General features: G+C 63.9%; 46 protein-coding genes and 1 pseudogene (2 of these 47 only partly in view). 25 read left to right on the top strand and 22 right to left on the bottom strand.

Annotated elements, in window-relative coordinates:
• Window positions 1-572: the 5' portion of a cytochrome P450 gene (locus tag GV819_RS21845; protein ID WP_161758126.1), read on the bottom strand. The gene continues 571 nt to the left of window position 1, outside the view; the window shows 572 of its 1143 coding nt (coding positions 1-572); it begins with the start codon at window positions 570-572; its stop codon lies beyond the left edge, outside the window.
• A gap of 81 nt (window positions 573-653) precedes the next feature.
• On the opposite strand from GV819_RS21845, the gene GV819_RS21850 reads away from it, so the two are divergent.
• On the top strand, window positions 654-1409 hold the full coding sequence (locus GV819_RS21850; RefSeq protein WP_161758127.1) for an ArsR/SmtB family transcription factor: 756 nt from the start codon (window positions 654-656) through the stop codon (window positions 1407-1409).
• Between the two features lie 73 nt (window positions 1410-1482).
• Here the strand turns inward: GV819_RS21850 and GV819_RS21855 are convergent, their stop codons facing one another.
• Window positions 1483-5088 (bottom strand): transporter substrate-binding domain-containing protein, encoded by a 3606-nt coding sequence (locus GV819_RS21855; protein WP_161758128.1) that lies wholly within the window; start codon window positions 5086-5088, stop codon window positions 1483-1485.
• Between the two features lie 338 nt (window positions 5089-5426).
• Between GV819_RS21855 and GV819_RS21860 the strand changes: the two genes are divergently transcribed.
• The 5 genes from GV819_RS21860 to GV819_RS21880 all read left to right on the top strand — a co-directional run bounded on the left by GV819_RS21860 (window position 5427) and on the right by GV819_RS21880 (window position 10862).
• Window positions 5427-6620 (top strand): EAL domain-containing response regulator, encoded by a 1194-nt coding sequence (locus GV819_RS21860; RefSeq protein ID WP_161758129.1) that lies wholly within the window; start codon window positions 5427-5429, stop codon window positions 6618-6620.
• 93 nt (window positions 6621-6713) lie between these two features.
• Window positions 6714-7241, top strand: coding sequence for an AAA family ATPase (locus GV819_RS21865; protein WP_161758130.1), 528 nt, complete (start codon window positions 6714-6716; stop codon window positions 7239-7241).
• Between the two features lie 463 nt (window positions 7242-7704).
• On the top strand, window positions 7705-9114 hold the full coding sequence (locus GV819_RS21870; protein WP_161758131.1) for a circularly permuted type 2 ATP-grasp protein: 1410 nt from the start codon (window positions 7705-7707) through the stop codon (window positions 9112-9114).
• A 3-nt stretch (window positions 9115-9117) separates the two neighbouring features.
• Window positions 9118-10068 carry an alpha-E domain-containing protein gene (locus GV819_RS21875; protein WP_161758132.1) on the top strand — a complete coding sequence of 317 codons (951 nt, stop codon included), beginning with the start codon at window positions 9118-9120 and terminating at the stop codon, window positions 10066-10068.
• Window positions 10065-10862, top strand: coding sequence for a transglutaminase family protein (locus tag GV819_RS21880; protein ID WP_161758133.1), 798 nt, complete (start codon window positions 10065-10067; stop codon window positions 10860-10862). Before GV819_RS21875 ends, GV819_RS21880 begins: the two co-directional genes overlap by 4 nt.
• A 97-nt stretch (window positions 10863-10959) precedes the next feature.
• On the opposite strand, the gene GV819_RS21885 is transcribed toward GV819_RS21880, so the two are convergent.
• Window positions 10960-11610, bottom strand: a complete 651-nt coding sequence (locus GV819_RS21885; RefSeq protein ID WP_161758134.1) for a sel1 repeat family protein — start codon at window positions 11608-11610, stop codon at window positions 10960-10962.
• Between the two features lie 169 nt (window positions 11611-11779).
• On the opposite strand from GV819_RS21885, the gene GV819_RS21890 reads away from it, so the two are divergent.
• Genes GV819_RS21890 through GV819_RS21900 form a run of 3 tightly spaced genes read left to right on the top strand, consistent with a single transcriptional unit; the run spans window position 11780 to window position 14589 of the window.
• Window positions 11780-13000 carry a putative DNA modification/repair radical SAM protein gene (locus GV819_RS21890; RefSeq protein WP_161758135.1) on the top strand — a complete coding sequence of 407 codons (1221 nt, stop codon included), beginning with the start codon at window positions 11780-11782 and terminating at the stop codon, window positions 12998-13000.
• Window positions 12997-13890 (top strand): TIGR03915 family putative DNA repair protein, encoded by an 894-nt coding sequence (locus tag GV819_RS21895; protein WP_161758136.1) that lies wholly within the window; start codon window positions 12997-12999, stop codon window positions 13888-13890. The genes GV819_RS21890 and GV819_RS21895 overlap by 4 nt, the downstream gene beginning before the upstream one ends.
• A gap of 12 nt (window positions 13891-13902) precedes the next feature.
• Entirely contained in the window at window positions 13903-14589 is a 687-nt protein-coding gene (locus GV819_RS21900; protein ID WP_161758137.1) for a hypothetical protein, read from the top strand.
• 148 nt (window positions 14590-14737) lie between these two features.
• Here the strand turns inward: GV819_RS21900 and GV819_RS21905 are convergent, their stop codons facing one another.
• From GV819_RS21905 to GV819_RS21925, 5 genes are all read right to left on the bottom strand, one after another.
• A complete protein-coding gene (locus GV819_RS21905) occupies window positions 14738-15757 on the bottom strand; it encodes a branched-chain amino acid aminotransferase (RefSeq protein ID WP_161758138.1) in 1020 nt (339 codons plus the stop codon).
• Window positions 15758-16048: 291 nt separating this feature from the next.
• On the bottom strand, window positions 16049-17440 hold the full coding sequence (gene lpdA / locus GV819_RS21910) for a dihydrolipoyl dehydrogenase (RefSeq protein ID WP_161758139.1): 1392 nt from the start codon (window positions 17438-17440) through the stop codon (window positions 16049-16051).
• 17 nt (window positions 17441-17457) lie between these two features.
• The gene (locus GV819_RS21915; protein WP_161758140.1) at window positions 17458-18765 is read right to left on the bottom strand and encodes a dihydrolipoamide acetyltransferase family protein; all 1308 of its coding nucleotides are present in this window, start codon (window positions 18763-18765) and stop codon (window positions 17458-17460) included.
• Window positions 18766-19824, bottom strand: a complete 1059-nt coding sequence (locus tag GV819_RS21920; protein WP_161758141.1) for an alpha-ketoacid dehydrogenase subunit beta — start codon at window positions 19822-19824, stop codon at window positions 18766-18768.
• 1 nt (window position 19825) lies between these two features.
• Window positions 19826-21061, bottom strand: coding sequence for a 3-methyl-2-oxobutanoate dehydrogenase (2-methylpropanoyl-transferring) subunit alpha (locus tag GV819_RS21925; protein WP_161758142.1), 1236 nt, complete (start codon window positions 21059-21061; stop codon window positions 19826-19828).
• 196 nt (window positions 21062-21257) lie between these two features.
• On the opposite strand from GV819_RS21925, the gene bkdR reads away from it, so the two are divergent.
• On the top strand, window positions 21258-21746 hold the full coding sequence (bkdR, locus tag GV819_RS21930) for a Bkd operon transcriptional regulator BkdR (protein ID WP_161758143.1): 489 nt from the start codon (window positions 21258-21260) through the stop codon (window positions 21744-21746).
• A gap of 3 nt (window positions 21747-21749) precedes the next feature.
• Here bkdR and GV819_RS21935 read toward each other — a convergent pair whose 3' ends face one another.
• Complete coding sequence (locus GV819_RS21935) at window positions 21750-22952, bottom strand: HD-GYP domain-containing protein (RefSeq protein ID WP_161758144.1); 1203 nt, start codon at window positions 22950-22952, stop codon at window positions 21750-21752.
• A gap of 148 nt (window positions 22953-23100) precedes the next feature.
• A complete protein-coding gene (locus GV819_RS21940) occupies window positions 23101-25026 on the bottom strand; it encodes a methyl-accepting chemotaxis protein (RefSeq protein WP_434738439.1) in 1926 nt (641 codons plus the stop codon).
• Here GV819_RS21940 and GV819_RS21945 point away from each other — a divergent pair.
• Window positions 25025-26509, top strand: coding sequence for a DASS family sodium-coupled anion symporter (locus tag GV819_RS21945; RefSeq protein WP_161758146.1), 1485 nt, complete (start codon window positions 25025-25027; stop codon window positions 26507-26509). The two genes, GV819_RS21940 and GV819_RS21945, sit on opposite strands and share 2 nt — an antisense overlap.
• A 42-nt stretch (window positions 26510-26551) precedes the next feature.
• Here the strand turns inward: GV819_RS21945 and dapF are convergent, their stop codons facing one another.
• Window positions 26552-27346 (bottom strand): diaminopimelate epimerase, encoded by a 795-nt coding sequence (dapF, locus tag GV819_RS21950; protein ID WP_161758147.1) that lies wholly within the window; start codon window positions 27344-27346, stop codon window positions 26552-26554.
• A gap of 217 nt (window positions 27347-27563) precedes the next feature.
• Between dapF and GV819_RS21955 the strand changes: the two genes are divergently transcribed.
• Entirely contained in the window at window positions 27564-29225 is a 1662-nt protein-coding gene (locus GV819_RS21955) for an MFS transporter (protein ID WP_161758148.1), read from the top strand.
• Window positions 29222-30346, top strand: coding sequence for an HlyD family secretion protein (locus tag GV819_RS21960; protein WP_161758149.1), 1125 nt, complete (start codon window positions 29222-29224; stop codon window positions 30344-30346). The genes GV819_RS21955 and GV819_RS21960 overlap by 4 nt, the downstream gene beginning before the upstream one ends.
• A gap of 185 nt (window positions 30347-30531) precedes the next feature.
• Here the strand turns inward: GV819_RS21960 and copD are convergent, their stop codons facing one another.
• Genes copD through GV819_RS21975 form a run of 3 tightly spaced genes read right to left on the bottom strand, consistent with a single transcriptional unit; the run spans window position 30532 to window position 32243 of the window.
• On the bottom strand, window positions 30532-31407 hold the full coding sequence (gene copD, locus GV819_RS21965; protein ID WP_161758150.1) for a copper homeostasis membrane protein CopD: 876 nt from the start codon (window positions 31405-31407) through the stop codon (window positions 30532-30534).
• Between the two features lie 3 nt (window positions 31408-31410).
• Complete coding sequence (gene copC, locus GV819_RS21970; protein ID WP_161758151.1) at window positions 31411-31779, bottom strand: copper homeostasis periplasmic binding protein CopC; 369 nt, start codon at window positions 31777-31779, stop codon at window positions 31411-31413.
• A gap of 29 nt (window positions 31780-31808) precedes the next feature.
• Window positions 31809-32243, bottom strand: a complete 435-nt coding sequence (locus GV819_RS21975) for a GNAT family N-acetyltransferase (RefSeq protein WP_161758152.1) — start codon at window positions 32241-32243, stop codon at window positions 31809-31811.
• 263 nt (window positions 32244-32506) lie between these two features.
• On the opposite strand from GV819_RS21975, the gene GV819_RS21980 reads away from it, so the two are divergent.
• Window positions 32507-33127 (top strand): TetR/AcrR family transcriptional regulator, encoded by a 621-nt coding sequence (locus GV819_RS21980; protein ID WP_161758153.1) that lies wholly within the window; start codon window positions 32507-32509, stop codon window positions 33125-33127.
• Between the two features lie 544 nt (window positions 33128-33671).
• On the opposite strand, the gene preA is transcribed toward GV819_RS21980, so the two are convergent.
• The 3 genes from preA to hydA form a co-directional block, all read right to left on the bottom strand.
• Complete coding sequence (gene preA / locus GV819_RS21985; RefSeq protein WP_161758154.1) at window positions 33672-34946, bottom strand: NAD-dependent dihydropyrimidine dehydrogenase subunit PreA; 1275 nt, start codon at window positions 34944-34946, stop codon at window positions 33672-33674.
• Entirely contained in the window at window positions 34947-36314 is a 1368-nt protein-coding gene (locus tag GV819_RS21990) for an NAD(P)-dependent oxidoreductase (protein WP_161758155.1), read from the bottom strand. It abuts the gene before it with no gap.
• Window positions 36315-36503: 189 nt separating this feature from the next.
• A complete protein-coding gene (gene hydA, locus GV819_RS21995) occupies window positions 36504-37943 on the bottom strand; it encodes a dihydropyrimidinase (RefSeq protein WP_161758156.1) in 1440 nt (479 codons plus the stop codon).
• 621 nt (window positions 37944-38564) lie between these two features.
• Here hydA and GV819_RS22000 point away from each other — a divergent pair.
• The 7 genes from GV819_RS22000 (at window position 38565) to msrA (ending at window position 47162) form a co-directional block, all read left to right on the top strand.
• Window positions 38565-40052 carry an NCS1 family nucleobase:cation symporter-1 gene (locus tag GV819_RS22000; protein ID WP_161758157.1) on the top strand — a complete coding sequence of 496 codons (1488 nt, stop codon included), beginning with the start codon at window positions 38565-38567 and terminating at the stop codon, window positions 40050-40052.
• Between the two features lie 322 nt (window positions 40053-40374).
• Window positions 40375-41652, top strand: a complete 1278-nt coding sequence (locus tag GV819_RS22005; RefSeq protein ID WP_161758158.1) for a Zn-dependent hydrolase — start codon at window positions 40375-40377, stop codon at window positions 41650-41652.
• A gap of 162 nt (window positions 41653-41814) precedes the next feature.
• Window positions 41815-42345 (top strand): hypothetical protein, encoded by a 531-nt coding sequence (locus tag GV819_RS22010; protein ID WP_256667562.1) that lies wholly within the window; start codon window positions 41815-41817, stop codon window positions 42343-42345.
• A gap of 109 nt (window positions 42346-42454) precedes the next feature.
• On the top strand, window positions 42455-43423 hold the full coding sequence (locus GV819_RS22015) for an aliphatic sulfonate ABC transporter substrate-binding protein (RefSeq protein ID WP_161758159.1): 969 nt from the start codon (window positions 42455-42457) through the stop codon (window positions 43421-43423).
• A gap of 150 nt (window positions 43424-43573) precedes the next feature.
• A complete protein-coding gene (locus GV819_RS22020; RefSeq protein WP_161758160.1) occupies window positions 43574-45649 on the top strand; it encodes an ATP-binding cassette domain-containing protein in 2076 nt (691 codons plus the stop codon).
• Window positions 45646-46701, top strand: coding sequence for an ABC transporter substrate-binding protein (locus tag GV819_RS22025; RefSeq protein ID WP_161758161.1), 1056 nt, complete (start codon window positions 45646-45648; stop codon window positions 46699-46701). Before GV819_RS22020 ends, GV819_RS22025 begins: the two co-directional genes overlap by 4 nt.
• Window positions 46698-47162 carry a peptide-methionine (S)-S-oxide reductase MsrA gene (msrA, locus tag GV819_RS22030; RefSeq protein ID WP_178124844.1) on the top strand — a complete coding sequence of 155 codons (465 nt, stop codon included), beginning with the start codon at window positions 46698-46700 and terminating at the stop codon, window positions 47160-47162. The genes GV819_RS22025 and msrA overlap by 4 nt, the downstream gene beginning before the upstream one ends.
• 84 nt (window positions 47163-47246) lie before the next feature.
• On the opposite strand, the gene GV819_RS22035 is transcribed toward msrA, so the two are convergent.
• Window positions 47247-47519: a hypothetical protein gene (locus GV819_RS22035; RefSeq protein ID WP_161758162.1), complete on the bottom strand. Its 273-nt coding sequence runs from the start codon at window positions 47517-47519 to the stop codon at window positions 47247-47249.
• A gap of 1373 nt (window positions 47520-48892) precedes the next feature.
• A complete protein-coding gene (locus tag GV819_RS22045; RefSeq protein WP_161758164.1) occupies window positions 48893-49261 on the bottom strand; it encodes a VOC family protein in 369 nt (122 codons plus the stop codon).
• Between the two features lie 328 nt (window positions 49262-49589).
• Between GV819_RS22045 and GV819_RS22050 the strand changes: the two are divergent.
• A pseudogene (locus GV819_RS22050) lies at window positions 49590-49763 on the top strand (transposase); the annotation flags it as partial.
• Here GV819_RS22050 and GV819_RS22055 read toward each other — a convergent pair.
• The 3 genes from GV819_RS22055 to GV819_RS22065 are packed head-to-tail and all read right to left on the bottom strand — an operon-like array spanning window position 49753 to window position 55532.
• Window positions 49753-51171, bottom strand: coding sequence for an efflux transporter outer membrane subunit (locus GV819_RS22055; RefSeq protein ID WP_161758165.1), 1419 nt, complete (start codon window positions 51169-51171; stop codon window positions 49753-49755). The pseudogene GV819_RS22050 and the gene GV819_RS22055 overlap by 11 nt on opposite strands.
• On the bottom strand, window positions 51155-52321 hold the full coding sequence (locus GV819_RS22060) for an efflux RND transporter periplasmic adaptor subunit (protein WP_161758166.1): 1167 nt from the start codon (window positions 52319-52321) through the stop codon (window positions 51155-51157). The genes GV819_RS22055 and GV819_RS22060 overlap by 17 nt, the downstream gene beginning before the upstream one ends.
• A complete protein-coding gene (locus GV819_RS22065) occupies window positions 52311-55532 on the bottom strand; it encodes an efflux RND transporter permease subunit (RefSeq protein ID WP_161758167.1) in 3222 nt (1073 codons plus the stop codon). The genes GV819_RS22060 and GV819_RS22065 overlap by 11 nt, the downstream gene beginning before the upstream one ends.
• 229 nt (window positions 55533-55761) lie before the next feature.
• Here GV819_RS22065 and GV819_RS22070 point away from each other — a divergent pair, with 229 nt between their 5' ends.
• The 3 genes from GV819_RS22070 to GV819_RS22080 all read left to right on the top strand — a co-directional run.
• Window positions 55762-56166 (top strand): hypothetical protein, encoded by a 405-nt coding sequence (locus GV819_RS22070; protein ID WP_161758168.1) that lies wholly within the window; start codon window positions 55762-55764, stop codon window positions 56164-56166.
• 30 nt (window positions 56167-56196) lie between these two features.
• On the top strand, window positions 56197-56607 hold the full coding sequence (locus tag GV819_RS22075) for a hypothetical protein (RefSeq protein ID WP_025128123.1): 411 nt from the start codon (window positions 56197-56199) through the stop codon (window positions 56605-56607).
• Between the two features lie 123 nt (window positions 56608-56730).
• Window positions 56731-57671 carry the 5' portion of a PDDEXK nuclease domain-containing protein gene (locus GV819_RS22080; protein ID WP_161758169.1) on the top strand. Its footprint extends 76 nt past the window's final position, so only the first 941 of its 1017 coding nucleotides appear in the window; it begins with the start codon at window positions 56731-56733; its stop codon lies beyond the right edge, outside the window.

A 57671-nucleotide genomic window follows, 5' to 3' on the forward strand; every position in this document is an offset into this window, starting at 1 on the left:
GCGTCGAGCAGTGCCTGCATCTGCTGGCTGAGGTCGTGGGCCGCCAAATCGGCCGTATGTAAATGGGCTTGATCGCTCAGGGGCGAGAAGCAGGCGACGAACTCGCCGGTCCGCCGGGCCAGGTCCTCTCGTTGCTCGGCAGGCACCCCGAGCAAGGCCGCCACCAGCGCCACCGGCAGGCGCAATTGCCAGCGCTGCAGGTCGGCGGCGTCAACCGGCGCCGTAAGGGCCGGTTGCCACTGGTACAGGTAGGGTTGCAGATCGCAATCGGTCAGGGCTTGCAGGGCTGGCTCCAGGGTGGCCCGTGGGCAGCTGTGGCGCGGGCCGTCGTTCATCCGCAGCAGACGGCCGAACAGCGCACCGGCGGGGCTGCCGGCGATGGCTTTGGGTACTGCTTCATGGGGCGGCCGCACGTGGCAGGCGGGGTGGTTGAGCACTGCGGCCACGGCCGCCGCGCTGCTGGCGACCCACAGCCCAAGCCGGGATTCGTAGGTCAGGCCACCCCGGGCACGCAGGCGGGCGTAGTAGAAGTCGTATGGGTCGAAATGGGTAGCAGCGCTGATCGGGTCCATGATTTATCTCTTTGTTCGGCAGATATCCAGGTTGCTACTATCCTGATCATTTCGAAGGCATGATTCGTCAGGGAGCGAAATATGAATGCAGTGCAAAACGACCTGGGGGTCTCCCAGGTAGCGGCCGCCATCGCCGAGCCGGCGCGTACCCGGATGCTCTGTGCGCTGATGGATGGCCACGCGCGTACCAGCACCGAGCTGGCAGCCATCGCCGAGGTCAGTGCCTCTACCGCCAGTGCCCATCTGGCCAAGCTCAAGGAGGCGGGATTGTTGCGGGTCCAGGTGCAAGGGCGGCACCGTTATTACTGCCTCGGTGATCCGCTGGTGGCCCAGGCACTGGAGGCGTTGATGGTGATCGGCCAGGGCAGTGCCCGCACGTTTGTCCCGCGCACCCCGGATCGCCTGCAATTCGCCCGCACCTGCTACGACCACCTGGCAGGCACCCTGGGGGTGCAGTTGCACGACCGGATGTTCGAGGCCGGCTGGTTGTTGGCGGCCGAGGAGGGTGAGGCCTACCGGGTCAGTGACAGCGGTATCGAGTTCTTCCGTGGTCTGGGTATCGAAGTCGCCGAGCTCAGTGTCTTGCGCCGACGCTTTGCCTGCCCATGCCTGGATTGGAGCATGCGTCGCCCGCACCTGGGAGGCGCCTTGGGGGCGGCGTTGTTGCGCACCCTGCTGGAGCGCAAATGGCTGACCCAGGACCTGGACAGCCGAGCCCTGACCCTGACGGCGACGGGTGGCCGCTATATCAGCAAGCGCTTCGGCATGGCCTTGATCCAGCCGTCCAGGCCGTTGTCGGCTTCGGCCCATCTCGAACTGCAGAGCCTGGGCAACTGAGGCCCAAGGTGACTTGCGGCGCCCGGTCTTCGACCGCTGTGCGGCCGGGCGGGGCACATGCCTGGGCTGTGGCTCAGTCGTCGACGATGGACTCCAGCAAGTCATGGTCGAGCCTGACCATGGCCTGTTCCAGCCGCGTCAGTACCGCCTTGATCCGAGGGGCGTCCGCGCCCTCGCGACAGGCCTTTTCCAGGTAATCGCACTCCTCGATCAGCACCTGGGCCTTGATGATCCGCGCGGCACCGCAAATGCGGTGAGCCAGGTCGGCCACCCCCTGGATGCTGTCACTGGCCAGGTGTTCGCGGATCTGTTTCAGGTCCTGCTGGTTACTCTGATGCAAGCCCTTGAGCACCCGCTGGATGGTCTTGGGGTCGCCGCCGGTAAGATGGTCCAGTTGCTGGATGTCATAGCGCTCGCTGCTGGCCGGGAGCGGTCCCCGTGGCAGGGCAGGCAACTGGCGCAGGCGGCGGTCGAGTTCCTGCAGGGCGATGGGCTTGAAGATGCAGCCATTCATGCCGGCGTCCTGGCAGCGTTGTTCCTCTTCGGGTTGGACATTGGCGGTAAAGCCGAAAATCTGCATCGGGGGGCGTCCCTGGGATTGCTCGGCGGCGCGGATCTGTCGGGTCAGTTCGTAGCCGTTCATCTGTGGCATGTTGCAGTCGGTGATCACTACGTCGAAGGTTTCCCGCTGCCAGACCTTGAGCGCCTCGACACCGTTGCGCGCCTGGCTCATCGAATAGTCGAGGAACCGCAACTGCTCGCAGAGCAGTTGGCGATTGGCCTGGCTGTCGTCCACCACCAGAATGTGCAGGGGCGACCGGGCGTTGACGGGCAGCACGAGCTGCGGTGCGCTTGGCGGGGTCTCCAGTAATGGCGCGAGGCGCCTCAGCTGCAGCTGTACCCGAGCCAGGGTGCCCTGGCCAGGCTCGCTCTTCAGGCTTAGCTGGCCGCCCATCATTTCACACAGGGTGCGACAGATCACCAGCCCCAGGCCGGTGCCCGAGCGCGCGTTCTGATGTTGCCCGGGCACCTGGCTGAAGGGTTGGAACAGGCGTTGCTGGTCGTCGTGCTCGATGCCGATGCCGCTGTCCTTGACGGTCAGCAGCAAGGGCAGAAGCTCTGGGTCGTCATGCTCGGCCAGCACACGGATCTGCACCCCGCCGTGGTCCGTGAACTTGATCGCATTGCTGACCAGGTTCGACAAGATCTGTTTGAAGCGCAGCGGGTCTACCAGCACATCGCCGTTGGCGCTGCTGTCCAGGTCCAGGTCCAGGCGCAGGCCTTTCTGCCGCGCCAGGCCATCGAATACGCGAAACACCGACTCCACCAGGTCCCGCAGGTTGGCGCGCTCGGGGCTCAGGCTCAAGCGCCCGCTCTCGATCCGGGCGATGTCGAGGATGTCCCCGATCAGCTCCAGCAAGCCCAGGGCCGAGCTGTAGGCGACTTCGATCGAGGGCCGGTCGAGCTGGCCCTGGTCGGCGCGCATGAGGGCCAGTTCGAGCATGCCGATCACTGCGCTCATGGGGGTGCGGATTTCATGACTCATGGTGGCCAGGAAGATGGTCTTGGCACGATTGGCCTTGTCGGCATCGTTCTTGGCCTGGGTGACTTCCTCCAGTAGTTGCTGGCGTTCGCTGATGTCCAGCCAACCGCCGATGATGCCGAGGATTTCGCCCTGGACATTTCGATAGGGCAGCATCCAGTGGTAGATCTGCAGGCGCTGGCCGCGGATATGCACTTCGCGGTCGATCAGCAAGGGTTGGCCGCTGGCGAGGATGGCCTGGAAGTCTTCGGCGAACTGCATGGCCTCAGGCACCGCCAGTTGCTCGAAGCGGGTGCCGAGCATGCTTTGGCGATCGATGCCCAGGGTCTTGAGGTAGCTGTCGTTGCAGATCACCAGGCGCCGCTCCAGGTCGCGCACGTAGATCGGGTTCGGTGTGCCGTTGATCAGTGCATCCATGAAGCGCATCTGGTCGTTGAGGGCTTGCTCGGCGCGCTCGCGCTGGCTGACCTGGCGCCGCATGGCATAGCCCCAGGCCAGGGCGATCAGCAGCAACAGCGCCGAGCCGGCGGCGGCCAGGTACAGGGTAGTGCGGTAGTCACGCCAGGAGGGCGGGGCGATCGCCGCCTTGGAGCGCCAGCGGTTGTTGAGCTCGGTGATGGCGTCAGGGGCAATGCTGCGCAGGGATTTGTCGATGATGCTGAACAGCTCCAACTGATCGCGACGGATGCCGAAGGACTCGTTGAGCAGGGGCAGGTTGAGCGCCGAATTGACCTTGAGCTGGTCTTCCTTGATTCGCGGCAGGTTGTAGCTGACGGAGATCTCCGCCTGCACGGCGCCGTCACCCTTGCGCTCGCGCAGCAGGGTCATGGCTTCGAAGTTGGTCTGCACTTCAGCAATCTTGATCTGCGGGTAGCGCTGGCGCAGCAGCGGCAGCAGGGCGTGGCCGCTGCCAATCAGCAGGGTCTTGCCGGCCATGTCCTCCAGGGTTTTCGGCGCTTCGGGTTCGTTGCGAGTGATCAGCATGTATGGCCCCACGAGGTAGGGGCGGGTGAAGTGCAGATAGGCTTCGCGGTCATGATTGCGAGCCAGGTCGGCAACCATTTGCACCCGACCCTCGTGCGCCGCATCGCTGAGGTCCTCGAGGCTGGGCTGGGAGTCGATTTCGAAGGTCAGGCCGGTCTTGGTCTCCAGCATCGCCAGCAGGTCGGCGGTGATCCCCAGGTAATTGCCATCGGTGTCGAAATAGGACAGCGGCGGCAGGTAGCGGTGGATGCCGATGCGCACCACCGGGTTCTTTTCGATCCAGCGTTGCTCATCGGCGCTGAGGTTGGTTTTGTCCAGGCTCAGTAGCAGGCGGTCACCCCAACGATTGCGGATGCTGATGTCCTGTTCTTTATGGATGGCCTGCAAGGCGCTATCGAGCAAGTGTTGCAGTCGTTGATTGTCCGGGTTCACCGCGAAGGTGAACCCCGAGGCACTGGCCAGGCCGCTGTAGATGATCCGCAGATAGTCGCTGTAGTTGCGGGAGATCAGAAACTGCGCCGAGACCGCATCGCTGAGCAGCACATCGGCCTCGCCGAAAGCCACGGCGGCCATCGCTGCATCGGCCGTGGCGAAACTCTCGATCCGTGCCTTGGGGTACATGGCCTGGGCGACCTGGGAGGTGAGGGCATCCTCGGAGATGGCCAGGCTGCGGCCCTCGAGGCCGTTCTTCAACGGCGGCGAATCCCCCAGGCGGGCCACCAGGGTCGGGCGGTTGATGATGTAGCTCTGACTCTGCAGCAGATGATGCTGTTGCGCTTCGCTGGAGGTGACACTGCCCATTAAGTCGATTTCACCCCGGGCCAGGGCGGCGAAGACCTGCTCGCGGGTGTCATAGGCGCGGATGCTGATCTTCACCCCCAGGGAGTCTGCCAGCAGGCCGATGTAGTCGGCGGTGAGGCCTTCGTACTCATTGGCCTCGTTGACCATTTCCAGCGGCGGCAGGTTGTGCTGCGAGGTGCCCAGCACCAGCTCGCGCTTGCTGCGCAGCCATTGCCAGTCGTCGTTGGTCAGCGTCAGTTCATGGTGATGGGGAGATTCATAGTTGAGCAGTTGCAAGGGGGTCGCGGTATCGCCCAAGGCCGGGAGGCATGCCAGCCACATCAATGTGGGCAGCAGGAAAAGACGAGGCATCGGGGCTCCTGATCGAATAACGGCACAAGGATGAATCGAGGGGGCAACAGGGCTGGCCGCATAAGCCGCCGTACAAGGTTGAGCCGCCAATGCTGGAGGTAAATATAGATCAAGGGCGTGGGCAAAAGTGGCTTATTTTTCCGGGCCGCAATGCCTCGGGCAAGCGCCCTGAGGCTGACGGACCGAAGGTCAGGTCGGTGCCTTGACCTGCTTCAGGTTAGCGATACGCTTGTTTTTATCCGCCCCCTCGCAATGGTTGTGCCGATGGCCGCCACTGGCGGCATGGCCACCGCCCATTGGGTGCATATCGGCAGTCGCCGCTCATCCTGGAGCCGCGCTTGAAGACCCTGAAGATACTGGTTCTGGAAGACCATCCGGTGCCGCAGATGCTGGCCCTGGAGCAGTTGCGGCGCCTGGGTGTGGTCGAGCCGCTGGCCGCCTCCGACGGGGTCAGTGCCCTGAGCCTGCTGCGCGAGCACGGTGGCGCGGACATCGTGCTCTGTGACCTGCAGATGCCCGGGATGGACGGCCTGGAGTTCCTGCGCCTGGCCAGTGCCGAGCGGCTGGTGCGGGCGGTGATTCTCTACAGCGTGATCGAGCCCGATCTGCGTCGCGCGGTCCTGCAGATGATCAGCCTGCTGGGGCTGATCGTCCTCGGGGATGTGGGCAAGCCGGCGCAGTTGACGGCCTTGCGCGAGATGCTCGATCGCTACCAGCAGCGCCATCAGCAGGTGCTCCCGGCGGCGCCCCGGCATTTCGCCAGGGCCAGTCGTGAAGAACTGCTGCGCGGCGTCGAGCAGGGTCAGTTCGTGCCTTACTACCAGCCCAAGTTCGACCTGCTGCAGGCCACCTGCAGTGGCGCCGAGGTATTGATGCGCTGGTGCCATCCGGAGCGTGGGGTCCTGGCCCCGGCGGTGTTTCTCGACGAGCTGGACGCAGCGGGCCTGCTGGATCAGGTATTCCTCCAGCAGCTTGAGCAGGGCATGGCCCTGCAACGGCGCTTGCTCGACCTTGGAGAGAAACTGGAGCTGGCCTTCAACCTGTTGCCCCGGCAATTGGCGTGCAGCGACATCGTCGGGCACATCCGCCGGGCCAGCCAACGGCACCAGGTTCCGCCACGGCTGCTGACGTTCGAAATCACCGAGGTCGGCCTGGTACAAGCCCCCGCCATCAGCCTGGAAAACCTGGTGCGCCTGCGCATGATGGATTGCAACCTGGCCATCGACGACTTCGGCGCCGGATATTCCTCCTTGCAACGCCTGTGCGAGTTGCCCTTCAACCAGATCAAGCTCGACGCTCACTTCGTCCGTGAACTGATGCACCAGCCGCGTTGCCGAGCGGTGGTCGGCGCCTCCCTGGCCCTGGCCCGCAACCTGGAAATGTGCCTGGTGGTAGAAGGCGTGGAAACCCAGTCGGAACGCCGCCTGCTGCTGGAAATGGGCTGCGAGCTGGCCCAGGGTTACTGGTACGCCCGCCCGATGCCGGAAGCTGCACTGTTGTCCTGGCCGCGTGCGGCCCCGGCGGCGTCCTAGGCATTGGCACTGCCTGGACAAGGCTGACAAGTGCTGGACGCGGGGCGTGATTGTGTCGAAGCTGGACGCCCATCGACCCAGGCAGGGACTTGCATGCTCATCGTTCTCAGCGGATTGCCAGGCACCGGCAAAACCACCATCGCCCGTACCCTGGTCCCGCACCTGGGGGCTACTTATCTGCGCATCGACAGTATCGAGCAGGGACTGCGCGACGGCGGGTTGGCCGAGGTCGGCAAGGCCGGCTACCAGATTGCCCTGCAATTGGCCGAGGCCAACCTGGCACTGGGCAACCGGGTGCTGGCCGATTGCGTCAATCCCGTGGCCGAAAGCCGTGAGGCCTGGCAGGCCCTGGCGCGCAAGCTGGGGGTGGGGTTGCTGGAGGTCGAGGTGGTCTGTTCCGACCGCGAAGAACATCGGCGCCGGGTCGAGACCCGACAGTTGGATGTACCGGGGCTGCAGGCGCCCAGTTGGCAGTCGGTGCTCGAGCATGACTACCAGCCCTGGGCGCGGCCGCCCTTGCGCCTCGACAGCGCACGCCTGTCACCGCAGCAAGCGACGCAACAGATCCTCGCGCGATTGCCGGCAGAGTCTTTTCGACAGCGCCCTGAACCTGGCGCCTGAACCGCAATGGTGCGCCCCCGGCCAGGGATCGGCCGCCGTCGAGCGAGGCCGAAGGCAACCGGTGATGGGGCGCTGGGTAGAAAACTCCCGATAACGGGGCAAAAAGCCCAAGGGCGTGGTTTTGTGCACCGATTCTGCCCGCACCCGCCGGACGCGCAATGCTCCGGCAGCCTGGATACCCGCTCCAAGCCCGCATCTTTTGTCCTTGTCGTGTCACTTTGCTGAATCAAATTGTCGCTAAACGGTCATTTCTGCCGCGAACTGCTGCGCTGGTGGCGCGTCGTGCATTTGCGGCATAGCGATTGCTATCGCTCTAGCAGGGGGCGGCACGGGCCGTCCCGGCTCACGCGCTCAGGAGGTGCTCAGAGACACCGGGATCGATGATCCCCACCAAGGTTAAAGCCGGGTTCCGTACACACAGGGTTCAAATAAAAAGCCGTTGACCGCACGGCAAGGAGTGGCTATGTCCCGCGCTTGTTTCGATGAAATGTATGCTGCCAGCGGCGCCTGCCGACCTCACTACGAAGCGTTCGCCCGTTGGCTGGCGGACACCCCCCTGGAGCTGCTGGACCAGCGCCGGCGCGAAGCCGACCTGTTGTTCCACCGCGCCGGCATCACCTTCACCCTGTATGGCGACGAGCAGGGCACCGAACGCCTGATTCCCTTCGACATCATTCCCCGCAGTATCAAGGCCAGCGAGTGGCGCACAGTGGAGCGCGGTTGCATCCAGCGGGTGCAGGCGCTGAACCTGTTTCTCGCCGACATCTATCACGACCGGCGAATTCTCAAGGAAGGCATCATCCCCGCCGAGCAGGTGCTGGCCAACGAGGGCTACCAGGTGGCCATGCAGGGCCTGGACTTGCACCGGGGCATTTATGCCCACATCGCCGGGGTCGACCTGGTACGCGATGGCGACGGCCGTTACTACGTGCTCGAAGACAACCTGCGCACCCCCAGCGGCGTCAGCTACATGCTCGAAGACCGCAAGATGATGATGCGCCTGTTTCCCGAGCTGTTTGCCGCCCAGCGGGTGGCGCCCATCGACCATTACCCGAATCTGTTGCTGGACACCCTGAAGAGCTCCAGCCCGCTGGATAACCCGACGGTGGTAGTGCTGACCCCGGGACGTTTCAACAGCGCCTATTTCGAACATGCGTTCCTCGCCCGGGAGATGGGCGTGGAGCTGGTGGAAGGCGCCGACCTGTTCGTCCGTGATGACCGGGTGTTCATGCGCACCACGGCCGGGGCCCAGGCGGTGGACGTGATTTATCGACGCCTGGACGATGCCTTCCTCGATCCGCTGTCGTTCAACCCCGACTCCATGCTTGGCGTACCGGGGCTGATCGCTGCCTACCGCTGCGGCAACGTGGTACTGGCCAATGCGGTGGGCACCGGGGTTGCCGACGACAAGTCGATCTATCCCTATGTGGACGAGATGATCCGCTTCTACCTGAGCGAGGAGCCGATCCTCAATAACGTACCGACCTGGCAGTGTCGCAAGCCTGCCGAACTGTCCCATGTGCTGGCCAACCTGCCGGACCTGGTGGTCAAGGAAACCCAAGGCTCCGGTGGCTACGGCATGCTGGTGGGGCCGGCGGCCACCGCGGCGGAGATCGAGGAGTTCCGCGCCCGCCTCAAGGCCCGCCCCGAGGCCTATATCGCCCAACCGACGCTGTCGCTGTCCACGTGCCCGACCTTTGTCGAAAGCGGCATCGCGCCACGGCATATCGACTTGCGGCCGTTCGTGCTGTCTGGCCGAGAAACCCGCCTGGTGCCCGGCGGTCTGACCCGCGTGGCCCTGCGTGAAGGCTCGCTGGTGGTGAACTCATCCCAGGGCGGCGGCACCAAAGACACCTGGGTAGTGGAGGACTGAACCATGCTCTCAAGAACCGCTGCGGACCTGTACTGGATGTCCCGTTACCTGGAGCGCGCCGAGAACCTGGCGCGCATGCTCGAAGTCAGTTATTCGCTGTCGCTGATGCCCCAGGCCGGGCGCGGTGATGGCCATGCCGAGCTGGCCATGTCGCTGCTGGCGGCCGGTACCCTGGATGACTACAACCAGCGCTACGGTGAACTCAATACCGAGCGCATGCTGCATTTCTTCGCTCTCGACGACACCAACCCGGGGAGCATCTACTGCTGCCTGAGAGCGGCCCGCAGCAACGCCCATGCGGTGCGCGGACGGATCACCGCGGACATGTGGGAGAACATCAACGCCACTTGGCTGGAAATGCGCAACATTGCCAGGAACGGCCTGGGGCGCTATGGCATCAGCCAGTTCTGCGAGTGGGTCAAGGAGCGCTCGCACCTGTTCCGGGGTGCCACCGCTGGCACCATCATGCGCAACGACGCCTATCGCTTCATCCGCCTGGGGACCTTTATCGAGCGTGCTGACAACACCCTGCGCCTGCTGGATGCGCGCTATGAAATGTTCGGCGAGGAGTCCGAGGAAGTCAGCGACGACTCGGCCCGCGGCTACTACCAGTGGAGCGCCTTGCTCCGCGCGTTGTCGTCCTTCGAGGCGTTCAACGAGATCTACCGCAATGCACCGGGGGCCGAGCAGGTTTCCGAGATGCTGCTGTTGCGCGCCGACGTGCCGCGGTCGCTGCACGCCTGTGTCGAGGAACTGGACCAGATCCTCGCCAGCCTGCCGGGGGACAATGGCCGTGCCGCCCAGCGCCTGGCCGCCGAACTGAATGCACGCCTGCGCTACACCGGGATCAACGAGATTCTCGACTCCGGGTTGCACCTGTGGTTGACCGATTGCATTGGCCAGATCCGCCACCTGGGGCAGACCGTGCACGAATCCTATCTGGAGGTGGTATGAAACTGTCCATCCGTCACGACACGACCTATAGCTATGCCGACGAAGTCTGCACCAGCATCCAGTTCCTGCGCCTGACCCCGCAGAACAGCCTGCGTCAGCAGATCCTTGAATGGCACCTGGAGCTGCCGCGCCGAGTGCGTGCGCAGCGCGACCCCTACGGCAACATCCTCCACGTCATGACCCTCGACGAGCCCCACGGCGCCATTGTCCTCACGGCCTTTGGCCAAGTGCAGATCGATACCCGCCGCGAGGTGGAGGGCGATAGCCTGTCGCCACTGCCGTTCCTGCGCTGCAGCCGGCTGAGCCAGGCGGACTCGGCATTGAGCGATTTTGCCCGGCGCCACTGCGGCGAACGCCGAGACCGCGCCGCGTTGATCGACCTGATGCAGGCCCTGGCCGAGCGCATGCCCTACAGCCCAGGCGCCACCGGGGTCGGCAGTACGGCTGCCGAGGCCTTTGCCGGTGGTGCCGGGGTCTGCCAGGACCACACCCATGCCTTCCTGGCTTGCGCGCGCAGCCTGGGAATCCCCGCGCGCTACGTTTCCGGCTACCTGTGTACCGAGGATGAAAGCCACCTGGCCAGCCACGCCTGGGCCGAAGCCTGGCTCGACGATGGCTGGTACAGCTTCGACGTGACCAACCGCCTGGCCCGGCCCGAACGCCATTTGAAACTGGCGGTGGGCCTGGACTACCTGGATGCCTGCCCGGTGCGCGGCATGCGCCGCGGTGGCGGGGCCGAGCAGATGCAGGCGCGGGTGCAAGTGGCGTCGATGGTCCAGGTCCAGCATCAATAAGCGTTGCGCCAGCCGGGCCGAGGTTAGCCCCGGCCCCTGCACTGTTTGCGCTATGGGGCCGGCGTCAGAGTCATAGCGGCCGGTATTTCTTTGCGCCTCAGGACTGGGCGGCCTTGATGGCTGCGCGAATGTCCTCCTGCAACTGCCGGGCACCGCTGCAGGCCGGATCGTCGATGCCAAACTTGCAGGACTTCTCCAGCACCTTCAGGGCCTGCTTGACGTCGGCCTGCACGCCGATCCCGCGACTCAGATGGAAACCGTACATGGTGCAGGCCCAGGGATCGTCGAGGTCGCAGGCCTGAGCGAAGGACTGCACGGCACACTGGCGAGTCGCTTCGCTGTCGGGCTGCGCTTTCAGCAGGCCTGCGGCGTGGTTGGTGCAACCGGACACCAGCCCCAGGCTGCAGGCGCGCTGGTACAGCGGTTCGTAAGTCGCAGCCGGGCCAGCGGCCTGTTGCAGGGTGGTGCCCAACCAGTAGCAGTCGTTGCCGTTTCCGGCTTCGCAGCGGCTCATGCAACTGTCCAGTTGTGCCGCGTTTTGGCAACGGTTGGCCTGGGTGGTCTGGATCTTGGCGCGTTGTGGCATGACGGCAGTCGGGCATTGCTGCGCCTGGGCCTGCCAGGCTTTTTCAGCCTGGACCTTGGCCGCCAGCCTGGCGACCAGGGCCTGGCGATCTTCGCCGGCATTGACCTGGAAGGCTGCGAGCATCAAGGCCAGGACTAGGCATAGACGAGACAGGGAACGCATGGTGATTCCTTTCATGGGGCAGGGCGGTATCGCTGCGGCGCATGGTAAGGGTTTTCCCCGGGGGCCTGTAGCCACCTCGACAGAGTTTTTTGCTGCGCCGCACAAGGATTGCTTGAACCTTGCCAGGCGGACTCTGTACTGTATATAAAAACAGCATCCAGGTGTGATCATGCAACTGATCGACAAGTTGAGCATTCTCGCCGATGCGGCCAAGTACGATGCCTCCTGCGCCAGCAGCGGCGCGCCCAAGCGCAGCTCCGAAGGCAAGAGCGGGCTGGGTTCGAGCAGCGGCATGGGCATCTGCCACAGCTACACCCCGGACGGACGCTGCGTTTCCTTGCTGAAGGTGCTGCTGACCAATTTCTGTCTCTACGACTGCCAGTACTGCGTCAACCGCCGCTCCAGCGATGTGCCCCGGGCGCGCTTCAGCCCCGAGGAAGTGGTGCTGCTCACCCTGGACTTCTATCGACGCAATTGCGTCAGCGGGTTGTTCCTCAGTTCCGGGATCATCCGCTCGGCGGACTACACCATGGAGCAACTGGTGCGGGTTGCGCAGTTGCTGCGCGAGGAGCACGAATTTCGTGGCTACATTCACCTCAAGACCATTCCCGATGCCGACCCGGCGCTGATCGAGCAAGCCGGGCGCTATGCCGACCGCCTCAGCGTCAATGTCGAGCTGCCCACCGACCAGAGCCTCAAGACCCTGGCCCCGGAAAAACAGCTGGGCTCGATCAAGCAGGCCATGCGCACCATCTACACCGGCGAGCAGACGGTGCTCAACGAGCCCCGGGCCCCGCGCTTCGCCCCGGCCGGGCAGAGCACGCAGATGATCGTTGGCGCCGATGACACCGACGACAGCACCATTTTGCACAGCGCCGAGTCCCTGTACGGCAACTTCCGTTTGCGCCGGGTCTATTACTCGGCCTTCAGCCCGATTCCCAACAGCCCGAAAAGCGTGCCCCTGGCCGCGCCACCGCTGATGCGCGAGCACCGCTTGTATCAGGCGGACTTCCTCCTGCGTGGCTACGGTTTCAGCGCCAACGAGCTGTTCAAGGGGCCGGGGCACCTGGCCTTGGACATCGATCCGAAGCTGGCCTGGGCGCTGGAGAATCGCAGCGTCTTCCCCCTCGATTTGAACCGCGCCGAACCGGCGTTGATCTCGCGAATCCCGGGGATCGGCCTGCGCACCACCCAACGCCTGGTGGAGCTGCGCCGCGAGCGGCGGATTCGCTTCGAGGACCTGGCGCGCATGCGTTGCGTGCTAAGCAAGGCCAAGCCGTTCTTCATCACCAGCGACTACCACCCGCAGCAGGCGGAAAGCAGCAGCGCCTTGCTCTACCAGCAACTGCGGGACCGCCCGCAACCCCAGCAGATGGGGTTGTGGGGATGATCAGCCTGGACTGCGACGACCTGTTCGACACCTGGCGCCAGCAGGCACGCTGGCTGCTCAGCCATTCCATCGACCCGAGCCGAGTCAGTTGGTCCGGGGCTCGGGAAAATGACCTGTTTGCCAGCGACGAGGAGTGCCCTGAAGCGTCGGGCCCGTTTCGCGCGCGGATTCCCCCGGCGTTGCTGCAGCTGTTGGAGCGGGCGGGCGCTTATCGCGGGGACCAGCGCTGGAGCCTGCTGTATGAGGTGCTGTGGCGGGTCAGCCACGGCGACCGCACGGCGATGCTCAGCGGTGATCAACTGGGCAGCGAGCTGCAACGGCGGATCAAGCAAGTGGACCGCGAGGCTCATCACCTGCACGCCTTTGTGCGGTTTGTCCGCCTGGCCGAAGGGCGTTCGAGCCTGGCGCAACAGCCGGAGTTCGTCGCCTGGCACGAGCCGGCCCACGACATCCTGGCCAGCGCCAGCCAGCACTTTATCGGGCGCATGGGGCGCCATCGCTGGATGATCGCTACCCCCCGGGACGGGGTGTATTTCGATGGCCGGGAGCTGCTCTATCAACGTCGGTGCCCGCTTGGTTGGCAGCAACTGGCGCAGCCAGCCGAAGACCCCGGCGGCGACTTGTGGCTGGCCTACTACAGCCACATCTTCAACCCGGCGCGGCTCAACCCCAAGGTCATGCAGGGGCACTTGCCGGCCCGCTTCTGGAAGCACCTGCCGGAGGGGCCGCTGATCCCGGCGCTGATCAGCGAAGCGCGCCATGGCAAGCAGCGTGATGGCCAGGCCAGCCCGGTGGCGGCGCGGCCAGGCAAGCGGATTGGTCAGGTACGCAGCGATGGTGCTGGGCAGGCGCCGGGGTCATGCCTGACAATGCGCGGTTTTGAGCAATGAGGCAGATCGCCAATGGATGATGGCAAGGGTATTACCGAGGAGTTCTGGTCGAAGACGGTAACTGACGACGCGAAGATGATGTGGCGAGTGGGCAGCCGTGGGGTGACCTTCCTGATGGCATTGCTGCTGCCCAAAACTGGATTCAACGCCGTGGATATCGGGGTCGGGGTGTTGACCATGTTGATCCCCTTGCTGGTGATCGAAACGCAAAGGGCCTATTCGAAGTTTTCCCCAGGGTTCCTCGCCTGGGTGATTCGCATCAGTGTCTTCGCCAGCGGTGTGGCCATGGCCAGCCTGGGGTTGGTGATCTACTTCGGGATAGTGGTGCCCGTGGTGTCGCTGGTAGGGGTTGTCTTTTTTCAACAGGCGGCCGGTTCAAATGGTCTCGGGCACAGTGTGCTGGAGCCTTTAGGGTATTGGTGGGTGGCGGCGGTCACGACGTTGGTGGTGATGTATTCACTGCTCGAGAACTTTCGCAAGATGAAGGTTCTACAACACACCTATCACTTGCCGCGAGAGCAAATGATGTGGCTCATGCAGGCCCGGCCAATGCGCGCCAGGAATTGGTCAACGTTTGCCGGTTTTGAAGCCTGCGTACTGGTCAGTAGTTTTTGCTACACCTTTCTGGCGTCCCTGGCCGTACTGCTAATGATGGATGGGTCGCGACAGGTACTGACACTATTCGGCATCGGTCTTTGACGACTGAACCCGCCTTCGTCAGGTCAAGGCGGGTCGAGCAGCCGTTGCATGGCTTGCTCGGCAGGAGCAAGTCGACGAAGTAAATTGCCGGCATGAAAAAGCCCGCCCCTGGCAAGCAGGGGCGGGCTGGGTTGCAGCAGGGCGCGAATCAGACCTTGACGATCCAGCCCGCTGGCGCTTCCACGTCGCCGGTCTGCACACCGGTCAGCTCTTTGTAGAGCTTCTGGGTGACAGGGCCGACTTCTTTCTCGCTGTAGAACACGTGCAGCTTGTTCTGGTACTCGATGCCGCCGATCGGCGTGATCACCGCGGCGGTACCGCAGGCACCGGCTTCCTTGAAGTCCGCCAGCTTGTCGATGAACACGTCGCCTTCGATCACTTCCAGGCCCAGGCGGGTCTTGGCCAGTTCGATCAATGACAGGCGGGTGATACCTGGCAGTACCGATGGCGAGTTCGGGGTGACGAACTTGTCATCATGGGTAATACCGAAGAAGTTCGCCGAGCCGACTTCCTCGATCTTGCGGTGGGTCAGCGGGTCGAGGTAGATGCAGTCGGCAAAGTGCGCCTTCTTGGCCTCGGAGCCAGGCATCAGGCTGGCGGCGTAGTTGCCACCGACCTTGGCCGCGCCGGTGCCTTGCGGGGCAGCACGGTCGTAGCTGGAGATCAGGAAGTTGTGCGGGGTCAGGCCGCCCTTGAAGTAGGCGCCGACCGGGATGGCGAAGATCGAGAAGATGAACTCGGGTGCGGTACGCACGCCGATGTTGTCACCCACGCCGATCACGAACGGACGCAGGTACAGCGCGCCGCCGGTGCCGTAAGGCGGGATGAAACGTTCGTTGGCCTTGACCACCTGCTTGCAGGCTTCGATGAACTGTTCGGTGGGCACGTGCGGCATCAGCAGACGCGCGCAGCTGCGTTGCATGCGGGCGGCGTTCTGGTCCGGGCGGAACAGGTTGATCGAGCCGTCCTTGCAGCGGTAGGCCTTGAGGCCTTCGAAACATTGCTGGCCATAGTGCAGGGCAGTGGAGCCCTCGCTGATGTGCAGCACGTTGTCTTCGGTCAGGGTGCCCTTGTCCCACTCGCCGTTACGCCAGTGCGACAGATAGCGCTTGTCTGTCTTGATGTAGTCAAAACCCAGCTTGTCCCAATTGATGCTTTCGTTACCCATGACACCCTCTATCACTTAACAACCGCCGGAACGGCTCAAGGCTTCTGACGTTTTTTTGGATGGGCACAACAATACTGCATTCCGGGGGCGTACCGCATCCCGGACGATGGCAGGGGCGACAAAAAAACTGAACCTGCTCATGAAACGTCCCCCCTATAACAGCCCCCGTATCCCCGTAGGAGCGAGCTTGCTCGCGAAGGCCCCGGCGCGAACGCTTGGCTATCCCCGCCAGCCCTTTCGCGGGCAAGCCACGCTCCTACCTGGGCACAGTCCTGTGTGTCCCTTGGTTGGTTACAGATGCAAGGCGTGGCCCAATGCGCGCAACGCCGCTTCCTGGACCGCTTCGCCCAGGGTCGGATGCGCGTGGATGGTGCCGCCGATGTCTTCCAGCCGCGCACCCATTTCCAGGGATTGGCCGAACGCCGTGGACAACTCGGATACCCCGGCGCCCACTGCCTGCCAGCCGACAATCAGGTGATTGTCACTTCGGGCCACCACCCGCACGAAACCGCTTTTCGATTCCAGGGTCATGGCCCGGCCATTGGCCGCGAACGGGAAGCTGCTGACGATGCAATCCAGGCCAGCGGCGCGGGCCTCGTCCGGGGTCTTGCCCACCACCACCAACTCCGGGTCGGTGAAGCACACTGCCGGGATCGCCGCCGGGTTGAACTCGCGGTGCTTGCCGGCAATCAGTTCGGCGACCATCTCGCCCTGGGCCATGGCCCGGTGCGCGAGCATCGGCTCGCCGCTCAAGTCGCCGATGGCCCAGACGTTGCGCATGCTGGTCTGGCAGCGGTTGTCGATCTTGATTGCTGCGCCGTTCATCTCCAGGTTCAGGCTTTCCAGGTTCCAACCCTGGGTGTTGGGCTTGCGACCCACTGCTACCAGTACCTGATCGGTTTCCAGGTTCAGGGTCTCACCGTTGGGTTCACGTACCTGCAGGCTGCTGGATGTCGCATCGAAGCCCAGCACGCTGTGCTTGAGGTAGAGCTTGATCCCCAACTGCTTCACCGAATCCAGCACCGGCTGGGTCAGTTCGCCATCGTAGGCCGGGAGAATGCGCTCCTGAGCCTCGACCACGCTGACCTCGACCCCCAGCTTGCGGTAGGCGATGCCCAGCTCCAGGCCGATGTAGCCGCCGCCGACCACGGTCAGGCGCTTGGGCAGGGTCTTAGGTGCCAGGGCCTCGGTGGAAGAGATGATCGGCCCGCCGATGGGCAGCATCGGCAGGTTGACGCTTTTCGAACCGGTGGCCAGCAGCAGGTGCTCGCACTGGATGCGGGTCTCGGCGCCTTCGATCTCCACGGTCTTGCCGTCGATCACCTTGGCCCAGCCCTGGATCACCTGGACCTTGTGCTTCTTCAGCAACGCGGCAACCCCGGTGGTCAGGCGGTCGACGATGCCGTCCTTCCATTCCACGCTCTTGCCGATGTTCAGGGTCGGCGCCGCCACTTCGATGCCCAAGGCCGAGCCCTGGCTGTGGTGGCGGGTCTGGTGGAACTGCTCGGCGACATGGATCAGCGCCTTGGACGGGATGCAGCCGATGTTCAGGCAGGTGCCACCCAGGGACTGGCCCTCCACCAGGATGGTCGAGATACCCAGCTGGCCGGCACGAATCGCCGCCACATAACCGCCAGGGCCGCCGCCGATGATCAGCAGTTGGGTAGTAAGAGTCTGTTGCATGCATGCTCCTCTGATCATCAGTCCACAAACAGCGTGGCGGGTTGTTCGAGCAGGCCGCGAATGGCCTGGATGAATTGCGCGGCGTCCATGCCGTCGACCACCCGGTGATCGAAGGAGCTGGAGAGGTTCATCATCTTGCGGATCACGATCTGGCCCTTGATCACCATCGGCCGCTCGACGATGCGGTTGACCCCGACAATCGCCACTTCCGGCAGGTTCAGCACCGGGGTGCTGACGATGCCGCCCAGGGCACCGAGGCTGGTGAGGGTGATGGTCGAACCGGACAGCTCATCGCGAGCGGCCTTGCCGCTGCGGGCGGCCTGGGCCAGGCGCGAGATTTCCTCGGCGTTGCCCCACAGGCTGCGGGCTTCGGCGTGACGTACCACGGGCACCATCAGGCCGATGTCGCTCTGGGTGGCGACCCCGACATGCACCGCGCCGAGGCGGGTGATGACCTGGGCTTCGTCGTCGTAGCGCGCGTTGATCTGCGGGAACTCGCGCAGGGCCACCACCATGGCCCGCACCAGGAACGGCAGCAGGGTCAGCTTGCCGCGGCTGGCGCCGTGTTTTTCATTGAGGTGCACGCGCAGCTCTTCCAGGGCGGTGACGTCCACTTCCTCGACATAGCTGAAGTGCGCGGCACGGTGCTTGGATTCCTGCATGCGCTGGGCGATCTTGCGGCGCATGCCGATCACCTGGATCTGCTCTTCGTCGTGGCGTTCGGCATAACCGGTGCCAGGGGCCGAGTAGCCGTGCAGCGGTTGGCTGTCCTGGGCCAGGTAGGCGTCCAGGTCCTCGTGGAGGATGCGCCCGGCCGGGCCGCTGCCTTGTACCAGGCGCAGTTGGATACCCTGGTCGAGGGCATGCTTGCGCACTGCCGGCGAAGCCAATGGGCGCTCGTCGGCTTCGCGGGCCACCGGTGCCTGCGGGGCAGGGCGGCTGCAGGCGGGTTGGCTGCGCACTGCCGGCTTGGCTTCAGCCTGGGGCGCTGCGGCCACCGCTGCTGGTGCCGGCTTATTAATAGCGGCCTGCTCTTTGTGGCTAGCGGCAGGCGCCTGGGCGGACTCCTTGAAGTTGCCCGCGCCTTCGACTTCGATGCTGATGAGGATGCTGCCCACCGCCATCACTTCACCGGGCTCGCCGCCCAGGGCGATGACCTTGCCGTGCACCGGCGAGGGGATATCGACCATGGCCTTGTCGGTCATGACATCCGCCAGTATCTGGTCTTCCACCACCAGGTCGCCGACTTTCACATGCCACTGCGCCAATTCCACTTCTGCGATGCCTTCGCCGATGTCCGGCATCTTGATAACGTGCGTGCCCATTCAGACCTCCATGACCCGTTGCAGCGCCGCGCCCACTCGGGACGGCCCTGGGAAATATGCCCACTCCTGCGCGTGGGGATACGGCGTATCCCAACCGGTGACGCGCTCGATCGGGGCTTCCAGGTGGTGGAAGCAGTGTTCCTGCACCAGCGACACCAGTTCGGCGCCGAAACCGCAGGTACGGGTGGCTTCGTGCACCACCACGCAACGGCCGGTCTTCTTCACCGACTTGACGATGGTGTCCAGGTCCAGCGGCCACAGGCTGCGCAGGTCGATGACCTCGGCGTCGATGCCGGTTTCCTCGGCCGCCACTTGCGAGACATAGACGGTGGTGCCGTAGGTGAGGATGGTCACATCCTTGCCAGGGCGGGTAATGGCCGCCACGTCCAGCGGCACTTTGTAGTAGCCGTCCGGCACCTGGGCCGACGGGTGTTTCGACCAGGGGGTTACCGGGCGGTCGTGGTGGCCATCGAACGGGCCGTTGTACAGGCGCTTGGGTTCCAGAAAGATCACCGGGTCATCGTTCTCGATGGAGGCGATCAACAGGCCCTTGGCGTCGTAGGGGTTGGAAGGCATCACGGTGCGCAGGCCGCAGACCTGGGTGAACATCGCCTCGATGCTCTGGCTGTGGGTCTGGCCGCCGTAGATGCCGCCGCCGCAAGGCATGCGCAGGGTCATCGGCGCGGTGAACTGGCCGGCGGAGCGATAGCGCAGGCGCGCGGCTTCGGAAATGATCTGGTCCGAGGCCGGGTAGACGTAGTCGGCGAACTGGATTTCCGCCACCGGGCGCAGGCCATAGGCGCCCATGCCGATGGCCGCGCCGACGATGCCGCTTTCCGAGATCGGCGCATCGAACACCCGCGAGGTGCCGTACTTGGCCTGCAGGCCCTCGGTGCAGCGGAACACGCCACCGAAGTAACCGACGTCCTGGCCGAACACCACGACGTTGTCGTCACGCTCAAGCATCACATCCATGGCCGAGCGCAGGGCCTGGATCATGGTCATGGTGGTGGTGGTCATGGCGGTGTCCAACTGGATATTGTTGTTGTGGTCGTTCATCTCAGATCCCCAGTTCCTGGCGTTGGCGTTTCAGGTGCTCGGGCATGTCCTTGTAGACATCCTCGAACATGGTCGCGGCGCTGGGGATCTGGCCGCCGGCGAGGGTGCCGAACTGCTCGGCCTCCTTCTGCGCGGCGATGACCTGGGCTTCAAGCTCGGCACTGACGGCGCTGTGTTCCTCTTCGGACCACTGGCCGATCTTGATCAGGTGCTGCTTGAGGCGGGTGATCGGGTCGCCGAGGGGGAAGTGGCTCCAGTCGTCGGCCGGGCGGTATTTCGACGGGTCGTCGGAGGTGGAGTGCGGGCCGGCGCGGTAGGTGACCCATTCGATCAGGGTCGGGCCGAGGTTGCGCCGGGCGCGTTCGGCGGCCCAGCGCGAGGCGGCGTAGACCGCGATGAAATCGTTGCCGTCGACCCGCAGCGAGGCGATGCCGCAGCCCACGCCGCGTCCGGCGAAGGTGGTGGCTTCACCGCCGGCGATGGCCTGGAAGGTGGAGATCGCCCACTGGTTGTTGACCACGTTGAGGATCACCGGCGCGCGGTACACGTGGGCGAAGGTCAGCGCGGTGTGGAAGTCCGACTCGGCGGTGGCGCCGTCGCCGATCCAGGCCGAGGCGATCTTGGTATCGCCCTTGATCGCCGAGGCCATGCCCCAGCCCACGCCCTGCACGAACTGGGTCGCCAGGTTGCCGGAGATGGTGAAGAACCCGGACTCTTTCACTGAGTACATGATCGGCAACTGGCGTCCCTTGAGCGGATCGCGCTCGTTGGACAGCAGTTGGCAGATCATCTCCACCAGCGGTACGTCGCGGGCCATCAGGATGCTTTGCTGGCGGTAGGTGGGGAAGCACATGTCGTCGATGTTCAAGGCCAGCGCCTGGGCGCTGCCGATGGCTTCCTCGCCGAGGCTCTGCATGTAGAACGACATTTTTTTCTGCCGTTGGGCGACCACCATGCGGTTGTCGAAGATCCGCGTCTTGAGCATGGCGCGCATGCCCTGGCGGAGGATCTCCACGGGCACGTCGCTGGCCCATTCGCCCAGGGCATTGCCCTGATCGTCGAGCACACGGATCAGCCCGCGGGCCAGGTCGGCGGTTTCCGCAGGTTCAATCTCGATAGGGGGTTTGCGAGCCAGGCCGGCGTCGTTCAGACGCAGGTAGGTGAAGTCGGTCTTGCAGCCGGGACGGCCCGAGGGTTCGGGAACGTGCAGGCGTAGCGGTGCATACGCTGTGGTCATGGCTTTCTACGCTCGATCTTGTGGATTTCTTGTAATTGGGCGCGCTAGCTGACAGTCATTTCCTGGGTAAGGAAAATCTTGTCCTACAAACATCATAGGCCGGGTGAAGGAGAATATTTATCTCTGTTTCATTGCGCTGGAGGTCATTTGCAGATAAAAAATCTGCATAAACATAAAAACAAGGTTGTTTTGTCTCATGCGCAAACTGGACCGTACCGACATCGGCATTCTCAACAGTCTTCAGGAGAATGCCCGCATCACCAACGCTGACCTGGCCCGCTCGGTGAACCTTTCACCGACCCCGTGCTTCAACCGGGTCAAGGCCATGGAGGAGCTGGGGCTGATCCGCGAGCAGGTGACCCTGCTGGACCCCGACCTGCTGGGGCTGCACGTCAACGTATTCATTCACGTCAGCCTGGAGAAGCAGGTGGAAGAGGCCTTGCAGCACTTCGAGGAGGCGATTGCCGACCGCCCGGAAGTCATGGAGTGCTACCTGATGGCCGGAGACCCGGACTACCTGATCCGGGTGCTGGTGCCGACTATCCAGGCGCTTGAGCGTTTCATGATGGACTTTCTGACCAAGGTTCCCGGGGTGGCCAATATCCGCTCCAGCTTCGCCCTCAAGCAGGTGCGCTACAAGACCGCGCTGCCGCTGCCGGCCAACGGCCTGACCCTGGGTCTCTGAGGCTCAGGCGGAGAGCCCGTTCCACAGCTGCTCCAGGTTCTTGAAGTCCCAGTCTTCCGGGGCTTCGCGCGCGATGATGCGATCCTGGCCCTGGACCTTGGCCAGATCGATCACGCTCTGCGCCAATGGCAGGTTGGAGCGGGTCGAGAAGAACACCTTGACTCTGGGCGTCAGCAGGGCGCTCGGATGCTGCTCCATCACCACCGCCAGGCGACCGCTTTTCAGGCGCACCAGCGAACCTACCGGGTAGATGCCCACGCTCTTGACGAAGGCCTGGAACACCCGCTGGTCGAAATGGCCTTTCCAGGTGGACATGCGCTGGATCGCCTCGGCCGGGTCCCAGCCACGGTTGTAGGGGCGATTGGAGGTCACTGCGTCATACACGTCACAGACCGCGCCCATTTGTGCAAACAGGCTGATCTGGCTGCCGGCCAGGCGGTGCGGATACCCGGAACCGTCGGCCTTTTCGTGATGGTGCAGGCACACGTCGAGCACCACGGCATCCACATCGCTGCTTTGGCGCAGGATTGCGCCGCCGGCTTCCGGGTGGCGCTTGACCTGCTCGAACTCGCTGTCCGAGAGCTTTTGCGGTTTGTTCAGAATGCTGTCGGGGATGGTCAGCTTGCCCACGTCATGCAGCAGGCCGGCGATGCCCGCCAGGCGAATATAGTCCTCCGACAGCCCCAACTGACGCGCGGTGGCCAGCATCAGTGCACAGACTGCCACTGAATGCATATAGGTGTAGTCGTCGGCGTTCTTCAGTCGCGCCAGGCTGATCAGCGCATTGGGATGACGCAGCACCGACTGGGCGATCTGCACCACCAGTTCTTCGGCTTGTTGCATCTCCAGTGCCTGGCCCATGCGCACTTCCTGGAACATCGCCATCACCGCCTTGCGCGAGTGGGCGCAGAGCTTGAGGGCACGCTGGACTTCCTCATCCATGCTCGCCCGCGGCGTCGGCAACTCCACCGCAGGGGCCGTTGTTGGTGTCGGGGTCGGTGCCGGCGGGCTGGCCTCAGGCAGGTCGCAACCCTTGCTGGAGTCGATCCACAGGCTGCTCAGGTTGGAGCGTTGCAGGCGCTGCAGGTCGTCACGGCTGTCGAGGACAAAACCGGCTTTCCAGAATGAGTGGTCCAGCCAGGAACCACAGAACTGATGGATGTACATGCCCATTTGCAGCTGTTGGATCGAGATCAGTTTCAGCATGACCAGCACTCCCCTAGAGGGCGCTCGGCGATCACCGGCCAGCCGTCCCCTGCATGATCGGGATGATCTGTAGGAGGCGGCTGGCTGGCGAACAGCGTCCAGCACGAGCGTTTTTTCTACCTGGCTTCTCAGCGGGCCTTGGCCCGTCTCACAGGGAGAAGCGTGCCACCAGTTTGTTCAGACTCACCGCCAGGGACGACAGTTCACTGCTGGCGATCGAGGTCTGGCTGGCCGCGGACGAGCTTTGCAGCGACAGGTCGCGGATGCTCATCAGATTCTGGTCCACCGAGCGTGCGACCTGGGCCTGCTCCTCCGAGGCGGTGGCGATCATCAGGTTGCGTTCGTTGATCTCGCTGATGGCCTGGGTGATGTGGCTGATGGCAGCACCGGCCTCGTGGGCGATGGCCAGGGTCTGGCTGGCGTCCTCGCTGCTTTGCTGCATGGACACCATGGCCTTGCTCGAACCGCTCTGGATGCCCTGGATCATCTGCTCGATTTCCTGGGTCGAGAGTTGGGTGCGGTGGGCCAGGGCCCGCACTTCGTCAGCCACCACGGCAAAACCGCGACCCTGTTCACCCGCCCGGGCGGCCTCGATGGCGGCGTTCAGCGCCAGCAGGTTGGTCTGTTCGGCAATCGCCCGGATCACGTCCAGGACCTTGGTGATGTCCTGGGCCTGTTGGGCCAGGCCAGCCATTTCCACCCGGGTGTTCTCCACGGTCCCGGTGAGTTTTTCGATGGAGTGGATGGTCTGTTCGACGCGCTCCTTGCCCAGCCCTGCGGAACGCTCCGAAGCCTGGGTCGACTGCGAGGCGGAGACCGCATTGCGTGCCACTTCCTCGACGGCGGCGGTCATTTCGTTGACTGCCGTGGCGGCCTGGTCGGTCTCCATGCTCTGTTGCTGGATACCGGCGTTGGACTCACGGGTAATGGCGCTCATTTCCTCGGCGGCGGAGGCCAATTGAGTGGAAGAGTCGGCAATGTGGCGGATGGTCGACTTCAAGCTGTCGAGCATCGCCTGGGTGGATTTCTGCAGGTCGGTCAGTTCGTCCTGGCCGTTGACTTCGACCTCGGCACGCAGGTCGCCCTCGGCGATTTTCTGCGTGGTGCTCAGCAGTGATTGCACCGGGCGGATGATGCTGCGGGTGAACAGCACCGCGATGAGCATGGTCAGGATGATCGCCAGGACGATGATCAGCGAGGTCAGGGTCAGGCCGCTGTCGAACTGCTCGCCGGCCTGGGTCGCCGAGTGTGCGGCACCTTTTTCGTTGAGACTGATCAGCGCTTCGATGGCGCTCTGCAACGTGTTGGCCAGGGGCACGGTGACCTGGTTGATGTAGTCACTGCTCTGTTGCGCGGTATTGGTCTTGCTGGCATCGATCACCACGGCCAGCTTGTCCAGGTAGTCCTGGGCGTTACGCTTGACCTGATCGTAGAGGGTTTTTTCCTCGGCACTGGAGACCAGCGGCTCGTAGTCCTTGATCACCTGGGCCAGGGTGGTTTTCAGCGAGCCCAGCTTGTCCAGGGACGCGCCTTTCTGGCTGTCGGTTTCAGTGGCGTAGTGCAGCGCCTCCAGGCGTACACGCAACGCGCTGGATTCGATTTTCGTGGCTTGTCTGACGCTGGGCAGCCAGTTGGACTGAAGGTCCAGTGCCGCGTCGTGAATCTGTCCCATTTTCCACAGTGCCAGTCCCCCCAGACCGATCAACAACATACAGATGGCGCCAAAACTCAGCAGCGCCCTGGAAGTCAGTTTCAAGTTTCTTATCACCATAAAGGCACCTTGCAAGTTGGAGTGATACAACCAATAACAGTTCGACTCCTTGTCTCCTTGGTAGCACTCTGATCTCAAACATGTGAAAAATCTGCATAGATGTAAAAATATATTTCCAATTGTTATTTTTTGTTCAGCCCGGGGACAGCTGGTGGGGAGTACAGGGTCTGGCCAGGGGTATTTCAGGCCTCGCGGGTACAGGAATGAGGGGGGCACACCCCCTTGGACTTGACCCTTATCAAGGCAGTTTTGGCAGTTTTGAGGCATCCTTGACGTCTCCCCAACGAAAAGGAAAAGGCCCATGACAACGCCTGTGACAACGGCGCCCGCGACCAAGGCCGTATTCCCGATTGGATTGCTGATCGGCGTGCTGGCGTTGGTCGGGGTACTGCTTCTGCCTCTGCCCGCCGACCTGCCGGTGGCAGGGCACCGGATGCTGGCGATCCTCGCGTTCGCCGTGGTGGTGTGGATCAGCGAAGCCGTGTCCTATGAGGCCAGCGCGATCATGATCACTGCGCTGATGGCTTTCCTTATCGGCACCGCGCCGACCCTGCAGGACCCGACCCAGATCTACGGCAGTTCGGCGGCCATCAGCATGGCCCTGACCGGCTTCTCCAACTCGGCCCTGGCCCTGGTGACCGGCGCCTTGTTCATCGCCGCGGCGATGACCCACACCGGCCTCGACCGACGCATTGCCCTGGTGACCCTGACCCGGGTCGGTACCAGCACCCGGGGCATCCTGGTCGGGGCCATCGCGGTGACCATCCTCCTCAGCTTGTTGGTGCCCAGCGCTACAGCGCGCAGCGCCTGCGTGGTGCCGATCATGATGGGTGTGATCGCCGCCTTTGGGGTCGACAAACGCTCGAACATCGCCGCCGGGCTGATGATCGTGGTGGCCCAGGGCACCAGCATCTGGAACGTCGGCATCCAGACCGCCGCCGCACAGAACCTGCTGACCGTGGGTTTCATGGACAAGATGCTTGGCCAGCGCGTGGCCTGGCTCGATTGGTTGATCGCCGGGGCGCCCTGGGCGGTGATCATGTCCCTGGTACTGCTGTGGCTGGTGCTCAAACTGCTGCCGCCGGAAACCGACAGCATCCCCGGTGGCAAGGAAGCCGTGGCCCAGTCCCTGGTGGATATCGGGCCCATGACCGGGCCGCAGAAACGCCTGCTGGCGGTTTCGCTGTTGCTGCTGCTGGCCTGGTCCACCGAGGGCAAGCTGCACCCCTTCGACACCACGACCACCACCTACGCCGGCCTGGTGATCCTGTTGTTGCCACGGATCGGCATCATGACCTGGAAGGACGTGCAGGCACGGATTCCCTGGGGCACGGTGATTGTCTTCGGTGTCGGCATCAGCCTGGGCACGGCGCTGCTCAGCACCCAGGCCGGGCAGTGGCTGGGGACTCAGGTGGTGGCCCATACCGGGCTCGACCATCTCGGCCCGCTGGCGGTGTTCGCGATCCTCGGCGCCTTCCTGATCCTGATTCACCTGGGATTTGCCAGCGCCACCGCGCTGACTTCGGCCTTGCTGCCGATCCTGATTGCAGTGCTGCAGACCTTGCCGGGCGAGATCAATCGCTTGGGCATGACCATGCTCCTGGGGTTTGTCGTCAGCTACGGTTTTATCCTGCCGATCAACGCGCCGCAGAACATGGTCTGCCTGGGCACCGAAACCTTCAATGCGCGGCAGTTCGCCAAGGTCGGGTTGCTGGTGACGCTGGTGGGTTACCTGCTGATGCTGGTGTTCGCCATGACCTGGTGGAAGTGGCTGGGCTGGATCTAGGCCGCGTTGCCCGGGCGCCCGGTTTTTGCCGGCGCCACGGTGTCATAGCGAGCCGTGAAACACCCGGGTCACGGTACCGGCCAGGCGCACCTTGCCCTGGCCGTCCCAGCTGACGGTCACCGGGCCACCATCGCATAGCACCTTGACTGGGCTGTCCAGCAAACCACGGCGGATGCCATTGACCGCGGCCCCGCAGGAGCAGGAGCCTGAGCCCAGGGGAATCGCGCCGTTGCGTTCCCAGATCCTCAGGCGAAGGGTCTGGCGGTCGATGATCTGGATGAAATGCACGTTGGTCTTTTGTGGAAACAGCGGGTCGGCCTCGATTAGCGGGCCGATACTGGCGATATCGAGGCGCTCCAGGTGCTCGACGAAAAAGCTGCAATGGGGGTTGCCCATGCTGCATGCCGTCGGCGTTCCCGGCAGTGGCAAGGTCAAAGTGTCCAGGGGCCGGGCCAGGGGAATCGCCTGCCAGGCGAACTGTGGCTCGCCCATTTCCACCGAAATCGACTGATCGTCCAGGCGCTGGCAGCGCTGGATACCGCGCTCGGTCTTCACCTGCAGCGAACGCTCGCCGCTTTCGCCCAGCAGCAGCTCGGCAGCGCCGCGGGTGGCACTGCCGCAGGTGCTCAGGCTGGAACCATCGGCGTTCCAGAAGGTCAGTTGCGCCGCCGTCTCGGGGCAATCGCTGAGCACCACTAGTTGATTGAAACCGATGCCGCGCTGCCGATCGCCCAGGGCCCTGGCACGTTCGCGGGTGATCGGGTAGTCGCGACCACGGGCGTCGATCAGCACGAAATCATCACCATTGGCGTGCATTTTTATAAAGGACAGGGGCATTTGAGTTCCGGATAATGACGGCCAAGGTCGGGTGGCGTTGAGACTCGGCGCCTGCTGAAGGATTTCGGAAAAACAGCGCCGACGCCAGCGTCTTCAAATAAAATTCATCCACGCCGTTGCCGGTTCGCCTGCCTTCGGGGTTTTCCGGCACACTGGCGGACCATGAGAAATATCGCCAATGGCTGCGTTGCAGCCTGGCACTGCACAAGGTCACTGCATGGATCACTACGCCCCGCGCAACTGGCAGCCCCACGAAAAGCCCAGCTTGCCCGGTTCCCCCTCGACACCGCTGCACCCCACCCACAAGCGCCTGGCCTATGCCCTGGTGGGCTTGCTGGTGGCCATCACCGGCGGCCTGGGCAATTCGCTGGTGATCGCCAACCTGCCGTATCTGCAGGGCGCACTGGGCGCCACCACGGCGGAAATGGCCTGGCTGCCGGCGGCCTACGTGATGACCAACGTGTCGATGAACCTGCTGCTGGTGAAGTTTCGCCAGCAGTTCGGCCTGCGGGCCTTCACCGAGGTGTTCCTGGTGCTGTATGCCCTGGTGACCTTCGGCCACCTGTTCGTCAACGACCTGAGTTCGGCGATCGCCGTGCGTGCGGCCCACGGCATGGTCGGTGCCGCCCTGAGTTCCCTGGGCCTGTACTACATGGTCCAGGCCTTCCCGGCGAAGTGGCGACTCAAGGCCCTGGTGCTGGGGTTGGGCACCTCGCAACTGGCCTTGCCCCTGGCGCGGCTGTTTTCCGAGGATCTGCTGCAGATTGCCGAATGGCGCGGCCTGTATCTGTTCGAACTGGGCCTGGCACTGACTTCCCTGGGCTGCGTGTTCATGCTCAAGCTGCCGCCGGGGGATCGCTTTCGCACCTTCGAGAAACTCGACTTCCTGACCTTCGCCTTGCTCGCCAGCGGCGTGGCGCTACTGTGCGCGGTGCTGTCCCTGGGGCGGATCGACTGGTGGCTGGAGGCGCCGTGGATCGGCTATGCCAGCGCTGGCTCGATCGTGCTGATCATGGCGGGGTTGTGCATCGAACATAACCGCAGCAACCCGATGCTGATGACCCGCTGGCTTGGCAGTGGGGCGATGATCCGCCTGGCCCTGGCGGTGATCCTGATCCGCATGGTGTTGTCCGAGCAGTCCACCGGCGCAGTGGGTTTCCTCCAGGCCTTGAACATGAGCAGCGAGCAGATGCGCATGCTCTACGGGGTAATGCTGCTGGGCAGTATCGCCGGGCTGGCCACCAGCGCCCTGACCATCAACCCGGCGCACCTGCTGATGCCGCTGATCATCTCCCTGGCGCTGATGGCGCTGGGTTCGGTGATGGACAGCTTCTCCAGCAACCTCACGCGCCCGGCCAACATGTACCTCAGCCAGTTCCTGCTGGCCTTTGGCGGAACCTTCTTCCTCGGCCCGACCATGGTCCTGGGGACCCGCAACGTGCTGACCAATCCGCGCAACCTGGTGAGCTTCTCGGTGTTGTTCGGCATCTGCCAGAACCTCGGCGGGCTGATCGGCTCGGCGTTGCTCGGGACCTTCCAGATCGTTCGTGAGAAATACCATTCCAGCCATATCGTCGAGCAGCTGACCTTGCTCGATCCCCAGGTGCTGGCCCGGGTGCAGAGTGGCGCAGCGGCTTATGGCAAGATCATCGCCGACCCCGACCTGCGCACCCTGCAAGGCATGCGCAGCCTGGCCACGGCGGCCACCCGCGAGGCTAATGTGCTGGCCTATAACGATGTCTTCATGCTGATTGCGGTGATTGCCGTACTGACCATGGTCTGGATCTTCATTCGCAGCCTGTGGCTGATGAGCACGACCCGCGCGGTCGTGCCTGCGGCCCCGGTTTCCGTTCAACCCAGTGGTGCCCCTTCTTCATGAGCGAATCCATCCATCCCACCACCAATGCCATTGCCGCATCCGCCGAGCCCAATGGACCGCCGACCCTTCCCGGTACCGAACCACGGCCGCTGGTGGTGCGCATCATTTCGTCCCTGGGATTTGCCGCCATCGCCATCGTCGGTGTGCTGATCGTGCTTTACGCCTGGCAGCTGCCGCCGTTTTCCAGCGCCGTGGAAAGCACCGAGAATGCCCTGGTGCGCGGGCAGGTAACCATCATCGGGCCGCAGCTCAGCGGCTATGTGTTCGAGGTTCCGGTGCAGGACTTCCAGCAGGTCAAGGCCGGCGACCTGCTGGTGCGCCTCGACGACCGCATCTACCAGCAGCGCCTGGATCAGTCCCAGGCGCAACTGGCGGTGCAGAAAGCGGCCCTGGCCAATGCCCTGCAACAACGTAATAGCGCCGAGGCCACCATCAAGCTGCGCCAGGCGGCGCTGGCCGACAGCCAGGCCCAGGCGCGCAAGAGCGTGGCGGACCTGCAACGCAACGAAGCGTTGATCGCCGACGGTTCGGTGTCCCGGCGTGAGCTGGACGTGACCCGTGCCGCCAATGCCCAGACCGTGGCGGCAGTGGCCCAGGCCCAGGCACAACTGGAAATCGCCCGGCAGGATCTGCAGACGGTGATCGTCAATCGCGGTTCGCTGGAAGCCGCGGTGAGCAGTGCCGAGGCGGCGGTGGAACTGGCACGGATCGATTTGTCCAACACCCGAGTGCTGGCGCCACGGGATGGGCAACTGGGGCAGATCGGCGTGCGCCTGGGGGCCTACGTCAATTCCGGTGCGCAGTTGATGGCCCTGGTGCCCAACCAGCTGTGGGTGATTGCCAACCTGAAGGAAACCCAGATGGACAATGTGCGTGTGGGGCAGCCGGTGAGCTTTAGCGTGGATGCGCTGAGCCACCGCAAATTCAGCGGCAAGGTGCAACGGATTTCCCCGGCCACCGGTTCCGAATTCGCCTTGTTGCAGGCCGACAACGCCACCGGCAACTTCGTCAAGATTGCCCAGCGCGTGCCGGTGCGGATCAGCGTCGACCCGGATCAACCGGAGCTTGAACGCCTGCGTCCCGGACTGTCGGTGGTGGTCAGCATCGACACCTCCCGCTAACCGACACACCGCCGCTCTGTAGGAGCCGGCTTGCCGGCGAAGGCGGTCTTGCGGGCCTCTTCGCTGGCAAGCCAGCTCCTACGGTAGGCAGGAATATCGCGGGGGATCTGTAGGAGCCGGCTTGCCGGCGAAGGCGATCTTGCGGGCCTCTTCGCTGGCAAGCCAGCTCCTACCGGGGGGATCGTTCAGACCGCTTGCATTGGCGGCAAGGTGCCCAGCAGCGAGACTGCGGCCACTGCGGCCACCCCCAGCAGCCATTCCACCTGCACGCTGTTGCGCAGGCTCGACAGGCGCTGGTCGCAGCCGCGGATTCGCAGGCGGTTGAACAGCGCCAGCCCGAGCATGCCCGCCACCAGCAACACCTTGATTAGCAGGATCAGGGCAAAACCATTGAACAATGGCGTCGGCCACCATTGCCCGGTGAGCGCCCGCACGTTGATCAGGCCGGTTATCAGCAAGCCGGTTACCAGCCCATAACCCACGCCGCTGAAGCGCTTTAACAAGGGCTCGACAGACAGGCCCGCGGGTTGCCGCAACACCAGCAACAACACCAGCAAGCCTCCCAGCCAGATGCCGACACAGCTCAAGTGCACGATCTGGTTGAGGATCAACAACTGCCCCTGCAGGCCATCGAGCATGGCCCCGTGACCCACCGGTGCCAGGGTGGCCAACAGCAGCGCGCCGAGCCCCAGTTGCACCGACAGGCGCCGGCCCAGCGGGGTCAGCAGCAGGCCGAGCAACAGCAGGTTGAGCAGCAGGTGCCAAGTCCAGACCTGGCCGAAAAAGGTCTTGCCCAGCACCAACTGCACGGTCGCCGGGTCCAGCGCCGCCGACCAGGCGCCGGCCATGCTGGCGGTGATCAGCAGCAGCCAGCACAGGCCGCTGCCCAGGCCAACCAGCGCCAGCCAGCGGCTGAGTCGCTCCAGTCGGTGCTCAACGGCTTGATGCGTGCCGGGCTGCGGATCGAGCCCCAGCAACAGCGGGCGAAACACCCAGGCACCAACCAGGGTCAAGATCACCGCGAAGTGCACGAAGCGGCACAGCACCAGCCATGACGCCATGGGTTACTGGCTCACCTTGAAGCTGTAGCTGCCTTCGCTCTTGTGGGTATCCACCGACACGGCGTGCCATTGCACCTTGTACTCGCCGGCACGCAGCGGCGTGGCGGCCGGGGTGACGATCAGGACTTTCTTGTCGCTGCCTTCGCTGGCGAGGCTTTTGACTTCCACCGGGGTGCCGTCCTTGCTCAGCTTGACCTGGGTGAAGGCCGCTTCCACGCCTTCGGTGAAGACCAGGCGCAGCGCAGTCGGCGCGGTGACGCTGCTGTCGGCGGCCGGGGTCGAGCTTTTCAGATGGGCATGGGCGAACACCGAGGTGGTGGCCAGCAGGGAGGCGAGCAGGGCGGTGGTGGTGAACAGGTTTTTCAGGGACATGACAGGGTTACCTTTAAAGAGAGTGGGGCTCAACGATCTTGCAACTGCATGTGAATGATCGGAAACGGCCGGCCTTCACCGTCGGTTTCCGAGCGGCCGCAGTCGACGAAACCATAGTGACGGTAGAAACCATGGGCCTTGGGGTTCTGTTCATTGACGTCGACCTTCAGGCCAGGGCGACGCACCTGATCCAGCAGCGTGCGGCCGATGCCCTGGCCGCGCAGGGCCGGCTCGATAAACAGCATCTGCACGATGTCGTCGCTGGTGGCGATAAAACCTGCGGGGCTGGCGTCGGGGTTTTCCCAGACCAGCACCTCGAGGGCCGGCAGGTAGCTGTCGCGCACCAGCGGGTACAGGCGCTGGATATCGTCTTCAGCGATAAAGTCATGGGTGGCGCGTACCGAGCGCTCCCAGAGCGCGGTCAGCAGGGCGTCGTCCGCAGCGACGCGAGGGCGAATCTTCATGGGCATGTTCCATCGGTAACAGGACAGATGGCCGGCGATGGGGCAGGGCCGGCATTCGGGCAGAGACCTGTATGCCCGTGTCGCGAATTAACGCCTGGACGGAGCACCGCAGTGGCTGCTGCAAATGAGCGGGATGCCGATCCTACCCAATACGGCCTGGCGGCGAAAGACCGGCGTCGGCCCGCAATGTCCCAGGCCTGACGGCTCCCCGCAGTGCGCGGGTGGATGCTAGTCTTGCCCCAGGCTGTTTTCAGGGAGCCCTCATGGGCAATCACAAGATCGAGATCCGTCGCAGCAACGTGGAAAAAATCCTCCTGGGTGCCGAGAAAGTCTTTGCTGAAAAGGGCTATGCCGGCACCGCCATGGCGGATATCGCCGAGCAAGTGCAACTGCCGCGCTCCAACCTGCATTACTACTTCAGCACCAAGAGCGAGTTGTACAGCGCGGTGCTGCTGGGCCTGCTGGAGGTGTGGAAGCAGGACGCCCTGTGCTTTGAAATGTTCGACGACCCACGAGTGGTACTGAGCAGTTACATCCGCGCCAAGATGCAGCATTCCCGCAGCCGGCCCTATGGTTCCAAGGTCTGGGCCAACGAGATCATCCATGGCGCGCCGACGCTGGGCGAAGCCCTGGATGCCAGCCTCTACGACTGGGCGAAGATGAAGGAAGCGAAGATTCGCCAGTGGGTCGAGGATGGGCGGATTCTGCCGGTGGAGCCGTCGAGCCTGCTGTACATGATCTGGGCCTCGACCCAGCATTACGCCGACTTCGACCATCAGGTGATGATCCTCAACGAGCACCAGCCGCTGTCGGACCTGCAGTTCGAGCGGGCGGTGCAGACCGTCACCAGCGTGATTCTTCGAGGTATTGGCCTGGAGCCCTGAGCCTGCATCGCCGCCTACCGTAGGAGCTGGCTTGCCAGCGAAAGGGCCCGCAAGACCGCCTTCGCCGGCAAGCCGGCTCCTACAGATCCCCCGCGATATCTCTGCCAGCCGTAGGAGCTGGCTTGCCAGCGAAAGGGCCCGCAAGACCGCCTTCGCCGGCAAGCCGGCTCCTACAGATCCTCCCGCGATATTCCTGCCAGCCGTAGGAGCTGGCTTGCCAGCGAAAGGGCCCGCAAGACCGCCTTCGCCGGCAAGCCGGCTCCTACAGATCCCCCCGCGATATTTCTGCCAGCCGTAGGAGCTGGCTTGCCAGCGAAGAGGCCCGCAAGACCACCTTCGCCGGCAAGCCGGCTCCTACAGATCCCCCCGCGATATTTCTGCCAGCCGTAGGAGCTGGCTTGCCAGCGAAGAGGCCCGCAAGATCGCCTTCGCCGGCAAGCCGGCTCCTACAGATCCCCCGCGATATTTCTGCCAGCCGTAGGAGCTGGCTTGCCAGCGAAGAGGCCCGCAAGACCACCTTCGCCGGCAAGAGCAGGCCTCTCTCTCAAACAGCTTCGTGGTAGGGATTGCGCGGATCGTGCTGCCAGTCCAGGAACGGCTTGCCGGTTTCCTGAGGCACCATGTCGATGCAATCCTGCACCGGGCAGGTGATCTGGCACAGGTTGCAACCCACGCATTCGTCGTCGATCACCTCATATTTATGGGTGCCGTCCGCTTGCCTGAGGCTGGCAATCGCCTGGTGCGAAGTGTCTTCGCAGGCAATGTGGCAGCGTCCGCAACCGATGCACGCCTCCTGGTCAATTTTCGCGATCACCTGGTAGTTGATATCCAGGTACTTCCAGTCGGTGGTGTTGCCCACGGCGCGCCCGCTGAAGTCTTGCAGGCTGTGGTAGCCCTGGCTGTCCATCCATCGCGATAGACCGTCCTTCATCTCTTCGACGATGCGAAAGCCGTGAAGCATGGCGGCGGTGCACACCTGCACCGCACCGCAGCCCAGGGCCACGAACTCGGCGGCATCGCGCCAGTTGCCGATGCCGCCTATGCCGCAGATCGGCAGGCCTTGGGTCTGTGGGTCGCGGGCGATCTCGGCCACCATGTTCAGGGCAATCGGCTTGACCGCCGAGCCGCAGTAACCGCCATGAGTGCTCTGGCTGCCGACCATCGGGTGGGCGACCATGCGTTCCAGGTCGACGCTGGTGATGGAGTTGATGGTGTTGATCAGCGACACCGCGTCGGCGCCACCGCGATGGGCGGCGCGGGCCGCGGTGCGGATGTCGGTGATGTTCGGCGTCAGCTTGACGATCACCGGCAGCGAACAGTAGGTCTTGCACCAGCGGGTCACCTGCTCGACGTATTCCGGCACCTGGCCCACAGCCGCGCCCATGCCCCGTTCCGGCATGCCGTGGGGGCAGCCGAAGTTCAGTTCGATGCCATCGGCGCCGGTGGCTTCCACCAGGGGCAGGATGGCTTTCCACGACGCTTCCTCGCAGGGCACCATCAGCGAAACGATCAGCGCGCGGTCCGGCCAGTCCTTCTTCACCTGGGTGATTTCCTGGAGGTTGATCTCCAGGGAACGGTCGGTGATCAGCTCGATATTGTTGATGCCCATGACCTCGCGGTTAGGCCCGAAGTGTGCCGAGTAGCGCGACGACACGTTGACCGCCGCCGGGTCCTCGCCGAGGGTTTTCCAGACCACGCCACCCCAGCCGGCCTCGAAGGCGCGGACCACGTTGTAGGCCTTGTCGGTGGGGGGCGCGGAGGCCAGCCAGAACGGGTTGGGGGCTTTGATGCCAGCAAAGACAATCGACAGATCGGCCATTTACGCAGCCTCCTGGTTGAGCATGAGTCGGGCATGCATGGCTTCTGCGGCCAGCTTGCCGTGTTGTACCGCCTGCACCGTGAGGTCTTGGCCGAGGCTGACGCAGTCGCCGCCGGCATAGACCCCGGGGATGCTGGTGCGCAGGTGTTCGTCCACCTGGATGCGCTCGCCGCTGCGTTGCAGTTCCCGGACCAGCGGGTCGCTCAGGGCGGCGCCGTCGAAGCCCTGGCCGATGGCCTTGAAGATCGCGTTGGCGGTCAGTTCAAAAGTATCGCCGGTGGTTTGCAGGCGGCCGTCCAGTAGCTGGGTGCGGGCGAAGCGCATGCCGCGCACCTGTCCTTGATCATTGAGCAGCACCTCCTGGGGCGCGGCCCAGGTCAGCAGGCGCACCTGGTTGGCTTTGGCGATTTCCTGCTCGTGGTGGGTGGCGCCCATGTCCTCGATGCCGCGGCGGTACACCAGGTTGACGTCGCGAGCGCCGAGGCGGGCCATCTGCACTGCCATGTCGATGGCGGTGTTGCCCGCGCCGAGGACGATGCAGTGCTCGGCCAGTGGCAACTGGCTGAGGTCGTCGGCCTGGCGCAGTTCGCGGATGTAGTCGGTGGCGGCCAACAGCCCGGGGGCATCCTCGTGTGCCAGCCCCAGCAGCTTGCTGGCGGCCAGGCCGAGGCCGAGGAACACCGCGTCGAACTGCTGGTGCAGTTCGGTCAGGCTGAGGTTGTCGCCGAGCTTCTGCCCGTGGCGAATCTCGATCCCGCCGATGCCCAGGAGGAACTCCAGTTCCTGCTGGGCAAAATCGTCCACCAGCTTGTACTTGGCGATCCCGTATTCGTTGAGGCCGCCGGCTTTGTCCCGGGCTTCGAAAATCACCACTTCATGGCCGTGCAGAGCGCAGCGGTGGGCGCAGGACAAGCCCGCCGGGCCGGCACCGACCACAGCGATGCGCTTGCCGGTGGGCGCGGCGCGCTGGAACGGGTGCTGGGTGAAGTGCGCGTTGTCCACGGCGTAGCGTTGCAACAGGCCGATCAGCACCGGCGCGCACTCCTGGGCGTTGTTGCGCACGCAGGCCTGCTGGCAGAGGATTTCCGTGGGGCAGACCCGGGCGCAACTGCCGCCGAGGATATTGGCCGAGAGGATCTTCTGCGCCGCGCCCTGGACGTTGTCGGTGTGGATATTACGAATGAACGAAGGGATGTCGATCTCGCTGGGGCAGGCGTTGACGCAGGGCGCGTCGTAGCAATACAGGCAGCGCGAGGCTTCCAGGTGGGCCTGGCGGGCGTTGAGTGGCGGTGCCAGGTCGGTGAAATGGCCGGCGAGGGTGGCGCCGTCCTCGGTTGGGTGGGGCAAGTGGTTCAAGGTCTTGATCACGGTTCAGGCCTCACGGTTTTTTGGCTGCCTCTGACGGGCATCTTTGCGAATTTCGTGTAGGAGCCGGCTTGCCGGCGAAGAGGGCCTTGAGTCCTGTGGGGGCTTTGAGGACGCCTTCGCTGGCAAGCCAGCTCCTACACAATCCAGCTCCTACACAAGCCGGCTCCTGTGATGGGCGGGGAGTGGCGGTCAGCGTTTGACGGCAGTCGGTTTGTGCCGCTCGGCGCGCTTGCTCAAGAGGTCGAACACCGCCGGGTAGGCCGGCCGTTCGATGTAGCGCCCGGCGCCGCGTTCGGCTCGCAGGTCGCCGTCGGCCCACACCAGCTTGCCCTGGCTGATGGTGTGGCTGGGCACGCCGCGCACGGTCTTGCCTTCGAAGATGTTGAAGTCCACCTGCTGGTGGTGGGTCTTGGCGGAGATGGTGCGGCTGCCTTGCGGGTCCCAGAGCACCAGGTCGGCATCGGCGCCGACGCGGATCGCGCCCTTGCGCGGGTAGAGGTTGAAGATCTTCGCGGTGTTGGTGGAGGTCAGGGCGACGAACTCCTGCATCGACAGGCGCCCGCTGTTCACCCCTTCGTCCCACAGCACCGCCATGCGGTCTTCGATGCCGGCGGTGCCGTTGGGGATCTTGCTGAAGTCGTCGCGGCCGGCGGCTTTCTGTTCGGCGCAGAAGCAGCAGTGGTCGGTGGCGGTGGTGTGCAGGTTGCCCGATTGCAGGCCATGCCACAGCGCCTGTTGATGGCCGATGGGGCGGAATGGTGGGCTCATCACGTAGCCGGCGGCGGTCTGCCAGTCGGGGTGGCGGTAGACGCTGTCATCCAGCAGCAGGTGGCCGGCCAGCACTTCACCGTAGACCGGTTGGCCCTTGCTGCGGGCGTAGGTGATTTCGTCCAGGGCCTCCTGGGTCGATACATGCACCAGGTACAGCGGCGTGCCAATGGTTTCGGCAATGCGGATCGCCCGGCTGGCGGCTTCGCCTTCCACCTGGGAGGGGCGCGACAGCGGGTGTGCTTCCGGGCCGGTGATGCCCTGGGCCATCAGCTTGCGTTGCAGGTGATACACCAGCTCGCCATTTTCCGCGTGCACCGTGGGCACTGCGCCCAGCTCCAGGCAGCGCTCGAAGCTCGCCACCAGGGTGTCGTCGGCGGCCATGATCGCGTTCTTGTAGGCCATGAAGTGCTTGAAGCTGTTGATGCCGTGGTGCTGCACCAGCTCGGCCATTTCCTCGCGGACCTGCTCGCTCCACCAGGTGATGGCGACATGGAAACCGTAATCGCTGGCGGATTTTTCGGCCCAGCCGCGCCACTGGTGGAAGGCTTCCAGCAACGACTGCTGGGGGTTGGGAATCACGAAGTCGATGATCGAAGTGGTGCCCCCCGCCAGGCCCGCCGCGGTGCCACTGAAAAAGTCTTCGCTGGCCACCGTGCCCATGAAAGGCAGTTGCATGTGGGTGTGGGGGTCGATGCCGCCAGGCATCAAGTATTGGCCGCTGCCATCGAGCACTTCGCAGCCTGCGGGAATATCCAGATTGTTGCCGATGGCTCTAATCAGGCCCTCTGCGCAGAGGACGTCGGCTGTATAACTTTCATCATGGGTAATAACGGTGGCGCCACGGATCAACAGAGACATTCCGAGTTCCTCGCAGGCATGACCGACTGGTGCCGGTTCTAACTTTTTTATTGAACGCGCTGATAACTTTACAATCCTGTCAGCCGTGTCAGGAATAGAAGCTAGCCCGAGTTATAAGAAACAGCAAGAATATTTTTTATAAGCTTATATTCAATATAAATAGTTGAAATATAAGGATAAAAAATAGAAATCTGCAAAATGGTGCAGCGCCTCACCATTTTGACGCACTTGACAGGATCGAAAAATAGTCGAGATTTCCTATGTCGAATCAGCCGCTTGAGGAGGCACTGGGAAAACCGATAAATAATTAAAAAAATAACTGTGCACTGCTTTGGGTCCTGACCGAATGGACAACTTGCCAAACACCCGGCCTGAGTGAATTGGCAACTAACCAGGGACTCGCAAGTTGCTTGCATAAAACCCAACTACATCAGTTGTTTACATGGATTCCGCCGACTGTGCAGCAGCGCCCGCGCAAGTACTTGGCATCTTTATTGAGTGCCGCCGCAGGTCGATGTGCCAGAGGCTGGAAGTCGTAAGTTCTCCGGCCATCGTCCGGCGCGCGAACCCTTCGCCTGCCGCCCTGATGAGCAAAATAATCAGAACAACAGTGGAGCGGCCATGCAACAGAACAGATCCCAGGTCACCGAGCGCGCCGGCTTGTACGAGCTGGACGCCGGCAGCGACGTACTCGACAGCCCCCGTTACAACCACGACATCGCACCGACCAAGGTCCAGGAGCGCACCTGGAACAAATGGCACATCACCGCATTGTGGATCGGCATGTCGATCTGCGTGCCCACCTACACCCTGGGCGGGGTGCTCACCGCTTACTTCGGCCTCAGCGTCGGCGAGGCGCTGCTGGCGATCCTCCTGGCCAATATCGTGGTGCTGGTGCCCCTGACCCTCAACGCCTTTGCCGGCACCAAGTACGGCATCCCGTTCCCGGTGCTGCTGCGCTCGTCGTTCGGCATCATCGGCTCCAACGTGCCGTGTCTGATCCGCGCCTTGGTGGCCTGCGGCTGGTTCGGCATCCAGACCCTGTTCGGCGGCCTGGCGATCCATCTGTTCCTGGGCTCGATCTTCGAGGGTTGGAAGGCCCTGGGCGGCACCGGTGAAGTGATCGGTTTCATGATCTTCTGGACCCTCAACCTGTGGGTGGTGCTGCGCGGCGCCGAGTCGATCAAGTGGCTGGAAACCCTGTCCGCGCCACTGCTGGTGGCGGTGGGCATCGGCCTGCTGGTGTGGGCCTTGCCCAATGTGTCCCTGAGCGAGTTGCTGGCAATCCCGCCCAAGCGTCCCGAAGGCGCCAGCGTCACCAGTTACTTCATGGCCGGGCTCACGGCGATGGTCGGCTTCTGGGCCACCCTGTCGCTGAATATTCCCGACTTCAGCCGCTACGCGAAAAGCCAGAAGGACCAGATCCTCGGGCAGATCTTCGGCTTGCCGTTGACCATGTTCCTGTTCGCTTCTCTGGGCGTGGTGATGACCGCCGCCTCGGTGAAACTGGTGGGGGTCACGGTGTCCGACCCGGTGAGCCTGATCGGCCATATCCAGAGCCCGGGCTGGGTGGCCCTGGCCATGGCGCTGATCATCATCGCCACCTTGTCCACCAACACCGCGGCCAACATTGTCTCGCCCACCAACGACTTCCAGAACATTGCCCCGAAGCTGATCGGCCGCACCAAGGCGGTGATCCTCACCGGCCTGGTGGGGCTGGCGCTGATGGGCCACGAGCTGCTGAAAAAGCTCGGCCTGCTGATTTCCGACGTCAGCCTGGAGACCGTGTATTCCAACTGGCTGCTGGGCTATTCCAGCCTCCTGGGGCCGATTGCCGGGATCATGGTGGTGGACTATTTCATCATCAAGAAACAGCGCCTGGACCTGGCCGGCTTGTACCGCGACGACGTCTACCCGGCGTGGAACTGGCACGGCTTCATCGCCTTCGGCGTGCCGGTGGCGCTGACCCTGATGTCCCTGGGCAGCGACGCTTTCAGTTGGTTCTACAGCTACGGCTGGTTCACCGGCTCGGCCCTGGGCGGGCTGCTGTATTACGGCCTGTGCACCTGGCGCAGCCCCCAGGTGGCGACCGCCAAGACCCCAACATGAACACCCAACCAGCGCTCTCGCTCACCACCATTCCCGTAGGAGCTGGCTTGCCAGCGAAGGCGTCAGCCACGACGGCACAAGGCTCCAGGGCCTATTCGCCGGCAAGCCGGTTCCTACGGTGGGCTGGCGGTGTTTGTTGTAGGCGCTGGCTTGCCAGCGAAGGCGTCCTCAGCCTTGCACCCGGCTCGAGGGCCTCTTCGCCGGCAAGCGGAGCGCCGCCCGGCCGGCTCCTACAGATACAGGTTTTGCCAGGCCATTATCCCGGGCGATTGCTGGCACGAATCCCCCGACACCATCAGAAGAAATGCCTGAGGAGATCACCATGAACGCTGCCGTTGAGGTTCTGCAATCCAGCCATCAGCACATCAACCGCGACCGCCTCTGGCAGTCGCTCATGGAGCTGGCCCGGCTCGGCGCCACGGTCAAGGGCGGGGTTTGTCGCCTGGCCCTGACCGACCTCGACCGCCAGGCCCGGGACCTGTTCGTGCAATGGTGCGAAGCGGCCGGCTGCACGGTCACGGTGGACGGCATCGGCAACATCTTCGCCCGCCGTCCCGGGCGCAACCCGCAACTGCCACCGGTGATGACCGGCAGCCATATCGACACCCAGCCCACCGGTGGCAAGTTCGACGGCTGCTTCGGCGTGCTGGCCGGGGTGGAAGTGCTGCGCACCCTCAACGACCTCAAGCTGGAAACCGAGGCGCCCCTGGAAGTGGTGGTGTGGACCAACGAAGAAGGCTCGCGCTTCCCGCCGTGCATGATGGGCTCCGGGGTGTTCGCCGAAAAATTCACCCTGGAAGATACCCTGGCCAAGACCGACGCCGAGGGCGTCAGCGTCGGCGAGGCCCTGAATGCCATCGGCTACGCCGGAAAGCGCCAGGTCAGCGGGCACCCGGTGGGCGCCTATTTCGAGGCCCATATCGAGCAGGGGCCGATCCTTGAAGACGAACGCAAGACCATCGGCATCGTGCTCGGCGCCCTCGGCCAGAAGTGGTTCGACCTCAAGCTGCGGGGCGTCGAAGCCCACGCCGGGCCGACCCCCATGCACCTGCGCAAGGACGCCCTGGTGGGCGCCGCCGCCGTGGTGGCGGCGGTCAACCGCGCCGCCCTCGGTCACCAGCCCCATGCCTGCGGCACCGTCGGCTGCCTGCAAGCCTATCCGGGGTCGCGCAACGTGATCCCGGGAGAGGTGCGCATGACCCTGGACTTCCGCCACCTGGAGCCGGCGCGCCTGGATTCGATGATTGCCGAAGTGCGCCAGGTGATCGACAACACCTGCGAAGAGCACGGCCTGAGCTTCGAACTGACCCCGACCGCGGACTTCCCGCCGCTGTATTTCGACCCCGTCTGTGTCGAAGCCGTGCGCGGCGCGGCCCAGGGGCTGGGCCTGTCCCATATGGACATCGTCAGCGGCGCCGGGCACGACGCGATCTTCGTCGCCGAACTGGGCCCGGCGGGGATGATCTTCGTGCCTTGCGAAGGCGGCATCAGCCACAACGAAATCGAGAACGCCGACCCCGACGACCTGGCCGCCGGCTGCGCCGTGCTGCTGCGCGCCATGCTCGCCGCCTCCCAATCCATCGCCCAACACCAACCGTAGGAGCCGGCTTGCCGGCGAAGAGGCCCGCAAGACATGTACCGCCCATGGCGACGCCTTCGCTGGCAAGCCAGCTCCTACAAGGGCATCGTCAGCCGCTGGTCCTGGCGTACACTGGCGAACTTTTCGCACGGGATGTCGACTATGCACAGGATGGCGCTCTGTTTGGCCCTGGCTCTGAGCCTGGGGGGTTGTATCGATTACAAATGGGGCCATGACTGGAAGGCCGACAGCCTTGGCGGTTGGCAGGACGCCAGCAAGGGAAGGTATGACCAGGGCACTTCGTTCAAGCTGGCCTGCGGGCCCGAGCCGCTGTATGTGAAGCTGACCTCCGCGCCGTCCCACCATCTGATGTCGCTGCTGTTCGTTCCCCTGGTCCCGGCGGCCACCGGCGATGACAACCATCTGAGCATCAACGCCCGCCACCCGAGCCTCTCGGCCTGTTCGGCGGCGCAGAACCCCCTGGTGATCAAACTGGACAACCGGGTGATCAGCAATATCGGCTACACAGCCGGCAACCAGGCGGGCAGTTGCGAGCTACGGCTGGACGAGCGCGAGTTGCAGGGCGAGCGGGTGTCGATCGAGGTCAATCAGGCCGTGCTGCCTTGTGCCGTGGCCCCGCTGACCTTGAAGAAAAACGGCTTCTTCTGCCTGCGGCAAACCCAGTTCGGCGGTTCCAAGCCCTGTGAGCGCTAGGGGTAGTCAGTCGCACGAACCTAAGCTAATTCCTAAAAAGTATTTATTTTCGATTTGTTAGATCGATTAGCTTTTAGCGACTTTCCTGTCTCTCAGAAGGTCCGCCCCCATGCGCCTGCCCTTTGCTTTGCGTCGCAGCTTGTCGATCACCGCCCTGGCCGGCCTGGCGCTGGGCATGGCCTTGAATGCCCAGGCCGACACCGACCTGCGCATCGGCTACCAGAAATCCTCGACCCTGCTGGCCTTGCTCAAGGCCCAGGGCACCCTGGAAAAACAGCTGGCGGGGCAGGGGGTGAAGATCACCTGGCACGAATTCACCAGTGGCCTGCCGCTGGCGGAATCGCTGAATGTGAGCAATGTCGATATCAGCGCGGATGTCGCCGACACGGTGCCGGTCTTCGCCCAGGCCGCCGGGGCCAAGCTGACCTATTTCGCCACCGAAACCCCATCACCCGCCGCCCAGTCCATCGTCATTGCCAAGGACTCGCCGCTCAAATCCCTGGCCGACCTCAAGGGCAAGCGCATCGCCGTGACCAAGGCCGCCGGCAGCCATTACCTGCTGATTGCCGCCTTGCGCGAAGCAGGGCTGAGCTTCGCTGATATACAACCGGTGTACCTGACCCCGGCCGATGGCCGCGCCGCCCTGGAAACCGCCAAGGTCGATGCCTGGGTCACCTGGGAACCCTTCGTCGCCAGCGCCCAGCGCCAGCAGGGCGCGCGGGTGCTGCACGACGGCCAGGGGCTGGCCAGCTATCGCCGGTACTACCTGGCATCCAGCGACTACGCCAAGGCCCATCCCGAGGTGCTGAACCAGGTGTTTGCCGAGCTGCAGAAGACCGGCACCTGGGTCAAGGCGCATCCGGCCGAGGCGGCAAGACTGCTGGGCCCGCTGTGGGGCAACCTGGATGTACCGACCGTGGAACTGGCCAACAGCCGCCGCACCTATCAGGTGGAAGTGGTGAAGCCGGACGCCTTGGGCGAGCAGCAGAAAATCGCCGATGCCTTCTACCAGGAAAAGCTCTTGCCCAAGCCAGTGGATGCGCGGGCCGTGCAGTTGTGGAGCCCCAAGAAGTTGTGATCGCTGGTTAGATTGCCTTCGCTGGCAAGCCAGCTCCTACATGCACTACGCGATGCCGTTGTAGGAGCCGGCTTGCCGGCGAACAGGCCCCCTCTTTTTTTCTTGTTCACCGCCGGCTACGCCATCCCGCGCCCGGCGTCAGGAGTTCCCGTGTCTGCCGTTCACCCCCAAGAGGCTTTCGCCGTCCCAGCCTCAGCCGCCACGCCACCGAGCCCCGCCGACGTGGTGCTGGAGTTGCGCAACCTGACCAAGCACTACGCCCGTCGCCGTGGCCAGAGCGCGCCGCCGGCGGTGCAGCAGGTCAGCCTCCAGGTGCGCCGTGGCGAAGTGCTGTGCCTGATGGGCACCTCCGGCAGTGGCAAGTCCACCTTGCTGCGGCATATCAACCGGCTGATCGAGCCCAGCAGCGGCGAGGTGCTGATCGACGGTGCGGCCATCAGCCAACTCTCGGCCGAGGAACTGCGCACCCTGCGTTCCCGGCGCATCGGCATGGTGTTCCAGCATTTTGGCCTGTTGCCCCATCGCAGCGTGCGCGACAACGTCGCCTTGCCCCTGGAACTGCGCGGAGAGCCCGAACCCCAGCGCCATGCCGCGGCCGATCTGCAACTGCAAGCCATGGGCCTGGACGGCTGGGGCGAGCACTACCCCCATGAACTGTCCGGCGGCATGCAGCAGCGCGTCGGCCTGGCCCGGGCCCTGGTCAGCGAACCGGACATCCTGCTGATGGACGAACCCTTCAGTGCCCTCGACCCGACCATCCGCCGCGACCTGCAAAGCCACTTTTTGCGGGTGGTGCGCGAGCGCGGCATCACCACTTTGCTGGTGACCCACGACCCGGCAGAAGCCTTGCGCCTGGCGGACCGCATTGCCGTGCTGCGCCACGGCCAACTGATCCAGCTGGGCACCCCCGGTGAGTTGCTGGAGCAGCCGGCGGATGCCGAAGTGGCGGACTTCTTTCAGGACCACGGGGCCCGCAGCGACACGCCGGTGACGGTCTTGCCGACCCCGGGCAAGCGCGGGGTGGCGCCGGCACCGGCCAGCCCTGGATTGTCCTTGGCCCAGACCCTGCTACTGGGGCCGGCGGCCCTGGCTGCCAGCGGTCGTGGTGGCCTGTATTGGCTGGGCTTTGCCCTGGAGCTGGGCGCCGCCGCGGCCCTGGGGCAGGGGCTGGCCACGGCCAGTCTTGCCTGGGGCGCCCTGGCGCTGCTCGGCCTGCTGTGCAGCCGCCTGTTGAGCCTGACCCTGGCCCGGCGCCCCAGCCGCCAGGGCCGTTCCGACTGGCGCCTGCCGTGGCTGGTATTGCTGCTGTGCCAGGCCCTGGTGCTGTGGCGGGTTCTGGTCGCCGATGCCTCTGGCCCCTGGCTGCAGTTTCCCGCCGACCGCCAAGTGCTGCTGGGCACCGCGGCGGCCATCGACCAGTTGATCGGCTGGTCCCAGGTCACCTTTGAAAGCACCTTCGTCGGCGTGATAGTGGCCGTGCGCACGGTGATCGAAAGCATCGAAAGCCTGCTGGGCTGGCTGCCCTGGCCGGTGCCGGCCCTGGCCCTGGTGCTGCTGGCCTGGCGCAGCGCCGGCGCCGCCCTGGCCCTGACCAGCGCCGTCGCCTTGCTCTACATCGGTCTGTTCGGCTTCTGGGAACGGACCATCGCCACCCTGGCCCTGGTGGGTTCCTCGGTGCTGATCTCGCTGTTGATTGGCGTGCCTGCCGGCATCCTCCTGGCCAAGCGCGCCCTGGCCCGGCGCCTGATCACCCCCTTGCTGGACGTGATGCAGACCCTGCCGACCTTCGTGTACCTGATCCCGGCGGTGGCGTTCTTCTCGGTGGGCAAGACCCCGGCGGTGATCGCCACGGTGATCTTCGCCCTGGCGCCGATGATCCGCCTCACTGCCCTGGGGATTCAGGAAGTGCCCAAGACCGCCGTCGAAGCGGCCCTGGCCCACGGCGCCACACCCTGGCAGATCCTGACCAAGGTCGAGCTGCCCCTGGCTGCGGGTTCCTTGCTGCTGGGGATCAACCAGACCCTGGTGATGAGCCTGTCGATGGTGGTGGTGGCGGCGCTGATCGGCGCCGGTGGCCTGGGCTACGACGTGATGACCGCGCTGCGCAACATCAAGGGCGGCGAGGGCATGTTGGCCGGCGCCGCGATCGTGTTCTGCGCGTTGATTCCCGACCGCATCATTCAAGCGACCCTGCGCCAGCGGGATCGCACATTGCATCAATCATGAGGTGTCCCTTGAACAAGTCGTTTACCCGTACCCTTGGCGCCGCCGCGCTGCTGTTGGGTTTGTCCCTGCCGGTGCTGGCCAAGGACAAGATCGTTATCGGCGAACAGAACTGGACCGGCGCCATCGCCATCCAGAACATCCTCGGCGAAGTGATCAAGAGCCGCCTCGACGGCGACGTTTCCTACCTGGCCGGCGACGTGCCGGTGCTGTTCGCCGCCGCTGCCAAGGGCGATGGCTCGGTGGACGTGCTGACCGATATCTGGCTGCCCAACCAGTCTGCCGCCTGGGCCAAATACGTCACCGGCGGCACCCGCTCCCTGGTGCCCAACAAGCAGCCGTACCTGGGGGTGCAAGGCTTCTACATTCCCGGCTACCTGCAAGACAAATACGGCGTGAAATCGGTCTACGACCTGCAAAAGCCTGAAGTGGCGAAACTCTTCGAACCCCTGGGCGGCGGCAAGGCGCAACTGCTGGTGGGCCCTGCGGGCTGGGAGTCCACCTACATCGGCGAGATCAAGGCCAAGGACTTCGGCTTTGCCGATAAATTCGAATCGGTGTCCACCGAAGCCTCGGTGACCTACGCCAAGCTCGCCGCGGCCTACAAGGCCCAGCGCGGCGTGGTGTTCTACGCCTACACCCCGGACTGGATCTTCTCCGCCTTCGACCTGCGCCGCCTGGATGAACCGGCGTTCGACGGCTATGCCCAGGACAACAAGAAGGGCGACCCGCTGTACAAGGCCGATGGCTGCTGGAAATTCATCAGCCCCACGGTGGACGCCGACTGGCTGAGCAAGAGCAAGATCACCTGCGCCTACCCGGATGCCCGGGTGTATGTCCTGGCCTCCAGCGCCCTGCAAAAGCGCGCACCGCGAATTGCCGCGTTCCTGGAGAACTTCAGCATCGAGCCTCAGGCCCTGAACGACCTGATCCTCAAGATTGAAAAGGAACAGCAACCGGCGGCGCAGGCGGCCAAGGAATGGGTGGCGGCGCATCCGCAGATCGTCGATGGCTGGCTGGGCGCCAGCGGTGAAAAAGTGGGAGTGGCGCAATGAGCGGGGCGCCGGTGAACAGCGTCGAACAGGCGACCTTCGGCGCCGGCTGCTTCTGGGGCGCGGAAGCCGCGTTCCGGGCCCTGCCTGGAGTAGTTGGCAGCCGCGTTGGCTACGCCGTGGAAGCGGCGGACGAAGCCTTGCAGATAGAAGTGGTGCAGGTGGATTTCGACCCCCAGGTGCTGGCTTATTCGACTCTGATCGAACACTTCTGGGGCCTGCACGATCCCACCTCGGTGGATCGCCAGGGCGAGCATGGCGGGGTGAAGTATCGCTCGGCGATCTTCCACACCAACGCCATGCAGGCCGAACAGGCGAGGGCGGCCAAGACCGCCCTGCAAGACTCCGGACGCCTCAACAAACCCGTAGCCACGGTGGTCGTGCCACTGGGGCGCTTTGAACTGGCGGATGAAGAGCACCAGCGTTACCTGGAAAAGAACGGCCTGAGCAGCTGTCATATCTGATCGTTTGCAGATACGCAGGCTTCTGTAGGAGCTGGCTTGCCAGCGAAGAGGCCCGCAAGACCGCCTTCGCCGGCAAGCCGGCTCCTACGCCACCCGCCACTGAATCACTTCCAGCACCGCGCAGCCTTCTCGTGTCAGCAGGTGCACGCCACGGGTGATGCGGGTCAGATCGCAATCGCTGATGTCTTTCAGCTCCAGGCTGGACAGGCTGTCCATCAGGTCGCGGACCACGGTGAAACGGTGGGCGGCGCTGCTGGCCAGGTCGCTCAAGGGGGCTTGGGTGTCGAGGTAGAACACCGGGTGTTCGGTGTCGTGGGTGTCGATGGGGGTGAAGCGGGGGAGGTGATGGTCAGTCATAGGTATGGCTCCTGCTTATAGAGCAATCGCCTTGGTTGCCGACCGAAAGAGCTGAGGCAGTGGTACGCGAGCAGGTTGGCCGAGGAAAGGGCCACAGCACACCCTGAGGTGTCCCGCGCAGCACCGTCATAACTCCTGATCGCGGGAACAAAGGCGACTGCCAGGATGTTTGAAAGTGGATGCGTTCCTATATTCGACCGGCCAAGGTCGCTCGCGGATCTGGCTGCGAGGGGCGGACTATAGGAAGGATGCTGGAGCAGTGCAACCGGGTGTTGAAGGTGATGTTTGAGTGGTTGTGTCGACTGTCTGGTGGCTGGTTTTGATGGGGTACATATCCATTGCTGCGGTCACGGCCACTTAGGGTTTCGCCCTTACGGCGACTCACTTTTTTCAAACGCCGGAATGCCGGCCCAGCAAAAAGTAAGCAAAAACGCTTGCCCCTCCATGGGCCCCTCGCTGGGGCTCGGGGTTCCCTCACTCCGGTGCCGCTCCGGGGACCCGCCGCCCCAGGCCATCCATGGCCTGGGGCGGCTAGCTCGGCATCCTTGCCGAGCTGCCCCCTACGCAACGCCTGCGCTCGGCCTGCTGGGAAGGGGCCTGAAGATCAAGATCAAGATCAAAAGCCAAGCGCGTTTACGCGCTCTTCGTAGGAGCCGGCTTGCCGGCGAAGGGGCCCTCAAGTCATGCATCGTTCTGGCGGACGCCTTCGCTGGCAAGCCAGCTCCTACGGGGCGGTACACACGGCCTCATCTTCAGGCCGGCCGCAAGGCCGCCGTCAGATTTTGATCTTGATCTGCCTGCCCCCTTAGACACGATGGCCGAACGCAGGCATTGAGCCGTGGGTAACCCGGCAGGACGCTGGGTTAGCCGCCCCAGGCCATGGATGGCCTGTGGCGGCGGCCCACGGATCAATGCCGGAGTGAGGGAACGCCGAGCCTAGGCGAGGCGCCGAGTGGAGGGGCAGAAGCGTTTTGCTTACTTTTGCGCTGTTCAAAAGTGAGTCGCTGTAAGAGCGAAACCGTAAGTGGCCACACCCGCAGCAACGGATATGTATACCACCGCGGTAAAAACGAAACGCAACAATGGATATGTATTCCGAACCTCCCTAACGACCTCTATATCACCCCTTAAAATAGACTAGAGAGTGTCGTCGCAAGACTCAAAAAACATTGATGATTGATCTTTTTAGTTAGGCGGTCAGCGTGTCGTGGCTCTTGCAACCTATCGGCGTCACGATATTTACGACAGTTTATGGAGCTCGCTGAAACCTCATTTACCCACCCGTTCCCCGTCAGAGGAACTGATGGTGAAACAATACTTCTGCTCAGATATTTGTATTGCCTTGTGAGCTATCAAAGCTTGTGGACATGAGATTAGGCAGGCATCTCGGCAGAAAAACATAGTTTGTTTTTATCCAAGTCTCTCGCATACGCTGAAAAGTAGGGCCCCCGTTGGCCGGGTTTACCCTCGCAGGCACCGCCTAGCTCAATCACCTTTTCATGAAGTCTTTTTACTTTTTCTACAGAGTCAACATTAAAACCAATCATCGTGCCATTTCCATTTGTTGCAGGCTCCTTATTGAAGGGAGTGGCTAGCGCAAATGAAAAATTGTTACTTTGCCAGTAAGTCATTCTGTCTGTTGATATCAAGTACTTGAGTTCTGTTTTCTCAAAGAGTGCATTGTAGAACTCAGTTGCAGCCGCCATGTTGTTTGTGCCTAGGACGCAGTAATTAACTCTCATAATTTAATGTCTCATGTTCGTAACAGGGTTTAGTGCTCATGATTAGCATGATGAAGTTGCTCATTGCAGTCATTATGCTGCAGGGCAGTGACAGTTTCTGTCAGGATTGATCGATACGTACAACAAGGGAAGGGCAGGCCGCAGAGTTTGGGGAAGTCCTACGCTAAGCCGGCTTGGCTTAAGTGCGTTTCCTGTTCCGGCGTTTTTCAAGGTAGTTGTCGCGTCAGCCGTCTAGATAGGTCGTCACAAGACTCAAAAAAATTGATAATCGGTCTTCCTAGTTAGACGGCCAGCGTGTCATGCCCTTGCAACCCATCGGCGCCACGATATCTCCGACAATGTATGGAGTTTGCTGAAACCTCATTTAGCCGGCCGCGAAGGCTCCTGGGGAGGACGAGCAAAGGACAATCGGCTATTCATCAACACCGTATTCTGGATTTTGCGCACCGGGGCACCTTGGAGAGACCTGCCAGGCGATTATGCTTCAGGTTTCAAGCCCCACCTTTCCACCCCCCACCCAACGCCACCACTAACCCCACGCTCGCCTGCAACTGCCTCGTCTGCAGCGCCTGCAACCCCCGCTGCGCCTGCAGCGCTGCAGTCTGTGCCGTGACCACATCCAGATAACTCACCGCCCCGGCCTGATAGCTGTTCATGGCCAAGGTCTGGGTGTGCTGCGCTGCATTCACCGCCGCCTGCTGATCCAGCGCTTCCTGGCGCAGATCCCGCAGTTGCCCCAGGTTGTCCTCCACCTCGCGCACCGCCCGTAGCACTTGCCCACGGTAATGCGCGGCGGCTTCTTCAAACTCGGCGTGGGCCTGGCGCTCATTGGCGCTCAGCCGTCCGCCATCCAAGATCGGCAGGTTCATCAGGGGGCCCAAGGCCCAATAGCGATTGCCCGCCGCCAGCAGATTACCCACGCCCTGGGTCTGCCCACCGAGCATCCCGGTCAGGCTGAAATCCGGATACCAGGCCGCGCGGGCGATGCCGATGCCGGCGTTGGCGGCGTACACCCGGCGTTCCGCCGCGGCAATGTCCGGCCGGCGTTGCAGCAGGGTGCTGGGCAGTTGTTGGGGAATGCTCGGCAGGCTTAGCAGCTGTTCCGAGGGCGCAAGGCTGAACTGGCTGGCCGGTTCGCCCACCAGTTCGCCAATGGCGTGTTCGCTGAGGTTGCGCTGGGCCCGCACTTCGTCCAGTTCGGCCTCGGCGCTGGCCAGTTGGCTCTGGGCCCGGGTCAGGTCCAGTTCCGAGGCGATCTGCCCTTGATAACGGTCGCGGGTCAGTTGCAGGGCCTGGGCGTAATCCTCCAGGGAGTGGCTCAAGATCCGGCTCTGGGCATCCAGGCCATTGAGTTGCACATACAGGCTCGCCAGCTGTTTTTGCAGGCTCAGGCGCGCTGTCGCCAGGTCGTCGCCGGAGGCTTGGGCCTGGGCATCGCCGGCTGCGGCCTGGTTGCGGATGCGCCCCCACAGGTCGAGGTCGAAGCTCAGGGTAAAACCGGCGCTGTTGCTGTTGTACACCGAGGGTTGGCTGCTGCCGCGCAGGGGGCGGCTGTCCGACTGGCGTTGGCGCAACGGCTGGGCGCTGGCGCTGATCTGCGGGAACAGCCCGGCGTGCAGTTGGCTGGCGTAGGCCTGGGCGCTGTCGTAGTGGGCCAGGGCTGCCGCCAGGTCCGGGTTGGCCCGGAGCAGGCGCTGTTGCAGGTCGTCCAGACGCGAGTCCTGGTACAGCAGCCACCACTGCTCGGCGAGCCCCTGGGGCGTGACGGCCGGGTGCCAGGGGCCATCGCTGCTCTGTTCGCGGTATTGCGCCGGCAGCTCGATGGCCGGCACCTGGTAGTGGGGCGCCAGGGAGCAGCCGTGCAGGGCCAGCAACAGCAGGGCGGCGAGGGGTTCAAGCCTTGGGCGCATGCTCACCTCCTGCGTCCGCCAGTTGCACCAGGTCACCTTCGCGCAGGGCGTCCGGCGGGTTGTCGATAACCTGATCTGTGGCTTGCAGGCCCTGGTCGATCACCAGTCGTTCGCCCAGGTCGAGGCCGATATGGATGCTGCGCAGGTGCACGTGCCGGGAACCGTCGATCAGCGCCACCTGGGTGCCCTGGGCGCGGAAGATCAAGGCGCTGGCGGGGATGCTCACGCCGTGGGTGTCGGCGGGAATCGCCAGGCTCGCCTCGGCGTAGTCGCCGGGCATCAGAGCGCCGTCCGGGTTGGCGGCGACGAACTGCGCCAGCAGGGTGCCGGAGCGCGGGTCGATGGCGGTGGAGTCGCCCACCAGTTGCGCGCGAAAGTGCTGGCCCGGGTGCTCGGGCACGCTCAACTGCGCTTCCAGGCCGGGGCGGATCACGCTGGCGTAGTTCTGCGGAATCGGTACGTAGAGCCGCAGTTTGTGGGTGTCTGCCAGGTCGAACAGTTCCGGGTCGCTGTCGTTGTCGGCCTTGATCAACTGGCCGATGTCGGTGTGGCGGCCGGTGATGGTGCCGGCGAACGGCGCGCGAATGGTCTTGTAGTCTTCCAGCGCCGTGAGCCGTGCGTAGTCGGCGGCGGCTGCGTCAGCATTGGCCTTGGCCGCGGCGGCGTTGGAGCTTTTTTCATCGGCTTCCTGGCGCGATACCGAATGGCTGGCCAAGAGGTGCTGCCAGCGCTCGGCGGTGGTCTGGGCCAGCCGCGCGTTGGCTTGCTCCTGGATCATCCGCGCCCGGGTCTGGGCCACTTGCTGATCCAGGTCGGGGCTGTCGATATGGGCCAGCACTTGCCCGGCGGTCACCTTGGCGCCTATGTCCTGGGTCCAGTCCTTGAGGTAGCCGCTGACCCGGGCGTGGATCGGTGCCTTGCTCCAGGCTTCCAGGTGCGCCGGTAGGCGCAGGGTGTCGCCCAGTAGGTTGTGCTGCGGCTGGAACACCAGCACCTGCGGCACGGCGGCGGTTTCGGTCCAGGCGACCACGGCCCGTTCATGCCGGGTACGTGCGGCCAGGCCGCTGGCCACCAGCAGGGCGGCCAGGCTCAGGCCGCCTATGCCCAGCAGCATCAGGCGTTTGCGCGAAGGGGTGTGATCAGGCGACATGGGTGTTTTCTCCAGCAACAGCGGATTGGGGACGGCGGCCGTGGACCAGGCTGAAGACCACGGGGACAAAAATCAGGGTGGCGACGGTGGCGAGGAGCAGCCCGCCGATCACCGCGCGGCCCAGGGGCGCGTTCTGTTCTTCGGACAGGGCCAGGGGCAGCATGCCGATGATCATCGCCAGGGCGGTCATGCACACCGGGCGAAAGCGCGTGTAGCCGGCTTCCAGGGCGGCCTTGAGGGCATCGCCGTGCTCCGCCAGGCGCTCGCGGCAGAAACTCACCACCAGGATCGAGTTGGCGGTGGCCACCCCCATGCACAGGATGGCCCCGGTCAGCGCCGGCACCGACAGCGAGGTGCCACTCAAGAACAGCATCCACACGATCCCGGCCAGGGCCGCCGGTAGCGCGGTGATGATCACGAACGGATCGACCCAGGACTGGAAGTTGACCACGATCAGCAGGTAGATCAGCACCACCGCCCCCAGCAGGCCCAGGCTCAGGCCGCTGAAGGCTTCATGCAGGGCGTCGATCTGCCCGTGCAGGCTGACCGTGGCGCCCTTGGGCCGCAGGGCTGCGGCGTCGTCCAGGACCTTTTGCATGTCGTGGGCCACGGCGCCCAGGTCACGCCCCTGGACGTTGGCGTACAGGTCCAGTGTGGGCTGGATGTTGTAGTGGCTGACCACCGCCGGGCTCTCGCCCCGGGAGATGTCTGCCAGGCCGCCGAGGATCTGCGACTGGCCGTTGCTGCCGGTGACCGGCAGTGCCTCCAGGGCCGGCAGGCTGTCCAGGCGGTACTGCGGGGTGGCGGCGACGATGGAGTAGGACACGCCGTTCTTCGGGTTGAGCCAGAAGGTCGGCGCCACCTGGGAGCTGCCGGCCAGGGAGGCCACCATGCTGTTGGTCACGTCGCGCTCGGTGATCCCCAGGCCATTGGCCCGCAGGCGGTCGACCTTGACCTGCAAGGACGGGTAGCCGGTGGACTGCTGGATGCGCAGGTCGGCGATGCCCGGCACATGCTGCAGGCGCCGTTGCAGTTCCAGGGCGAAGGCGCGGTTGGCTTCGGCGTTGGGCCCGGAGATTTTCACGTCCAGCGGGGCCGGGGCGCCGAAGTTGAGGATCTGGCTGCTGATGTCCGCCGGCAAAAAGGCGAACTGGCTGCCCGGGAAGCTTTCCGGCAAGGCTTGGCGCAGTTGCTTCACGTAGTCGGCGCTAGGGGCGTGGCCGGGTTTCAGGGTGACCTGGATATCGCCGTCCTGGGGACCGATGGTGCCGCTGTTGCTGTAGGCCATGTCGATGCCGCTCAGGGGGATGCCGATGTTGTCGATGATGCTGTCCAGTTGTTCCGGCGGGATTACTTCGCGGATGCGCCCTTCGATGCGGTCGAAGGCCGCCGCGCTTTCCTCGATCCGCGTGCCCAGGGGCAGGCGCACGTGCAGGGCCAGGGCGCCGGCGTCGGTGGCGGGGAAGAAGTCCTGGCCCAGGCTTGGCAGCAGGGCGAAGGACGCCAGCACACAGGCAAGAAAGCCGAGGATGAAGCTCTTGCGCCGGCCCAGGGCCAGGTGCAGCAGGCCGTGATAGGTGTCGCGCACGTTGGAGAAGCGCGCCTCGAAACCCTGCTGGAAGGCCAGCAGCCCGCGCACCAGGGCATTGCGCGGCTTGGCGTGCTGTTCGCCTTCGTGGTGGTTGATGAAAGCATCTTCCGGGTGATGCCCGGGGCCTGCTTCCGGCGTGTGCGGCTTGAGCAGGTACATGGCCAGGGTCGGCACCAGGGTCCGCGAGAGGATGAACGAGCTGGCCATGGCGAAGATCACCGCCAGGGCCATGGGCCGGAACAGGTAGCCGGCGATGCCTTGCAGCAGGAACATCGGCACGAAGACGATGCAGATGCACAGCAGCGAGACGAAGGCCGGGCCGACGATCTGCTTGGCGCCGTCGAGGATCGCGTCCTTCACTGCCTTGCCCTGTTCCAGGTGCCAGTTGATGTTTTCGATGGTCACCGTGGCGTCGTCCACCAGGATTCCCACCGCCAGGGCCAGGCCGCCCAGCGTCATGACGTTGAGGGTCTGGCCACTGACGGCCAGCAGGGCGATGGCCGCGAGCACCGCCAGGGGGATCGAGGCGGCAATGATCAGGGTCGAGCGCCAGCTGCCGAGGAACAGCAGGATCATCGCGCTGGTCAGCAGGGCGGCGATGATGCCCTCACGAGCCACGCTGCCCACCGACTGCTTGACGAACACCGAGGCGTCCCCCAGCAGCGAAGTCTTCAGCGCTGGCGGCAGGGTTTCGTTGATCCGCGGCAGCATCTGGCGGATGCCGTCGACGATCGACAGGGTGGAGATATTGCCGTTCTTCAGCGCCGGCATCAGCACCGCGCGGCGTCCGTCGACCCGCACGATATTGGTCTGCGGCGGCGAGCCGTCGCGCACGTGGGCCACCTGGCCGATGGTGATCAACGCACCGTCCACGGTCTTGATCGGCAGGTCGTTGAGCTCCTCGATGGCGGTCGGGCTGTTGTTCAGCAGCACCGTGTATTCATCGCTGCCGAGCTTGGCGGTGCCCACCGGGATGATCTGGTTCTGCGCTGCCAGGGCGTTGCCCACGTCCTGGGCCGACAGGCCCTTGGCGGCCAGGGCTTGTGGGTCCAGGTCGAGGGTGATCTGCCGTTGTTTGCCGCCCATGGGCGTGGGCATGGCCAGGCCGGGCAGGGCGCTCAGGGGCAGGCGGATGTTGTTCTGCACCAGGTCGCGGATCTTCGCTTCCGACAGGCTCGGGCTGGAGAAGGCCATCTGCAGGATCGGCACCGTCGAGGCGCTGTAGTTGAGAATCAGCGGCGGGGTGATGCCCGGTGGCATCTGCTTGAGCACGGTTTGTGAAACGGCGGTCACCTGGGCGTTGGCGGTGCGGATATCGACCCCGGGCTGGAAGAAGATCTTGACGATGCCCATGCCCGGCAGCGACTGCGATTCGATGTGCTCGATGTCGTTGACCGTGGTGCTCAGTGAGCGCTCGTAGGTGTAGATCACCCGCCCGGCCATGGCCTCCGGCGACAGGCCGTTGTACTGCCAGACCACCGCCACCACCGGAATGCCGATGTCGGGGAACACGTCGGTGGGGGTACGCAGGGCCGCCAGGGGCCCGATGATGCAGATGAAAATCGCCAGCACGATGAACGTGTAGGGCTTGAGCAGTGCGGTCTTGACCAGCCCGAGCATGCCGAAAACCTCCGAGGGAGTGGGATTGCAAACCTCGGCAGCCTGCAGCGACCCACCTAACACGCGGCTTTCAGCCAGGTGAAGGAAGTTTTAGCTAAGGCCTGTATTTCCTTTCATGTGGATTCATTTGTTCTCGCTCCGGGGCCTCGACAAGCTGGATCGGCATCGACACAGGCGATTGTCTCGGGCCTGCGCCGCACTCATTACTGTCATTTGCGAGGTTTCTTCCATGTCCCTCAAACCCTTGTTGCTGCTGCCGGGCCTGGGCCTTATGTGCCTGCTTTCGGCCTGTGCCGGGCCGCTGCCCAAGGCCGATCCGCAGCAGGCCTGGATCGATCTTTCCCCGGAGTCGCCCAACGACTTGCTGGCCGACAGCGTCGATGGCAAGCGCCTGAACGATGGCCGCTACTTCCAGGTCAGCCCCGGCCAGCACCAATTGCAGATGGCCTTGCTGCAAGGGGCCAACGGCAACTCGGCGCAGCCTGAATGCCTGGGCCGCCTGGACTATGCCGGGTTCAAGGCCGGAGGCCATTACCAACTGCTGGAATCGAGCCAGGGCGAGGAGGTGCGCGCCGCGCTGCTGGATGCCCAGGGTCGGCAAGTGGCCCAGAGCCGGCCGTTCAGCTGCCTGTAAACGTTTTTTTAACTGTCGAGGTACTGCTTCATGACACTCAAACCATTGCTGCTGATCCCCGCCCTGGGCCTGACATGCCTGCTTTCTGCCTGTGCCGGGCCCATGCCCCAGCCCGACCCCAGCCAAGCCTGGATCGGCCTGCAGGAAGAGGCGCCCAACGACCTGATGGCCGAACGGGTGGACGGGCAGAAGATCGACGATGGCCGCTATTTCCAGGTCAAGCCCGGTGCTCACCGCCTGGACGTGACCCTGTTTGAAGAGAATGTCGGCGATTCCAACCAGCAAGACTGCAATGGCCATGTCAGCTACAGCGGCTTCAAGGCCGGCGAGCATTACAAACTGGTGGAGTCGAGCCTGGGCACCGAAGTGTCGGCGCGCTTGTACGACGCCAAGGGTAAGCAGGTGGCCAGTACCCATGACTTTGCGTGCATGCCGGGCTGACCGGTCCGTTTGCGCAGCTCGAATCAGGACGTTTCGCTCAATGGAAAGAGACAGGGCTGACTACAGGTTCATGGCGGGCCACGGGATGATAGGGGCCTGTTTCCTGTCAATCGGGCATTGCTCATGAATCAACAGGCGCAAGCGGCAAACACATCCACCGACGTGGCATTTGGTGAAGTAGCGTTGATGATCGTCGCCGCCCGGCAACGGGCGGTGCGAGCGGTGAACACTGAACTGGTGGAACTGTACTGGCAGGTCGGGGCCTATATCAGCCGCAAGATCGAGGCGGCGGAATGGGGCGATGGTGTGGTCCAGCAATTGGCGGATTACCTGGCGCGGCAACAGCCGGGCCTGCGGGGGTTTACCCGGGCGAACCTGTTCCGCATGCGGCAGTTTTACGAGGCTTATCGTGATCACGAGAAAGTCGCACCACTGGTGCGACAATTGCCCTGGAGCCACCATCTGGTGGTCATGGGGCAGAGTAAAGGGCCAAGGGAGCGTGAGTTCTACCTGGATCTCGCGGTCCGGGAGCAGTGGTCACGGCGCGAGCTGGAACGGCAGATCAAATCCGCCCTGTTCGAACGCACGCTGACCCGCCCGGCAAGCGTCTCGGCAGCGGTGAGACAAACCCACCCCGAGGCTCTGAAGGTATTCAAGGATGCCTACATGGTGGAGTTTCTCGACCTGGCCCAGGGGCATGACGAAGCCGATCTGCATCAGGGCCTGGTGCGCCAGCTCAAGGATTTCCTGATCGAAATGGGGCGCGACTTCTGCTTTGTCGCTTCAGGCTATCCGTTGCAGGTTGGCGGGCGCGATTTCGCCCTGGACCTGCTGCTGTTCCATCGTGGCTTGAATTGCCTGGTGGCCGTTGAACTCAAGGTCGGGCGCTTCGAGCCGGAGTACCTGGGCAAGCTGGACTTTTACCTGGAGGCCCTGGACCGCCAGGTGCGCAAACCCCACGAAAACCCGGCCCTGGGTGTGTTGCTCTGTGCCAGCAAGGAGGACGAGGTGGTGGAATATGCCCTCAACCGCTCACTGTCGCCGGCGTTGATCGCTGAGTACCG

The sequence above is a fragment of the Pseudomonas sp. Fl5BN2 genome (assembly GCF_009908205.1).
Classification (GTDB): domain Bacteria; phylum Pseudomonadota; class Gammaproteobacteria; order Pseudomonadales; family Pseudomonadaceae; genus Aquipseudomonas.

What these genes read in the sequence shown, in the direction of transcription:
- GV819_RS22045 (WP_161758164.1), bottom strand. Translation starts at nt 49,261, where the DNA reads ATGAGAGTTAATTACTGCGTCCTAGGCACAAACAACATGGCGGCTGCA.
- GV819_RS21870 (WP_161758131.1), top strand. Translation starts at nt 7,705, where the DNA reads ATGTCCCGCGCTTGTTTCGATGAAATGTATGCTGCCAGCGGCGCCTGC.
- GV819_RS21940 (WP_434738439.1), bottom strand. Translation starts at nt 25,026, where the DNA reads ATGGGCCTTTTCCTTTTCGTTGGGGAGACGTCAAGGATGCCTCAAAAC.
- GV819_RS22055 (WP_161758165.1), bottom strand. Translation starts at nt 51,171, where the DNA reads ATGCGCCCAAGGCTTGAACCCCTCGCCGCCCTGCTGTTGCTGGCCCTG.
- GV819_RS21975 (WP_161758152.1), bottom strand. Translation starts at nt 32,243, where the DNA reads ATGAAGATTCGCCCTCGCGTCGCTGCGGACGACGCCCTGCTGACCGCG.
- GV819_RS22060 (WP_161758166.1), bottom strand. Translation starts at nt 52,321, where the DNA reads ATGTCGCCTGATCACACCCCTTCGCGCAAACGCCTGATGCTGCTGGGC.
- GV819_RS21875 (WP_161758132.1), top strand. Translation starts at nt 9,118, where the DNA reads ATGCTCTCAAGAACCGCTGCGGACCTGTACTGGATGTCCCGTTACCTG.
- GV819_RS21925 (WP_161758142.1), bottom strand. Translation starts at nt 21,061, where the DNA reads ATGACCACAGCGTATGCACCGCTACGCCTGCACGTTCCCGAACCCTCG.
- GV819_RS22015 (WP_161758159.1), top strand. Translation starts at nt 42,455, where the DNA reads ATGCGCCTGCCCTTTGCTTTGCGTCGCAGCTTGTCGATCACCGCCCTG.
- GV819_RS22070 (WP_161758168.1), top strand. Translation starts at nt 55,762, where the DNA reads ATGTCCCTCAAACCCTTGTTGCTGCTGCCGGGCCTGGGCCTTATGTGC.
- GV819_RS21945 (WP_161758146.1), top strand. Translation starts at nt 25,025, where the DNA reads ATGACAACGCCTGTGACAACGGCGCCCGCGACCAAGGCCGTATTCCCG.
- GV819_RS21905 (WP_161758138.1), bottom strand. Translation starts at nt 15,757, where the DNA reads ATGGGTAACGAAAGCATCAATTGGGACAAGCTGGGTTTTGACTACATC.
- GV819_RS21895 (WP_161758136.1), top strand. Translation starts at nt 12,997, where the DNA reads ATGATCAGCCTGGACTGCGACGACCTGTTCGACACCTGGCGCCAGCAG.
- GV819_RS22065 (WP_161758167.1), bottom strand. Translation starts at nt 55,532, where the DNA reads ATGCTCGGGCTGGTCAAGACCGCACTGCTCAAGCCCTACACGTTCATC.
- GV819_RS22005 (WP_161758158.1), top strand. Translation starts at nt 40,375, where the DNA reads ATGAACGCTGCCGTTGAGGTTCTGCAATCCAGCCATCAGCACATCAAC.
- preA (WP_161758154.1), bottom strand. Translation starts at nt 34,946, where the DNA reads ATGGCCGATCTGTCGATTGTCTTTGCTGGCATCAAAGCCCCCAACCCG.
- GV819_RS21880 (WP_161758133.1), top strand. Translation starts at nt 10,065, where the DNA reads ATGAAACTGTCCATCCGTCACGACACGACCTATAGCTATGCCGACGAA.
- bkdR (WP_161758143.1), top strand. Translation starts at nt 21,258, where the DNA reads ATGCGCAAACTGGACCGTACCGACATCGGCATTCTCAACAGTCTTCAG.
- msrA (WP_178124844.1), top strand. Translation starts at nt 46,698, where the DNA reads ATGAGCGGGGCGCCGGTGAACAGCGTCGAACAGGCGACCTTCGGCGCC.
- GV819_RS21955 (WP_161758148.1), top strand. Translation starts at nt 27,564, where the DNA reads ATGGATCACTACGCCCCGCGCAACTGGCAGCCCCACGAAAAGCCCAGC.
- hydA (WP_161758156.1), bottom strand. Translation starts at nt 37,943, where the DNA reads ATGTCTCTGTTGATCCGTGGCGCCACCGTTATTACCCATGATGAAAGT.
- GV819_RS21850 (WP_161758127.1), top strand. Translation starts at nt 654, where the DNA reads ATGAATGCAGTGCAAAACGACCTGGGGGTCTCCCAGGTAGCGGCCGCC.
- GV819_RS22000 (WP_161758157.1), top strand. Translation starts at nt 38,565, where the DNA reads ATGCAACAGAACAGATCCCAGGTCACCGAGCGCGCCGGCTTGTACGAG.
- GV819_RS22075 (WP_025128123.1), top strand. Translation starts at nt 56,197, where the DNA reads ATGACACTCAAACCATTGCTGCTGATCCCCGCCCTGGGCCTGACATGC.
- lpdA (WP_161758139.1), bottom strand. Translation starts at nt 17,440, where the DNA reads ATGCAACAGACTCTTACTACCCAACTGCTGATCATCGGCGGCGGCCCT.
- GV819_RS21915 (WP_161758140.1), bottom strand. Translation starts at nt 18,765, where the DNA reads ATGGGCACGCACGTTATCAAGATGCCGGACATCGGCGAAGGCATCGCA.
- GV819_RS21935 (WP_161758144.1), bottom strand. Translation starts at nt 22,952, where the DNA reads ATGCTGAAACTGATCTCGATCCAACAGCTGCAAATGGGCATGTACATC.
- GV819_RS22035 (WP_161758162.1), bottom strand. Translation starts at nt 47,519, where the DNA reads ATGACTGACCATCACCTCCCCCGCTTCACCCCCATCGACACCCACGAC.
- GV819_RS21960 (WP_161758149.1), top strand. Translation starts at nt 29,222, where the DNA reads ATGAGCGAATCCATCCATCCCACCACCAATGCCATTGCCGCATCCGCC.
- GV819_RS21900 (WP_161758137.1), top strand. Translation starts at nt 13,903, where the DNA reads ATGGATGATGGCAAGGGTATTACCGAGGAGTTCTGGTCGAAGACGGTA.
- GV819_RS21855 (WP_161758128.1), bottom strand. Translation starts at nt 5,088, where the DNA reads ATGCCTCGTCTTTTCCTGCTGCCCACATTGATGTGGCTGGCATGCCTC.
- dapF (WP_161758147.1), bottom strand. Translation starts at nt 27,346, where the DNA reads ATGCCCCTGTCCTTTATAAAAATGCACGCCAATGGTGATGATTTCGTG.
- GV819_RS21980 (WP_161758153.1), top strand. Translation starts at nt 32,507, where the DNA reads ATGGGCAATCACAAGATCGAGATCCGTCGCAGCAACGTGGAAAAAATC.
- GV819_RS21920 (WP_161758141.1), bottom strand. Translation starts at nt 19,824, where the DNA reads ATGAACGACCACAACAACAATATCCAGTTGGACACCGCCATGACCACC.
- copC (WP_161758151.1), bottom strand. Translation starts at nt 31,779, where the DNA reads ATGTCCCTGAAAAACCTGTTCACCACCACCGCCCTGCTCGCCTCCCTG.
- copD (WP_161758150.1), bottom strand. Translation starts at nt 31,407, where the DNA reads ATGGCGTCATGGCTGGTGCTGTGCCGCTTCGTGCACTTCGCGGTGATC.
- GV819_RS22025 (WP_161758161.1), top strand. Translation starts at nt 45,646, where the DNA reads ATGAGGTGTCCCTTGAACAAGTCGTTTACCCGTACCCTTGGCGCCGCC.
- GV819_RS21890 (WP_161758135.1), top strand. Translation starts at nt 11,780, where the DNA reads ATGCAACTGATCGACAAGTTGAGCATTCTCGCCGATGCGGCCAAGTAC.
- GV819_RS21865 (WP_161758130.1), top strand. Translation starts at nt 6,714, where the DNA reads ATGCTCATCGTTCTCAGCGGATTGCCAGGCACCGGCAAAACCACCATC.
- GV819_RS21885 (WP_161758134.1), bottom strand. Translation starts at nt 11,610, where the DNA reads ATGCGTTCCCTGTCTCGTCTATGCCTAGTCCTGGCCTTGATGCTCGCA.